The organism is Streptomyces sp. NPDC006743, assembly GCF_040703815.1.
Taxonomy (GTDB): domain Bacteria; phylum Actinomycetota; class Actinomycetes; order Streptomycetales; family Streptomycetaceae; genus Streptomyces.
On record NZ_JBEYJA010000055.1, the window covers coordinates 1 to 47467 of the forward strand.

At 71.1% G+C, this 47467-nt stretch carries 27 protein-coding genes and 1 pseudogene; 9 read left to right on the forward strand and 19 right to left on the reverse strand.

Annotated elements, in window-relative coordinates:
• Positions 1 to 117: 117 nt before the first annotated feature.
• The 3 genes from ABZ719_RS31415 (at position 118) to ABZ719_RS31425 (ending at position 5318) form a co-directional block, all read left to right on the forward strand.
• The gene (locus tag ABZ719_RS31415; protein WP_366728548.1) at positions 118 to 1413 is read left to right on the forward strand and encodes a ribonuclease D; all 1296 of its coding nucleotides are present in this window, start codon (positions 118 to 120) and stop codon (positions 1411 to 1413) included.
• A 558-nt stretch (positions 1414 to 1971) separates the two neighbouring features.
• Positions 1972 to 3192, forward strand: a complete 1221-nt coding sequence (locus ABZ719_RS31420) for an acetyl-CoA C-acyltransferase (RefSeq protein ID WP_366728549.1) — start codon at positions 1972 to 1974, stop codon at positions 3190 to 3192.
• Positions 3189 to 5318, forward strand: a complete 2130-nt coding sequence (locus tag ABZ719_RS31425) for a 3-hydroxyacyl-CoA dehydrogenase NAD-binding domain-containing protein (protein WP_366728550.1) — start codon at positions 3189 to 3191, stop codon at positions 5316 to 5318. The genes ABZ719_RS31420 and ABZ719_RS31425 overlap by 4 nt, the downstream gene beginning before the upstream one ends.
• 51 nt (positions 5319 to 5369) lie before the next feature.
• Here ABZ719_RS31425 and ABZ719_RS31430 read toward each other — a convergent pair whose 3' ends face one another.
• Genes ABZ719_RS31430 through ABZ719_RS31455 form a run of 6 tightly spaced genes read right to left on the reverse strand, consistent with a single transcriptional unit; the run spans position 5370 to position 14796 of the window.
• Complete coding sequence (locus tag ABZ719_RS31430; RefSeq protein WP_366728551.1) at positions 5370 to 6209, reverse strand: endonuclease/exonuclease/phosphatase family protein; 840 nt, start codon at positions 6207 to 6209, stop codon at positions 5370 to 5372.
• Between the two features lie 53 nt (positions 6210 to 6262).
• Entirely contained in the window at positions 6263 to 7657 is a 1395-nt protein-coding gene (locus tag ABZ719_RS31435; protein WP_366728552.1) for a GDSL-type esterase/lipase family protein, read from the reverse strand.
• A 13-nt stretch (positions 7658 to 7670) separates the two neighbouring features.
• Positions 7671 to 9767: a glycosyltransferase family 4 protein gene (locus ABZ719_RS31440; protein WP_366728553.1), complete on the reverse strand. Its 2097-nt coding sequence runs from the start codon at positions 9765 to 9767 to the stop codon at positions 7671 to 7673.
• On the reverse strand, positions 9764 to 11527 hold the full coding sequence (locus ABZ719_RS31445; RefSeq protein ID WP_366728554.1) for a stealth family protein: 1764 nt from the start codon (positions 11525 to 11527) through the stop codon (positions 9764 to 9766). Before ABZ719_RS31445 ends, ABZ719_RS31440 begins: the two co-directional genes overlap by 4 nt.
• Positions 11524 to 13152: a sugar phosphotransferase gene (locus ABZ719_RS31450; protein ID WP_366728555.1), complete on the reverse strand. Its 1629-nt coding sequence runs from the start codon at positions 13150 to 13152 to the stop codon at positions 11524 to 11526. Before ABZ719_RS31450 ends, ABZ719_RS31445 begins: the two co-directional genes overlap by 4 nt.
• A 15-nt stretch (positions 13153 to 13167) precedes the next feature.
• Positions 13168 to 14796: a stealth family protein gene (locus ABZ719_RS31455; protein ID WP_366728556.1), complete on the reverse strand. Its 1629-nt coding sequence runs from the start codon at positions 14794 to 14796 to the stop codon at positions 13168 to 13170.
• Between the two features lie 450 nt (positions 14797 to 15246).
• On the opposite strand from ABZ719_RS31455, the gene ABZ719_RS31460 reads away from it, so the two are divergent.
• A complete protein-coding gene (locus ABZ719_RS31460) occupies positions 15247 to 16350 on the forward strand; it encodes an LCP family protein (RefSeq protein ID WP_366728557.1) in 1104 nt (367 codons plus the stop codon).
• A 140-nt stretch (positions 16351 to 16490) separates the two neighbouring features.
• On the opposite strand, the gene ABZ719_RS31465 is transcribed toward ABZ719_RS31460, so the two are convergent.
• Complete coding sequence (locus tag ABZ719_RS31465; protein WP_366728558.1) at positions 16491 to 17612, reverse strand: hypothetical protein; 1122 nt, start codon at positions 17610 to 17612, stop codon at positions 16491 to 16493.
• Positions 17613 to 17897: 285 nt separating this feature from the next.
• Between ABZ719_RS31465 and ABZ719_RS31470 the strand changes: the two genes are divergently transcribed.
• Positions 17898 to 18305 carry an NTP pyrophosphohydrolase gene (locus ABZ719_RS31470; RefSeq protein ID WP_366728570.1) on the forward strand — a complete coding sequence of 136 codons (408 nt, stop codon included), beginning with the start codon at positions 17898 to 17900 and terminating at the stop codon, positions 18303 to 18305.
• Between the two features lie 203 nt (positions 18306 to 18508).
• Here the strand turns inward: ABZ719_RS31470 and ABZ719_RS31475 are convergent, their stop codons facing one another.
• The 9 genes from ABZ719_RS31475 to ngcE form a co-directional block, all read right to left on the reverse strand.
• A complete protein-coding gene (locus ABZ719_RS31475; protein ID WP_366728559.1) occupies positions 18509 to 20032 on the reverse strand; it encodes an amino acid permease in 1524 nt (507 codons plus the stop codon).
• A gap of 164 nt (positions 20033 to 20196) precedes the next feature.
• A complete protein-coding gene (gene dxs / locus ABZ719_RS31480) occupies positions 20197 to 22128 on the reverse strand; it encodes a 1-deoxy-D-xylulose-5-phosphate synthase (RefSeq protein ID WP_366728560.1) in 1932 nt (643 codons plus the stop codon).
• Positions 22129 to 22345: 217 nt separating this feature from the next.
• Positions 22346 to 23641 carry a sugar ABC transporter permease gene (locus tag ABZ719_RS31485; RefSeq protein WP_037856102.1) on the reverse strand — a complete coding sequence of 432 codons (1296 nt, stop codon included), beginning with the start codon at positions 23639 to 23641 and terminating at the stop codon, positions 22346 to 22348.
• Positions 23638 to 24429 carry an ATP-binding cassette domain-containing protein gene (locus ABZ719_RS31490; protein WP_366728561.1) on the reverse strand — a complete coding sequence of 264 codons (792 nt, stop codon included), beginning with the start codon at positions 24427 to 24429 and terminating at the stop codon, positions 23638 to 23640. The genes ABZ719_RS31485 and ABZ719_RS31490 overlap by 4 nt, the downstream gene beginning before the upstream one ends.
• Positions 24430 to 24683: 254 nt before the next feature.
• Complete coding sequence (locus ABZ719_RS31495) at positions 24684 to 25793, reverse strand: sugar ABC transporter substrate-binding protein (RefSeq protein WP_366728571.1); 1110 nt, start codon at positions 25791 to 25793, stop codon at positions 24684 to 24686.
• Positions 25794 to 25927: 134 nt separating this feature from the next.
• Positions 25928 to 27127 (reverse strand): ROK family transcriptional regulator, encoded by a 1200-nt coding sequence (locus ABZ719_RS31500; protein WP_366728562.1) that lies wholly within the window; start codon positions 27125 to 27127, stop codon positions 25928 to 25930.
• 256 nt (positions 27128 to 27383) lie between these two features.
• Positions 27384 to 28307, reverse strand: a complete 924-nt coding sequence (locus ABZ719_RS31505) for a carbohydrate ABC transporter permease (RefSeq protein ID WP_366728563.1) — start codon at positions 28305 to 28307, stop codon at positions 27384 to 27386.
• Between the two features lie 2 nt (positions 28308 to 28309).
• The gene (locus ABZ719_RS31510) at positions 28310 to 29236 is read right to left on the reverse strand and encodes a carbohydrate ABC transporter permease (RefSeq protein ID WP_037856088.1); all 927 of its coding nucleotides are present in this window, start codon (positions 29234 to 29236) and stop codon (positions 28310 to 28312) included.
• Positions 29237 to 29327: 91 nt separating this feature from the next.
• Positions 29328 to 30773, reverse strand: a complete 1446-nt coding sequence (gene ngcE / locus ABZ719_RS31515; protein ID WP_366728564.1) for an N-acetylglucosamine/diacetylchitobiose ABC transporter substrate-binding protein — start codon at positions 30771 to 30773, stop codon at positions 29328 to 29330.
• A 460-nt stretch (positions 30774 to 31233) separates the two neighbouring features.
• Here ngcE and ABZ719_RS31520 point away from each other — a divergent pair, with 460 nt between their 5' ends.
• Positions 31234 to 35037 carry a GH92 family glycosyl hydrolase gene (locus ABZ719_RS31520; RefSeq protein ID WP_366728565.1) on the forward strand — a complete coding sequence of 1268 codons (3804 nt, stop codon included), beginning with the start codon at positions 31234 to 31236 and terminating at the stop codon, positions 35035 to 35037.
• An 84-nt stretch (positions 35038 to 35121) separates the two neighbouring features.
• Here ABZ719_RS31520 and ABZ719_RS31525 read toward each other — a convergent pair whose 3' ends face one another.
• From ABZ719_RS31525 to ABZ719_RS31535, 3 genes are all read right to left on the reverse strand, one after another.
• Entirely contained in the window at positions 35122 to 38406 is a 3285-nt protein-coding gene (locus tag ABZ719_RS31525) for a GH92 family glycosyl hydrolase (protein WP_366728566.1), read from the reverse strand.
• Between the two features lie 438 nt (positions 38407 to 38844).
• Positions 38845 to 41562, reverse strand: a complete 2718-nt coding sequence (gene acnA / locus ABZ719_RS31530) for an aconitate hydratase AcnA (RefSeq protein ID WP_366728567.1) — start codon at positions 41560 to 41562, stop codon at positions 38845 to 38847.
• Between the two features lie 490 nt (positions 41563 to 42052).
• Positions 42053 to 44146 carry a PIG-L family deacetylase gene (locus tag ABZ719_RS31535; protein WP_366728568.1) on the reverse strand — a complete coding sequence of 698 codons (2094 nt, stop codon included), beginning with the start codon at positions 44144 to 44146 and terminating at the stop codon, positions 42053 to 42055.
• A 673-nt stretch (positions 44147 to 44819) separates the two neighbouring features.
• On the opposite strand from ABZ719_RS31535, the gene ABZ719_RS31540 reads away from it, so the two are divergent.
• The 3 genes and pseudogenes from ABZ719_RS31540 to ABZ719_RS31550 form a co-directional block, all read left to right on the forward strand.
• Positions 44820 to 46349 carry a UDP-N-acetylglucosamine 1-carboxyvinyltransferase gene (locus ABZ719_RS31540; protein WP_366728569.1) on the forward strand — a complete coding sequence of 510 codons (1530 nt, stop codon included), beginning with the start codon at positions 44820 to 44822 and terminating at the stop codon, positions 46347 to 46349.
• 340 nt (positions 46350 to 46689) lie between these two features.
• Entirely contained in the window at positions 46690 to 46905 is a 216-nt protein-coding gene (locus ABZ719_RS31545) for a hypothetical protein (protein ID WP_366728572.1), read from the forward strand.
• A pseudogene (locus ABZ719_RS31550) lies at positions 46890 to 47145 on the forward strand (hypothetical protein); the annotation flags it as partial. The gene ABZ719_RS31545 and the pseudogene ABZ719_RS31550, both read left to right, overlap by 16 nt.
• Between the last annotated feature and the right edge of the window lie 322 nt (positions 47146 to 47467).

Below are 47467 nucleotides of genomic sequence, written 5' to 3' on the forward strand. Positions count from 1 at the left end.
CCCCTGACGTCCTGCAGCAGCACCTGGACCCCCCCCTAGCCGTCTACCCCACCCCGCGCCCCGGCCACCTTATCGTGCGGGGGGCGGGCGCCGTCCATCCACCGATACCCTTGACAGGTGACCGACGCCCAAGAAACCGCAGCAGACAGCCCACTGCGCACCACCGGAGGCGCCCCTCCGGACGACGGCGGAACTTCTGACACGGGGGCGCCGATCCCGTTGCTCGAACCGCGCGAGGGCATTCCGCCCGTGATCGCCGATCCCGGGGCGCTGGCGGAGGTGGTCGCCGCCTTCGCCGCCGGCTCCGGTCCCGTCGCCGTCGACGCCGAGCGCGCCTCCGGCTACCGCTACGGGCAGCGCGCCTACCTGGTGCAGCTGCGCCGCCAGGGCGCGGGGACGGCGCTGATCGACCCCGTCGGCTGTCCCGACCTGTCCGGCCTCGGCGAGGCGCTGACCGGCGTGGAGTGGGTGCTGCACGCGGCGACGCAGGACCTGCCGTGCCTGCGCGAGATAGGCATGGTCCCGACCCGGCTGTTCGACACCGAGCTGGCCGGCCGCCTCGCCGGTTTCCCGCGCGTGGGCCTGGGCGCCATGGTCGAGAACGTGCTCGGTTTCGTCCTGGAGAAGGGCCACTCCGCCGTCGACTGGTCCACCCGGCCGCTGCCCGAACCCTGGCTGCGTTACGCCGCCCTCGACGTGGAACTCCTCGTCGACCTGCGCGACGCCCTGGAGAAGGAGCTGGACCGGCAGGGCAAGCTGGAGTGGGCCCTGCAGGAGTTCGACGCCATCGCCTCCGCGCCGCCGCCCGAGCCCCGCAAGGACCCCTGGCGGCGCACCTCCGGCATGCACAAGGTGCGGCGCAGGCGGCAGCTCGCCGTCGTACGGGAGCTGTGGCAGACCCGGGACCGGACAGCACAGCGCCGCGACGTGTCGCCGGGCAAGGTGCTCTCGGACGCCGCCATCGTCCAGGCCGCGCTCGCCGTGCCGGCCAACGTGCACGCCCTCGCCGCGCTGACCGGCTTCGGGCACCGGATGGGGCGGCGCCAGCTGGAGCAGTGGCAGGCCGCGGTGGACCGGGCCAGGGCGCTGCCCGAGTCGGCGCTGCCGCAGCAGGGTCAGACCGTGACCGGCCCCCCGCCGCCGCGGGCGTGGGCCGACAAGGACCCGGCGGCGGCCGCACGGCTCTCCGCGGCCCGCGCGGCGGTCTCCAAACTCGCCGAGCAGCTCGGTCTGCCCCAGGAGAACCTGGTGGCGCCGGACGCGGTGCGGCGGCTGTGCTGGGAGCCGCCGAAGCCGGCCGACGGCGAGGCCGTCGGCGCGGCCCTCGCGGGATACGGGGCGCGGCCGTGGCAGGTCGAGCTGGTGACGCCGGTCCTGGTCGCGGCGCTGGGAAGCGGCGGCGACGGAGCGTAGGTGCCTGCGGCGGCTGCGGGGTGGGGTGCGCGTGGCCCCGCCGGGCGGGCTCGTGGGGGCCTGGGCGCCGTGGGGGCCTGGTCGCCGTAGGGGCCGGGTCGCCGTAGGGGCTTGGTCGCCGTAGGGGCTTGGGCCGTGGGGCGGGTGCCGGTGCGTGGGGGTTGCTCGCGCAGTTCCCCGCGCCCCTGGCGGGGCGGCGTTCCCCGCGTCCCTTTCCGGGCGGCTGCGATGGCCGTCCAGGGCCCGTGGCTTCGCCCGGGAACACCGCCAGCGCCGTAGCGGCCCGGGCCGTGGGGCGCGTGGCGGTGCCTCGGGGTTGCTCGCGCAGTTCCCCGCGCCCCTTGCGGGGCGTTGTTCCCTGGGTCCCTTTCCCAGTTCCCCGCGCCCGCTCGGGGCGCCTCCGGTGTCGTTCGTCGGGCACCCCTTTCGGTGTGACGTTCGCCGCTTGGGGCGGGGGGACTGGGCAGTCACATTACCCGCGAGTAGCATGAGCGCTGAGCGCGCGCTCAGCGCTGCGCGTCGCAGCAGTGCCATCCCGCACCCTGGAGGAGAGCCATCGTGCCTCGTACCGTCAGGGACGTCGTCTTCGTCGACGGCGTCCGCACCCCGTTCGGCAAGGCGGGCCCGAAGGGCATCTACCACGAGACCCGCGCCGACGACCTCGTCGTGAAGGCGATCCGGGAGCTGCTGCGCCGCAATCCCGGCCTCGACCCGAAGAAGGTCGACGAGGTCGCCATCGCCGCGACCACGCAGATCGGCGACCAGGGCCTGACCATCGGCCGCACGGCCGGCATCCTCGCGGGTCTGCCCACCACGGTTCCCGGCTACTCGATCGACCGCATGTGCGCGGGCGCGCTGACCGCCGTGACCACGGTGGCCGGCTCCGTCGCCTTCGGCGCGTACGACGTCGCCATCGCGGGCGGTGTCGAGCACATGGGCCGCCACCCGATGGGCGAGGGCGTCGACCCCAACCCGCGCTTCGTCAGCGAGAAGCTGGTCGACGAGTCCGCCCTGTTCATGGGCATGACCGCGGAAAACCTGCACGACCGCTACCCGCAGATCACCAAGCTGCGCGCCGACGAGTACGCGGTGCGCTCCCAGGAGAAGGCCGCCAAGGCCTACGCGAACGGAAAGATCCAGGCCGACCTGGTCCCGATCTCCGTGCGCCGCACCACCCCCGAGGGCGGCGAGACGGGCTGGGGCCTGGTCACCGCGGACGAGCCGATGCGCCCGGGCACCACGCTGGAGAACCTGGCCGGCCTCAAGACGCCGTTCCGGGTGCACGGCCGGGTCACCGCGGGCAACGCGGCCGGTCTGAACGACGGCGCCACCGCCTCCGTCATCGCGAGCGAGGAGTTCGCCCGCGAGAACGGCCTGCCGGTCAAGATGCGCCTGGTCTCCTACGCCTTCGCGGGCGTGGAGCCCGAGGTCATGGGCTACGGCCCGATCCCGGCGACGGAGAAGGCGCTGGCCAAGGCCGGGCTGTCCATCTCCGACATCGGCCTGTTCGAGATCAACGAGGCCTTCGCCGTCCAGGTGCTGGCCTTCCTCGACCACTACGGCATCGCGGACGACGACGAGCGCGTCAACCAGTACGGCGGCGCCATCGCCTTCGGTCACCCGCTGGCCTCCTCCGGTGTCCGGCTGATGACGCAGCTGGCCCGCCAGTTCGAGGAGCAGCCGCACGTCCGCTACGGCCTGACCACCATGTGCGTCGGCTTCGGCATGGGCGCGACGGTCATCTGGGAGAACCCGCACTTCGACGGAGGCGACAAGTGAGCACCACCGCTGAACTCCTGAAGGGCGCGGCCGAGCTGTTCCCGGACGAGGTCGTCACGCAGGCGCACGTGCGCCACTTCGACCTGCCGCTGGGCGCCGGGCGCTTCGCGCTCATCACCCTGGACAACGGCCTGGACCACACCAAGCCGACCACCTTCGGACCGGCCTCGCTCGCGAACCTGAACACCGCGATCGACCAGGTCGAGAAGGAGGCCGCGGACGGCGGGATCGTCGGCGTCGGCATCACCGGCAAGCCGTTCATCTTCGCGGTCGGCGCCGACCTCAAGGGCGTGGAGCTGCTCAAGCAGCACGACCACGCGCTGGCCATCGGCAAGGGCGGCCACGAGGTCTTCAAGCGGCTCGCGAAGCTCGCCGTGCCCACCTTCGCGTACTACAACGGCGCGGCGATGGGCGGCGGCGTCGAGGTCGGCCTGCACTGCACCTACCGCACGGTGTCCGCGGCCCTCCCGGCGTTCTCGCTGCCCGAGGTCTTCCTCGGCCTCGTCCCCGGCTGGGGCGGCTGCACGCTGCTGCCGAACCTGATCGGCGCGGACAACGCCGTGACGGTCATCATCGAGAACTCGCTCAACCAGAACCGGCAGCTCAAGGGCAAGCAGGTCTACGAACTCGGCATCGCGGACGCGCTGTTCGAGGGCGCGGACTTCCTGGAGCAGTCGCTGATCTGGACGGCGTCCGTCCTCAAGGGCGAGATCGCCGTGGAGCGTCCGGCGGTCGACCGGGGCGAGGGCTGGGACCAGGCCGTCGCGCGCGGCCGGTTCATCGCCGACTCCAAGGTGCACGGCGCGGCTCCGGCCGCCTACCGCGCCCTGGACATCATCGCCGCCGCCAAGGACGGCGACCTCCAGGCGGGTTACGACGCCGAGGACCAGGCCCTGGCGGACCTGATCATGGGCGGCGAACTGCGCGCCGGGATCTACTCGTTCAACCTGGTGCAGAAGCGCGGCAAGCGTCCCGCGGGCGCCCCGGACAAGAACCTGGCCCGCCCGGTGACGAAGGTCGGCGTGGTCGGCGCGGGCCTGATGGCCTCCCAGCTCGCCCTGCTGTTCCTGCGCCGCCTCGAGGTGCCGGTCGTCCTCACGGACATCGACCAGGAGCGCATCGACAAGGGCGTGGGCTACGTCCACGCCGAGATCGAGAAGCTGCTGGGCAAGGGCCGGATCAACCAGGACAAGGCCAACCGTCTCAAGACGCTGGTCACCGGGGTCCTGGACAAGGCCGAGGGCTTCGCGGACGCGGACTTCGTCATCGAGGCCGTGTTCGAGGAGATGGGCGTCAAGCAGCAGGTGTTCGCGGAGGTCGAGGCGGTCGCCCCGGCGCACGCGATCCTCGCCACCAACACCTCCTCCCTGTCGGTGTCGGAGATGGCGTCGAAGCTGAAGCACCCGGAGCGGGTCGTCGGCTTCCACTTCTTCAACCCGGTCGCGGTCCTGCCGCTGCTGGAGATCGTCCGCGGCGAGAAGACCGACGACGCGTCGCTGGCGACCGCGTTCGCGGTGGCCAGGAAGCTGAAGAAGACCGCCGTGCTGGTCAAGGACGCCCCGGCGTTCGTCGTGAACCGCATCCTGACCCGCTTCATGGGCGAGATCCAGAACGTCATCGACGAGGGCACCCCCGTCGAGGTCGCCGAGAAGGCGGTCGAGCCGCTGGGTCTGCCGATGTCCCCGCTGGTCCTGCTGGAGCTGGTCGGCCCGGCGATCGGGCTGCACGTCTCTCAGACCCTCAACAGGGCGTTCCCGGACCGCTTCACGGTCTCCCCGAACCTCAAGGCGGTCGTCGAGGCCGGCAAGCGCGGCTTCTACGTCTACGACAGCGGCAAGCCGGAGCTGGACCCGGAGGTCGCCGCGCTGCTCAAGCAGGGCGACGTGGTCCTGACCGAGGAGCAGGTCCGGGAGCGGGTGCTCGACGCGGTCGCGCAGGAGATCGGGCTCATGCTGGCGGAGGGCGTCGTCGCCGAGGCCCAGGACGTCGACCTGTGCCTGATCACCGGCGCGGGCTGGCCCTTCCACCTGGGCGGCGTCACGCCGTACCTGGACCGTGAGGGTGTCAGCGAGCGCGTCAACGGCAAGCGGTTCCTGGCGCCGGGCGTGGCGTCGGTCCCGGCGTGACGCGCGAAGACGTGTGAGGAGGGCCCCCGCCGCGGCGGGGGCCCTCCGTCGTCAGGTACGGCCCCGGCGGGTGAACTCGCCCTCCAGCAGCGCGTGGTCGGACTCCGGACCGCCGCGCACCGCCCCGCCGGCGGCGGTGAAGTGGCGGCGGTCCGCGAAGACGTAGTCGATCTTCCGGCCGCCCGCCGTGGGCCGGTCCCCGCCGGCCTCGGCGAACCGGGCCCGCAGCAGGGACAGGACGGGTGCGCCAGGCGGCAGGTTGAGGTCCCCGGCGAACACCACGGGCAGGGTGGCGGGGAAGCCGGCCGTGCGGTCCCTGATCTCCCGGATCTGTTCGGGGGCCGCGCTGGAGGTGTGGGCGGTGCAGGCCACGAGCGGCTGCCCGCCGAGGCGGGTGTGCGCGCACAGCAGCCCCCGGCGCACGGGCACGGTGCGGCCGGCGTTGGTGTAGGTCTCGCCGCCGGTGTGCGTGAAGGGGTGGTAGTCGCGTCGGCCGTCGGGCACGTTCCCGCGGCTGAGCACGGCGGAGCCGAACCGGCCGGTGGGGCCGCAGGCCGGCACGTTGTCCTGGGAGGAGGCGTAGGTGCCGTCCATGCGCCGGCCCGAGCCGGCCAGCAGCCGCCTGAGCCGGGTGTACTGCGTCAGGCAGATCTCGTTGACGGTGACCAGGTCCGGGTTCCGCCGCACCACCTCGCGCACCAGCCGTGCCACGGACGTGCCGGGTCCGGACCCGCCCGCGTTCCAGCGGCATCCGGCGGCGGCTCCGCACAGGTTGTACTGCAGGACGCGGACCGTCTCCGGTCCCGGCGCCGGGTGCGCCGTGCGGCCGCAGCCCGCCAGGGGCAGCGCGAGCAGGACGGCTGCCGCCGCCGAGGCGGCCGTCCGCCGCACGCCCGGCAGCCTGCCGGCGACCCGGCCGCCGCGCTCGGGCCGAGCAGCCGCCCTCACCAGTCCCCGGCGAACGGCCGGTGTTCGCACACGGCGTCCGCGCAGGCGTGGCGGGAGGCGCCCAGTGCCCGCACGGGGCTGTCCTCGGGGATGCCGACGACCTTGAAGGTGCGCGGGGCGGGCACGGACTCGGCCGCGCCGAACAGCGCGATCGCCCGCACGGTGTGCGCGCCGGGGCGCCAGGAGTGGGCGTGGGTGAAGGACCACTCGCCGTTCTCGTTCACGCCGGTCGCGCCGATCAGCACGTCCCCCTCCATGAGGACGATCTTCGTCACGCCCGGCTGGACCGTCCCGGAGAAGCGGGGCCGCGGCCCCGCGAAGGCGCCCTCGGCCGGCGCGTTGAACAGAGGCGGCGGAACCTCGGTCAGCACGGTGAAGCGGCGTTCCAGCACCGGCGAGCAGCCGTCGGCCCGCAGGGCGACGCACTGCACGACATGGTCGCCCGCCGTCCAGTTCACCGAGCGGCGCCAGGTCCACTGCCCGGCGCCGCCGACACCGGTGCCGCCGAGGTACTGGCCCTGTTCGAAGAAGAGCAGGTAGTGGGTGCCGGGCGGGGCCGCGCCGGTCAGCTTGACCATGGGTCCCGCCAGGGCGCCCGGAGCCGGCTTGGTGATCGTGGGGGCCTCGCCCACGGGCTGGGCGTACAGGGCCGCATCGGGCGCCTGGACGGTGAACTCGCCCGACACCGGGGGCATCACCGGCGGTTCCATGAGCCGGTCGACGTTCACGTCGGCCTTGTCGAGCACCCCGAGGTTGCACAGCCCGGCCACCACGATGCGGGCCACCTCGAAGGCGCCCGCGTGGTTCAGGTGGGTCGAGTCGATGGAGCCGTCGGGGTGCAATGGGTGTTCCCCGGCGTCCACCCAGCTGAAGTAGCGGCGCAGGCGCATCGGGCCGATCTCGGCCCACAGCTGCGTCGTGCGCGCGTTGAGGTCGAGCAGCGGCGCGCCGAGCCGTTCGGCGGTCTCCCGCATGGCGCGGGGGTGGTCGCCGACGGTGTTGAGCACCTCGCCGGTGGCGGAGAACGCGTACCGGGCCATCGGGGTGACCAGGACCGGGACGCCGCCCTCCTGGTGGACGTACGTCACGAACAGCCGCAGCAGTTCCTGGTACTCGGGGACGGGCACGTAACGGGTGCCGTTGTGGATCATGTGGTCGACGCAGCCGAAGCCGATCAGCACGATGTCACCGCGCCTCATGCGGTTGAGCATCGCCGGGAAGCGTTCGGTGAAGTACTTGCGCGTCGTCATGGCGCTGCGCGCGTAGTTGGCGACCTCGACGGGGCCGGTGAGGAGCTCCTCGATCTTCTGGCCCCAGCCCGCCATGGGGGCCTCGTCCTCCGTGCGGGGAGCGGGGACGGAGTCCCCCAGCACGAATATCGTTCGGTTCACGTCTCATCCATCCCTATCGGTCGACCACGTTCATGGCCATGGCCCCGGAGGCCGAGCAGTAGGGCCGCACCCACACGGGGCGGGCCGGGTGGACCACGGCGTAGTCGGAGGGTTCGTCGCCGACCAGCGGCAGGGACGGGTAGGCGTAGGCGCCCTTCACGTCGGGGAAGTCCTCCAGCAGGTGGCACACGCGCACCTTGCGGCGGTCGGCGGGATCCGGCTGGAGCCACCAGTCCCAGTCCTCCCAGCGCGCCAGCCGGCGGTCGACCACCGTGCGCACCGGCACCCGGGCGCGGAACGCATGGCGGCCCAGTGTCTCCACGGGCACGGTGACGTTCTGGCCGTGCGGGCCGCGCCGGCTGACGACGAACAGGGCGCCGGGTTCGATCCGGGCTCCCCCGCACAGCACGCCCCGCACGGTGATGCCCGAGTCACCGACCTCGACGGCGGTGCACTCGGCGTGCTGCTCGCGCAGCACGGTGCGCAGCATCAGCCGTCCGTTGGGCTGGGCGTAGGGGAGGTTCCAGACGACGCGGGCGGCGGGCGGGCGGGTGACCAGCCGGGCGCGGGCGTCGATGAGGGCGCGGGTGTCGCGCAGCCCGGCCTTCATGTGCACGGCCTGCGACTTGGCGCTGCGCATGGTCACCTGCCAGCGTCCGTCGCCGAGTTCGTCCAGGGCGGCCGGGGTGATGACGGCGCTGTAGCGGGTGCCGCCGTTGTCGAGGGCGGTGCGGGAGGTGCGCAGCGGCATCTCGGGGCGCGCCTGGCCGTCGGAGGGCTTGTGGCGCAGCACGAACTGCCAGCGTCTGCGGCCCTCCCCGGGGCCTTCGGCGGAGAGCCGGAGCCAGCCGGCGTCGTCGGCGGTGACGTCGACGGTGGCGGAGCCGAGGGTGGCCGGCGGCACGGTGAGCCGGTCGGCGCCGCCCTTGCGGGGTCCTGCCGGGGGCCGGTAGCCGCGTTCGGCGGCGGCGCGGCGGCGGGCGGCGTCCGCGAACAGCTCCAGGTAGCGGTCGGCGACGGCCGCCGGGTCGTAGCGGGCCGCGTTGCGCAGCGCGGCGGCGCCCATGGTGCGGCGCAGGGACTCGTCGGCCATCAGGCGGCGCAGGCCCCAGGCGATGCCGTCCACCTCGCCGGTGGGGACGAGGAAGCCGTCCTCGCCGTCCCGCAGGATCTCGCGGGGGCCGACGGGGCAGTCGGTGGAGACCACGGGCAGTCCGCAGCGCATGGCCTCCACGAGGGTCATGCCGAAGGACTCGGCGCTGGAGGTGACGGCGGCGACGGAGCCCTTGGCCCACTCGGACTCGATGGGTGAGAAGCCGCCCATGAGCAGGGCGCGGCCGTTGAGGCCGAGTTCGGTGACCAGGGCGCGCAGTTTCGCTGCCTCGCCGCCGTCGCCGTAGATGCGCAGCTGCCAGTCGGGGAAGTCCTCGGCGAGGGCGGCGAAGGCGCGGATCAGCAGGTCGTAGCGCTTGATGTGGTGCATGCGGCCGGCGCTGACGACGATCTTCCGGGTGCCGTCGGAGGGGGTGACGGCGGGCTCGGGGACGCTGTTGGGGATGCCGGTCACCGGGATGCCGGGGATCGGGGTGTGCTCCTGGAAGGAGCGGGCGTCGGCCTCGGTGACGGTGGTGATGGCGTCCAGGCGCGGGTAGACGCGGGCCATCTCGGCGCGCACCGCCGGGGGGATGGCGAGGTGCGTCATGTGCTCCTGGGCGACGCGCAGCGCTCCGTCGCGGGTGTGGGCGGCGACGAAGAGGTTGAGGCTCGGGCGGGTGCCGACGACGACGTCCGCGGAGGTCTTCTCCAGTTCGCGGATGATCCGTGCGTCGGTGAACTTGCTGTACTGGGCGTAGAACTCCTCCTGGCGCGGCACCACCTCGCTGGGCTGGTCGCTGCCCGCCGCGCCGCGGTCGGCGCCGCCGGGTCTGAGGTCCACCAGGGCGCGGACGGTGATGCGCGGGGAGATCTCGAACTTGGTGGCGGTGGTGCGCCGGAAGACGGAGACGATCTCGACGTCGTGGTGGACGGAGAGCGCCTCGGCGAGGTTGATGACGGTGCGGTTGGTGCCGCCGATGCCGTAGATGTTGTTGATCAGGAAGGAGATCTTCACCGGACCTCGCGCTCCTTGCGCTCGAAGGGACTCGGCACGGGGTAGTAGGCCCGCAGGAACGCGCTGAGCATGGTGGTCTGGCGGGCGGTGTCGTGCCCGTCGGAGAGGGTGTCGTTGATGCAGAACGCCTGCCGGTCGCGGCGGGCCAGCAGGATGCCGAGCCTGCGCTGGATCTCGGGCCGGGCGAGGTCGAGGTAGGCGAAGGCGATCTGGGAGGGCACGGCCCGTCCGGTCAGGTACGCGTAGTAGTGGTACAGCGAGGACGGGATGGAGATGTCGGTGGCGCTGCGGAACCGGCTGTAGGTGGTGCGCAGGTGCTCGTCGGCGTACTCCTGCTCGATCTCCTGGAGCACGCTGCGGCGCAGGGCGTAGGGGGCGTGGCGCAGTTTCTGCACCAGGGCGGTGCCGAAGCGCTCCATCAGCAGCCGCCGGTTGTTCTTGCCGGCCGCGTCGACGGGGCGGTCGCCGGGGGTGAGGTCCCAGCGGGGCACCTGGGAGGGCGAGAAGAAGGTGCGGGTCATGCCGTTGGAGAGGAAGAAGTCCTGCGGGGTGACGGGCCGCCCGAGGAACATGTCGTCGTTGAAGTACAGGAAGTGCTCGGCCAGGCCGTCGATGTGGTGCAGGCGGCTCTCGATGGCGTGCGAGTTGAAGGTGGGCAGCGCGGCCGGGTCGTCGAAGATCTCGCTGTGGTCGACGACGGTGAGCCGCGGGTGGCTGTCGGTGAGCCAGGCCGGGCGCTGGCGGTCGGTGACGAGGTAGACGTGGCGGACCCAGGGGGCGTTCTGTTCCAGGGCGCGCAGGGAGTAGCGCAGTTCGTCGCGGCTGATGTAGCGGGCCGCGTTGGCGGACTCGGTGTGGTAGCCGCCGGGGCCGAACGCGGCGCGCCGCTGCTGCCAGGCGGGGTCGTTGCCGTCGACCCAGGTGTAGACGACGTCGACGGGGAAGCGGACGTCCTCGGGCAGCGGTTCGGCGCAGGGCCGGATGCTGCGCACCTGGCGGGTGCGGCGGGTGTGCAGGGCGGCGAACCCGGTCAGTGCGCTGACCGGGAGGGTGACGCGGGGCTCGTCGAGGGCGACGTCCTCGGTGACCCGGTTGGGGCGGGGCGCGACGAGGCGTCCGTCGCGCGGCTGCCAGAACTCCAGGTCGCAGCCGTACTCCAGGCCCAGGACCAGGGAGCCGGCCGGGTCGCTCCAGATCATGCCGATGCGCAGGACGTCCGCCTCCCGGGCCAGGCGGCGGGCGGCCCGGGTCCCGCACAGCACGGCCCGGCCCTGGGCGGCTTCGCCGCGGCAGGCGCGCAGGTAGACGGGGCTCTGCCCGGCCAGGCGGGCGAGGACGTCGGTGACCCGTTCGCGGTCGCCGGCGGCGACGGCGAGGCAGGAGCGGTAGTCACTGGCGCCGCGGATCGCGAAGTGGTCGACGCCCGCTTCCTCCAGGGCGGTGGCGACGAGTTCGAGGTTGGCCTCGCGCAGGCCGAGCGGCGAGACGGTGGGGCGCACCAGGGCGATGCGGGCGCCGGCTCCGGCGAGGGCGGCGAGCCGTTCGCCGTCGGCGAACAGGTGGGGCCAGCGGCGGCGGGCCCGCACCGCGCGCAGCAGCCGGGCGCCCGCGCCGAAGGCGTGCAGGCGGCGCAGCACGTGCTTCAGCAGGGTGCGCAGCCGCGCGGGGACGCGGCGCGCGATCCGGCCTCTGAGGCCTGCCGGGATCAGGGCCCGGTACGCCCCGACCGCGGCGGATGCCTCGGGGTTGCCCACGCTCACGGCCGGCCGACCGCCTCGCCGGCCGCGGGGGTCTGGGCACCGTCCTGCTCGAAGACGCTGGGCACGGGGAAGTAGCGGTGCAGGAAGCGGACGGCCGCCTCGGTGCCGCCGCGGGCCCGGGCCTCGTCGGTGCCGAGGCCGAAGAGGTGGATCTGCTGGGTGTCGCGGCGTACGAGGAGCCGTTCGAGGCGGCTGCCGATGCCGGGCAGGGCGGCGTGCAGGGCCACGGACGCCTCCCCGGAGGGGTCGGCGAGGGCGCCGACGTGGGCGACGTGGTGGGCGAGGCCGTCCAGCGGGTGGGTGCCGGGCACGGTGGGCGCGTACTGGGTGTCGGGCAGGTCGAGGGGGGTGTGCGTCCCCTCGGCCAGCCGGGCGAACGTCTCGACGCGGTGCGGCTGGGGGCCGTGCGCGTAGCCGTGGGCGGTGATCCGGCCGGTGGCCGAGTAGGCGGTCCGCGACCAGGGCGCGAAGGACTCCTGGGCGTTCCAGGGGCCGCGCCGGGGCCGGGTCTGGCCGCTGGGGGTGAAGTGGTCGAAGGGCCGCACCGGGCGGCCGAGGAGGGCGCCGGGGCGCAGCAGCAGGAAGTGCTCGGCGAGGTCGGGCAGTTGGTGGAGCTGCCACTCGGAGCCGGGGCGGGCGCGCAGCACGGTGAGGCGTTCGCCGGCCCGCAGCCAGGCCGGGGGTTCGGCTTCGGCGACCACGTGGACGACGTCCACCCAGGGGGCGTACTGGTGCACGGAGCGCAGCGCGGCGCGCAGCAGTTCCTCGCCCCAGGGGGTGGGGTGCTGCCACAGCAGGACGGCGTCGACGGGGAAGCCGATCTCCTCCAGCCGGACGACGTCGAACGTCTCCAGGGTGACGGTGGGTTCGAGGTCGCCGTCGATGTCGCAGTAGCCGGAGAGCCGGTCGAGTCCGATCTCGACGCCGGGGGTGTCGCTGGGCACGGCGCGCTGGACCCGGTTGGGGCGCGGGCCGATGAGGCGTTCCGTGGGCAGGCTGGTGTTGACGGTCCAGAACTCGATCTCGATGCCCTGCTCCTCGCCGACCCAGAGGTTCTCGGTGGGGTCGGTGCGCAGCCAGGTCAGGCGGATCACCCGGGCCTTGGCGTAGTGCTTCCAGGCCTTCACATGGCTGCCGGGGACGTCCTGGGTGTCGCTCTTGGCGGGTGAGACGGAGACGACGTACCCGGTGTGCTCCTCCAGCAGGGCGCGCAGGACGCGGCGCACGGCGCCCTTGTCGCGCTGGTCGACGGCGAGGCAGATCCGGCGGTCGTCGAGCGCGGGCACCGCGAACCAGGGGATCTCGGCGACGTCCAGGGCCTGGGTGACCAGGTCGTGGTCGAAGCGGCGGGCGAGGTCGGCGGTGAGGCCGGTGTGCACATGGCCGATCCGCCCGTCGGGGGCGGTGGCCCGGCGTTCGGATCCGCCGAGCCGGGCCCGGCGGACCTGGCGCAGGGCCCGGCGGTGCAGCCGGGCCTCGCGGCGGCGCAGGGTGCGGGCGAGCTGCCCCTTGACCTTACGGCGCACGCCGGCCGGGACGGTGGTCGCGGCGGCCGAGCGCACCGGCTGGGGAACGAGCCGCTTGTAGACGTGAACCGCTGAGTTCATCGACGTCGGGTCGGGCACGTCAAGAACTCCGCTTCATCGCTCGTAGGGGCTGGGGGTGGGGAAGTAGGCGTTGAGGAATCCGTCCAGCAGTTCCTGCTGCGCCTCGATGTCCTCGGGTGTCGAGAACGCGTCGTTGAGGCAGAAGGTGTCCTGGTCGCGTCCGTCCAGCAGGCGTTGCAGCCGGTCGGCGAGGTCGGGGACGGCGAGCTGGAGGTAGGTGAAGGGCATGGAGCCCGGCTGGGCGCGGCCGGTGAGCGCCGCGTAGTACAGCACGAAGGACGAGGTCGGCGACAGGTCGGTCATGGCCCGGAACCTGCTCGCCGAAGTGCGCGCCCAGGCCTCGGGGAAGTCGCGCTCGGCCTCCTCCATCGCCGAGCGGCGCAGGGCGTAGGGGATGTGCTCCATGGGCTGCGTGATCACTTTGCCGAAACGTTCCTTGAGGAGCGCCCGGTTGTTCTTGCAGGCCGCGTCGACGGGGCTGTCGGTGGGCACCACGGGGCCCTGCGGGATGCGGTTGCGCGAGGGGAAGTAGCGCGCGGTGCCGGTGGGCGTGAAGAAGGCGTGCGGCGCCACCGGGCGGCCCATGAACATGTCGTCGTTGAAGTACAGGAAGTGCTCGGCCAGGCCCTCGATGCGGTGCAGCTGGCTCTCGATGGCGTGCGAGTTGAACACCGGCAGGTCCGCCGGGTTGCGGAAGATCTCGCGGTGCGTGGCGATGCGCAGGCCGGGCAGGTCCTCGCGCAGCCAGTCGGGCACCTGGTCGTCGGTGACGACGTAGACGTTGCGGATCCAGGGCGCGAACAGGTGCAGCGAGCGGATCGAGTAGCGCAGTTCGTCCCGGCTGATGAAGCGGGCGTCGCTCGCCGACTCGGCGTGGTAGACCTCGCCCTTGGCCTGCGCCTTGCGCTGCTGCCAGGCGGGGTCGTTGCCGTCGACCCAGGTGTAGACGGCGTCGACGGGGAAGCTGATGTCGTCGGCGCAGTCGACCAGGAACTCCGGGCGGGTGACCAGCGGCGGAGCCAGCCGGTCCGGGGTCCAGTCGGAGACGAAGCGGCTGAACAGCCGGGCCGCGCCGAGCACGTCGGCGCCGTCGGCGGCGACCGCCCAGGTGGCGCGGTTGGCCCGCGGGGCGACCAGGTAGCCGCCCTGGCGCTGCCAGAACTCGACGGCGCAGCCGTACTCGTGTCCGAGCAGCAGGTGCCGGCCGGGGTCGGTGCGGTACCAGCTGATCTGCAGCACGCGCGCGCCGGGCACCTCGCGCCAGGCCCTCGGGTCGCGCGAGGAGACGGGCTTGGCCGGGCGGGGCGCGTCCGGGTCCACCACGCTCAGGTGGCCCGGGAACTGCCCCAGTCCGCGGAACAGCACGGACAGCACCCGCTCGCGGTCCTCCTCGGCGACGGCGAGCACCGTGCCGTGGTCGGCGGTGCCGCGGACGGCGAAGTGCGCGACGCCGGCGGCGGCGAGCAGTGCGGACAGTGCGGAGCGGTTGGCCTCGCGGGCCGCCAGCGGGGTCAGGCCGGGCTCGACGTAGACGTCACCGTGTTCCGCGGTGAGCGTCGTCGCGGCGGCGACCGCGGTGTCGCGCTGCGCGGGGAGTCCCTGGGGAACGCTCCGGACCGGACCGGTGAGGCGGCCTGCGACGTGATCAGATACGGCCGTCACGCCGCCGCCCCTCGCGGGCAGACACACGCAGCATCACAGCCATCCTCCCTCGTCCCCCACCGGCCCGGGCCGGTGGTACTCGCGGTCGCCCGCCCTCGTGCCCCCCCGGGCTCGAACCGCGACCGCACACACCCCGTGGCCTGAATACAACAGCCACGCTATTCACACAAAAATTTAACCTTCACAGGTGAACCACATCATCACTAGCTGTCGTTGTTCTGTCAACTTCGTACGCGAATGACAGAAACCGCACGTAGGCCTGACGGTGAGTGGAACATCCGGCGACCGTGAGGCGGGTAAGAGCGATCCGCGTACGGCCCGGCATTCGGTCTATAGTTCGGGCACACCACGGCGCCCCGACGCCGCGCGGGCCCGGTCCCTCCCCCCACTCGTGCCCTGCCCCACACAACGGACCAAGGCATCGAGCCACCTGAGCGAGAGGACTGAGGCATGACGCAGGCGCCCACGGAGACGGGCCCCAGCAGATCGAGGCGCGCACCGTCGCGCCGCCGTGCCGCCGCGCCGCCGCGCCGCCGGCGGCGTGTGTGGCGCTGGATCGCACTGGGCCTCGTGGTGCTGGTGCTGGCCGCCGGCGGCACCGGCTACTGGCTCTACAGCGACCTGAACTCCAACATCAAGGGTGTCGACATCGACCGGGCGCTCGGCGACGACCGCCCCGAGAAGCTGCCCACCTCCGGACAGAACGTCCTGGTGCTCGGCTCCGACTCACGGGCCGGCGCCAACGCCTCCCTCGACACGGGCAAGGTGGCCGGGGCGCGTTCCGACACCGCGCTGGTCATCCACGTACCGGAGGGCCGCAGCAAGGCCGTCGCCGTCAGCATCCCGCGCGACACCCTGGTGACCCGCCCGGAGTGCGCCAAGGCGGACGGGACCACGCTCCCCTCGGCGAAGCGCGTGATGTTCAACTCCGTGTACTCGCTGGCCGGTCCGGCCTGTGTGGTCAAGACGGTAGAGAAGATGTCCGGGGTGCGGATGGACCACTTCCTGGAGATCGACTTCGCGGGCTTCAAGAGCCTGGTCGACGCGATAGGCGGGGTCACGGTCACCGTCGACCAGGACATCCACGACAAGTCCAGCGGCCTGGACCTGAGCGCGGGCTCCCACCGGCTGGACGGCACGCAGTCCCTCCAGTTCGTCCGCACCCGGCACGGCATCGGCGACGGCAGCGACCTCGGCCGCATCGGCCTGCAGCAGAAGTTCATGATCGCGCTGCTGTCGGAGATCAAGAAGCAGGACCTGCTGGGCAGCCCCACGAAGGCGTACAAGGTGGCCGACGGGCTCACCCAGTCGCTGACGACCGACTCCGGCCTCTCCTCGCTCACCAAACTCGCCGAGTTCAGCCGCAGCATGAAGGGCGTGGACCCCGCGACGATGGAGACGATCATGCTCCCGGTGCAGTACGACACCCAGGACCCCAACCGCGTCGTGGCGGCCGAACCGCAGTCCACGCAGCTGTGGAAGGCCCTGCGCACGGACGAGACCATCCCGGAGTCGGCCAAGGACTCGCCCGCCAAGGGCGGCAGGACGCCCTGACGGACGACGGCCGGGCGGCGGCGGGGGGCACGGCACGTGCGATGCCCCCGCCGCCGCCCGGGTGCGCGGCCGTTTCCCGGGCGCCGTCGAGACCCGGCCGGACGCCGCAGCGGTGTCCGGCCGCGGCCGTGCCCGTGGGGTCAGACGCGGACCCACGCCCCCAGCGACAGCCCCGGCGCATCGGCCTGGCGGGCCACCCTGAGCCTGCCGTCCGGGTCGATCACCGCGACCACCACGCGCCCGTGCCCGTCCAGTGCCAGCCCCGGTGCGCCCAGCGCGCGTTCACCGGTCGGTGTCCACCACACGCCGGCCTGCTCGTTCTCCGTGCCGCACACGGCGAAGGAGACCTGCCAGTCGAGGTCCCGGTGGGCCAGCACCGTGCAGTCGTAGCCGTCCAGTTCCGCGCGCAGCGCGCTCACCGGCTCGCCGTCCGGGGCGCCGCCGATCGGGATCACCCACTGCCCGGGCCGGTGCGCGACCAGACCGCCCTGGTCGGGGTCGGCCCAGTAGTACGTGACGCGTTCCGGCCCGGTCGGCAGCACCGCCACCGTGCCGGGCGCCACCCGCAGCGGGACGTTCGGCTCGCGCCGGAAGTCCCCGTCGGGGGTCTCCTGCTGCCAGCGCATCGCGATGCCCTCGCCGGCCGCGAAGAGTTCGATCCGGCCGGAGTCGTGGACGACCGCGGCCATCCCGTCCCGCACCTGACTGCCCTTGAGGTCCTGCCAGGCCTCCCACTTCCCGGTGGGAGCCTCGCGGCGCAGCATGACGCCGCCGCCGGCGTTGCGCGCGAAGACGTACACCCGGCCCGAACCGCTGACCGCGCCCGCGGGCGCGCCGAACCGGGCGCCCTTCTCCCGGTCCTGGTGAGCGTTGCCCAGCGACCGCCACTCGGTGACCGGACGGCCGGTCTGGTACTGGATCGCGTGGACGATGTCGACGGCCGGCGGCCCGTCCGCGCGGCGCACCTCGCGCCGCCCCAGGAAGTGCACGTAGCTGTCGGCCCCCTGGACGACCGTCAGATCGCTGAGGTCCGCCACCGGGAAGAACTCCGGGCCCGTCCACTGCGGTCCGCCCGGCCGCAGCTCGGTCCAGCGCAGAAGCCCGTCGTCCGTGCGGGCGTACGCCGTGAGCCTGCCGTCCTTGCCCAGCACGAGCCGGCGTCCGCCGACGGTGTGCCGGGCGGTGTGCCGCTCGCCGCTCGCGCGCCCCGCAGCCGTGTCGGCTCCGCCGCGGGCGGCGTCGCGCCCGGATCTGGTCCGCATGAGGTGACCTGGCCCCTTCCCTGACGTGACCTCGGCGCGGCTGATCCGCCTGTCCCGAACCTGTGTACGGGCGGCCGAGCTGGCCCATCATAGGCGAGCGCGCGGTGAACGTCGTATGGCGGCCGGATGGACGCGGGCGCCCCGCTGGGGTCTTGGGCGGCCCCGGGGGAAAGCGGCCGGGGTGTGCGGTGTCGGCCTCTGGCGCGCCGGGCGCGGTCGGGGCCGCACGTGCGGCCGCCGGGACCGTGGCAGGCTGGGGCCGTGGAGCCGTACGGGAGCGAGGACATGCAGGACGACGAGGAGAGGGCGCGCGGCGGGAGCGGCGCGCCGGCGCTGCTGGTCGTGGACGGCGCCAACGTCGTCGGGTCGGTGCCCGACGGCTGGTGGCGCGACCGGCGCGGGGCCGCCGAACGGCTGCGGGACCGCCTGGTGGCGTACGCGGAGCAGGGGCTCGCCGGGTGGCCGGGACCGGTGGAGATCGTCCTGGTCGTCGAGGGCGCCGCACGGGGCGTCACGTCCGTTCCCGGGGTACGGGTCGAGGCGGCGTCCGGCAGCGGCGACGACCGGGTCGTCGAACTGGTCGAGTCGGCCGGAGACCGGCCCGTACTGGTGGTGACGGCGGACCGGGAGCTGCGCCGCCGGGTCGAGGAGCGGGGCGCCGGGGTCACCGGGCCGCGGGCGGTGCGCGACTGATCCGAAAGGGTGCCCCGGTCTTGAACGGGAGACCCGTGGACCTGTCCGGCGGAGCATGCCCCGGCTCGCGACGCCCGGCACGCACGCACGCTCGCGGCGTTGCCGGAAGGCCCTGACAGCTCCGCCACAAGGACCTTCCGGCGCCTTGCGCTCGCACGCACCGGACGCCGCGAGCTGCTCGCGCTCCCCTCTTGTCCGCGGCTCTAAGCCCGTCCCCCCTCGCCCGTGCCCGAGGGCTGGTCCGCCGCCGCGCGGGTCCGCGCGGCGAGGCGGCTGTGGGAGCGGCCGTAGAGGAAGTAGACGACGAAGCCGATCGCCATCCAGATGGCGAACCGCACCCAGGTCTCGGCGGGCAGGTTGAGCATCAGCCACAGGGAGGCGCACACCGAGACGACGGGGACGACCGGCACCCAGGGGGTGCGGAAGGACCGGGGCAGGTCGGGGCGGGTGTTGCGCAGGATGATCACGCTGATCGCGACGACGACGAAGGCGAAGAGCGTGCCGATGTTCACCAGCTCGGCCAGGACGCTCAGGCTCGTGAAGCCCGCCACGACGGCGATGACGACGCCGAGCAGGATCGTCGGACGGTAGGGGGTGCGGAAGCGCGGGTGGGTGTGCGAGAAGAAGCGGGGCAGCAGGCCGTCGCGGCTCATCGCGAAGAACACCCGGGCCTGGCCCAGGAGCAGGATCATGCACACCGTGGTCAGGCCGACCGCGGCGCCGAAGCTGATCAGCCCGGCGAACCAGGGGTGCCCGGTGGACTTGAACGCGTCGGCGAGCGGCGCGTCCACCGACAGCAGGCTGTACTTCTGCATGCCGGTCACCACGATGGACACGCCGACGTACAGCGCGGTGCAGATGATCAGGGATCCCAGGATGCCGCGCGGCACGTCGCGCTGCGGGTTGCGGGTCTCCTCGGCGGCGGTGGCGACCACGTCGAAGCCGATGAAGGCGAAGAAGACGACGGAGGCGGCGGTGAAGATGCCCATGACGCCGAAGTTCGAGGGCGCCCAGCCGATCATCAGCTGGATGAGCGGGGCCTTGAGGCTGCTGCCGGCGGGCACCGGCTGCGGCGCGGGGACGAACGGGTGGTAGTTGGCGCCCTTGATGAAGAACGCGCCCGCGATGATCACCACGAGCACCACGGCCACCTTGACGGCGACGACCACCGTGGTGACCCGGGCGGAGAGCTTCATGCCGACGACGAGGATGGCGGTGAGGACCAGGACCAGCGCGGCGGCCAGGATGTCGAAACCGAACCCGGAGGCACCGTCCCGGCCGCCGAGGTAGGCGGGCAGGTGCCAGCCGGCGTTGTCGAGCAGCGAGTGGATGTAGCCGGACCAGCCGACGGACACCACAGCCGTGCCGAGCGCGAGTTCCAGGACCAGGTCCCAGCCGATGATCCAGGCGGGGAACTCGCCGAGCGAGGCGTAGGAGAAGGTGTACGCCGATCCGGCGACCGGTACCGCGGAGGCGAACTCGGCGTAGCAGAGCGCGGCGAGCGCGCAGACCGCTCCGGCGACGACGAAGGAGAGCGCCACGGCGGGCCCCGCGGTGTTCCTTGCGGCCGTGCCGGTGAGGACGAAGATGCCGGTACCGATGATGACACCGACCCCGAAGACGGTCAGGTCGAGGGCGGACAGGGACTTCCGCAGCGCGTGCTCGGGTTCCTCGGTGTCCTGGATCGACTGCTCGACGTTCTTCGTCCTGAACAGCGAACTGGTCACGGGCCTACCTCCCACGCTTGTCGCCTCGACCTGGCTCGACATGATCGAGAGGGCTGGGGATGCGTATGCCCCGGCACTGGCAGGTTCACGCAGAAGGACCGGTTCCGCCACCCGTGGAAAGGGGCGGAACCGGTCCTTCTGCGGCGTGCGGGGACGCTGCGGACTCAGTCGCGGGCGGGCTGCACCGCCGAGTCCACCTCGGTGGCCGTACGCGAGAAGCGGCCGTCCAGCTCGGAGACGAGGCCGGTGACCTGACGGGCGATGTCGGGCGCGGTCAGGCCGATCTCCGCCATGACCTCGGCGCGTGAGGCGTGGTCGAGGAAGCGCGGCGGGATGCCGAAGTCGCGCAGCGGCACGTCGACGCCGGCGTCGCGCAGGGCCTGGGCGACGGCGGAGCCGACACCGCCGACGCGGGAGTTGTCCTCGACGGTGACGACCACGCGGTGGCGTTCGGCCAGCGGGGCCATGGCCTCGTCGACGGGCTTGACCCAGCGCGGGTCGACGACGGTGGTGGAGATGCCCTGCCGGTCCAGGAGGGCCGCGATCTCCAGGCACATCGGGGCGAGCGCGCCGACGGAGACGAGGAGCACGTCCGGGGTGTCGGTGCCGGGCTCGCGCAGCACGTCCATGCCGCCGACGCGGCCGACCGCGGGCACGGCGGGGCCCACGGCGCCCTTGGAGAAACGGACCACGGTGGGCGCGTCGTCGACCTCGACGGCCTCGCGCAGCTGGGCGCGGACCTGGTCGGCGTCGCGCGGGGCGGCCAGCCGCAGGCCGGGGACGACCTGGAGGATGGACATGTCCCACATGCCGTTGTGGGAGGCGCCGTCGGTGCCGGTGACCCCGGCCCGGTCCAGGACGAAGGTGACGCCGCACTTGTGCAGCGCCACGTCCATCAGCACTTGGTCGAAGGCACGGTTGAGGAAGGTGGCGTACACCGCGAAGACCGGGTGGACGCCCGCGTGGGCGAGGCCGGCCGCGGAGACGGCGCCGTGCTGCTCGGCGATGCCGACGTCGTAGACGCGGTCGGGGAAGGCCTTGGCGAACTTGTCCAGGCCGACCGGCTGGAGCATGGCCGCGGTGATGGCGACGATGTCCTCGCGCTCCTTGCCGAGCCTGACCATCTCCTCGCCGAAGACGGAGGTCCAGTCGGCGCCGGAGGCGGAGATCGGCAGCCCGGTGTCCGGGTGGATCTTGCCGACGGCGTGGAAGCGGTCGGCCTCGTCCTGGAGGGCGGGCTGGTAGCCGCGGCCCTTCTCGGTGAGGCAGTGCACGATGACCGGGCCGCCGAAGCGCTTGGCGCGGGTGAGCGCGGACTCCAGGGCCTCGATGTCGTGGCCGTCGATCGGGCCGACGTACTTCAGGCCCAGGTCCTCGAACATGCCCTGCGGGGCGATGAAGTCCTTCAGGCCCTTCTTCGCGCCGTGCAGCGTCTCGTACAGCGGCCTGCCGACGACCGGGGTGCGCTCCAGGACCTCGCGGGTGCGGGCGAGGAAGCGCTCGTAGCCGTCGGTGGTGCGCAGGGTGGCGAGGTGGTTGGCGAGACCGCCGATGGTGGGCGCGTAGGAGCGCTCGTTGTCGTTGACGACGATGACGAGCGGGCGGTCCTTGGCGGCGGCGATGTTGTTGAGCGCCTCCCAGGCCATGCCGCCGGTCAGCGCGCCGTCGCCGATGACGGCGGCGACGTGGGCGTCGCGCCCCAGGATCTGGTTGCCCTTGGCGATGCCGTCGGCCCAGCCGAGGACGGTGGAGGCGTGGCTGTTCTCGATGACGTCGTGCTCGGACTCGGCCTGCGAGGGGTAGCCGGACAGGCCGCCCTTCATCTTCAGCTTCGAGAAGTCCTGGCGGCCGGTGAGCAGCTTGTGCACGTAGGACTGGTGGCCGGTGTCCCACAGCACCTTGTCCTTGGGCGAGTGGAAGACCCGGTGCAGGGCGATGGTCAGCTCCACCACACCGAGGTTGGGGCCGAGGTGCCCGCCGGTCTTGGACACGGCGTCGACCAGGAAGGTCCGGATCTCCTGCGCCAGCTGGTCCAGCTCCTCCATGCTGAGCCGGTCCAGATCGCGCGGTCCCCTGATGCGGGTCAGCAGCGGCACCCGTGCCTCCTTGCAGTAGAGCTGATCGAGCTGTTGCCGGGCTTGTCGAGTCTAATGTTCCGCCCGGGCGCCCCGTGGCCGGGCGGTGGGTCGTAGGTCACGCGAACGGCTGTACCCCGGCGGGGGCCCTTCCATGGCCCGGCCGGGTGAGGCTTCCCCGCACGGCTGTGCCCGGCACCGCTTCGGCGCCGGGCACAGGTGTTCGGGTCGGGCGCGGTCAGGCGCGTCCGGCCGTCTTCTGGGTCTTGCGGGTGACCGAGTCGATGACGACCGTGGCCAGCAGGACCGCCGCGGTGATCATGTACTTGACCGGCTCGGCGATGGACTCCAGCTGGAGGCCGTACTGGATCGAGACGATGACCAGCACACCGAGCAGCGCGTTCCAGGTGCGGCCGCGGCCGCCGAAGAGGGACGTGCCGCCGATGACGGCCGCCGCGATGGCGTTCATCAGCAGGTCACCGGTGCCGGCGCTCTGGTTGGCCGAGGCGATCTTGGAGGCCAGGAACAGGCCGCCGACCGCCGCGAAACCGCCGGAGATCGCGAAGACCGAGATCCGGATCGCGGTGACGTTGATGCCCGCGCGGCGGGACGCCTCCACGCTGCCGCCGAGCGCGAAGACCTTGCGGCCGTAGGCGGTGCGGCGCAGCAGGAAGTCGGTGCCGATGAGGAACACCAGGAAGATCACCGTGGCCAGCGGCAGGCCCTTGTACTGGTTGTACATGAAGGCCGCGGCGAAGGAGATCACGGCGAGCAGCACGGTGCGCAGCACGGTGTCGCTCATCGGCCGGGACGGGATGCCCGCGGCCTCGCGGCGCCGGTTGCCCAGGAAGGAGGTGACGAAGAACACCACGACCACGATGAGCGCGAGCCCGTAGGCGGCGGCCACGTCCGAGAAGAAGTACGTGGTCAGCTTGCCGATCAGGCCGTCGCTGTCGAGGTTGATGGTGCCGTTCTCGCCCAGGATCTTGAGCATGAAGCCGAGCCAGAACAGCAGGCCGGCCAGGGTCACGGCGAACGCGGGCGCGCCGAGCACCGCGAAGAAGAAGCCGTGCAGGGCGCCGATGGCCGCGCCGGCGGCGACGGCGATGAGCACCGCGGCCCACTCGGGCCAGCCCTGGTTGACGGCGAGGACGGCGGCCAGGGCGCTCCCGGCGCCGCTGACGGAGCCGACGGACAGGTCGATCTCGCCGAGCAGCAGCACGAAGACGATGCCCACGGAGATCATGCCCGTGCCGACCATGGTGACGGTGATGTCGCTCAGGTTCTGCGCGGACAGGAACTGCGAGTTGAGGCTCTGGAAGACGACGCAGATGATGATCAGGCCGAGGATGACCGGGAGCGAGCCCAGTTCACCGGCCTTCATCTTCCGCTTGAACTCGCCGAGGTAGCCCGCCAGGCCCTGCTCGCGCACCAGCAGGCGCGGGTCGACCGCGGTCACCGCGGCGGCCGCGGCCTCGGGGTTCTCGACGGCCTGCTCGTCCTGCGCGGTGGCGGAGGTCTTGTCGATGCTCACTTGGATACCTCCCCGTTCGCGCGCGCCGCACGGCGGGTCACGGCGTTGTCGGTGGCGCCGGTGATGGCGGAGATGATCTCCTCCTGCGAGGTCGTCTTGACCTCGAAGACGCCGTTGTTGCGGCCCAGGCGCAGGACGGCGACCTTGTCCGCCACGGCCTTCACGTCGGCCATGTTGTGGCTGATGAGGATGACGGCGTGGCCGCGCTCGCGCAGCCGCTCGACGAGGTCGAGCACCTGGGCGGTCTGCTCGACGCCGAGGGCGGCGGTGGGCTCGTCCAGGATGACCAGCTTGGGCTCGCCGAGCATGGAGCGGGCGATGGCCACGACCTGGCGCTGGCCGCCGGAGAGCGAGGCGATCGGGATGCGCACGCTCGGGATGCGGATCGACAGGGTGCGCAGCAGCTCCTGGGAGCGGCGCTCCATCTCGACCTCGTCGAGCACGCCGAACCGCTTGAGTTCGCGGCCCAGGTAGAGGTTGCCGACGACGTCGATGTTGTCGCACAGCGCGAGGTCCTGGTAGACGGTCGCGATGCCGAGGCTCTGGGCGTCGTGCGGCTTGCTGATCTGGACGCGCTTGCCGTCCCACTCGATGGCGCCCTCATCGATGGGGTGCACGCCGGCGATCGTCTTGACCAGCGTGGATTTTCCGGCGCCGTTGTCGCCCACCAGGGCGACCACCTCACCGGCGTGGACCTCAAGCTCTACGTCGGTGAGCGCCTGAACGGCACCGAACCGCTTGGAGACCCCGCGCAACGCCAGCACGGGCGTAGCGGACACGTGAACCATCTCCTTCGCCGCCTGACCCGGCGGGAGGTTGTGCAGGAATGCTGGGTGGGTGGGTCGGGAGCGACCCGGGGATGTTCCGTCCGGCGCCCCGCGCCGAGCTTGCGGGGCTGAATGGTGCGCGGGGCGCCGGCGGAGCCGTGGGGCGGCCGGGGTCCGTACGGGCGGCCTCGTGGCGAGGTGCCGTACGCGGACCGGGGCGGGCCGCTCGTGCGCGGGCGGGGCCGGGCCGCTGTGCGCGGGGCCGGCCGGACCGCTTACTTGACGCCGTACTTGTCGCAGAAGGTCTTGTACTTGCCGGTGCAGATCTGGGCGGCGGTGTAGAAGCCCTCCTTGATGACCGTCTCGTTGACGTTGTCCTTGGTCAGCGAGATGACCGGGACCAGCAGCGCCGGGACGCCCTTGGTGCTGTCGCTGTCCACCTTGGTCTTGGCGATCGAGTCCAGGCCGGTGCCCTTGGCGAGGGCGACCGCCATCTCGGCGGCGACGTTCGCCTCCGTCGGGTAGGACTTGAAGATGCTCATGTACTGGTCGCCCGCGAGGATGCGCTGCACACCGGCGAGTTCGGCGTCCTGGCCGGTGACCGGGACGTTGACGCCCGCGGCCTTGAGGGCGGTGATGGCACCGCCGGCCATGCCGTCGTTGGCGGAGTAGACGCCCGCGATGTTCTTGGCGCCGACCGCGGAGATCGCCGCCTCCATCTCGGAGTTGGCGTTGTCCGGCGACCACTCCTTGGTGTCGTACTCCTTGGCGATGGTCACCTTGCCGTCGAGGGCGGCGTGGGCGCCCTTCTTGAACTGGGCGGCGTTCGGGTCGGTCACCGAGCCGTTGATCATGACGATCTTGCTCGACTTGGTGGCCTTGCTGCCCAGGGCCTTCAGCAGCGCCTCGCCCTGCGCCTTGCCGACCTCTTCGTTGTCGAAGGTGGTGAAGGCGTCGATCGGGCCCTCGGCCAGGCGGTCGTAGGCGACGACCTTGATGCCCTGGTCCTTGGCCTTCTGGATGGAGTTCTTGATGGCCTTGGCGTCCACCGCGTCCACGATGAGCACGTCCACCTTGTTGGTGATCATCGTGTCGACCTGCTGGCTCTGCAGGTTCGCGTTCTGCTGGGCGTTGTTGTAGAAGACCTTGCCCTTGTTGTTCGTCAGCTCCTTGATCTTCTTCTCGATCAAGGGCTTGTCGAACTGCTCGTAGCGAGCGGTCTTGTTCTCCGGCAGCAGCAGACCGACCTTGATGTCGTCGCCCTTCTTGGCGGCCGGGGCGGACGAGTTGGAGGAGTCGCTGTCCTTGGACTCCTTGGCACTGCCACAGGCGGCGAGCGAGACGGCCATGGCACCAGCGGCAACGGCGAAGGCCGCACGACGCATACGCGTGTTCACTTCCTCAAACCTCCCTGACGAGGCCGCGTCGTTGCGGCCGAGGTGGCTGGAAGTCAACTCGGCCACGCGTGCGACGTCAAGAAGTAAATCCTTAACGAGATGGCAACGGTGCCATACGTTCTCTAAGTGAAGGCAGGGGTCGCCGCCGCCAGGGTTCCGTCCAAAAGGGTGGAATCCCCCATCTCGCTGAGCGCCAGGGCGAGCGCCCCGAGCACCTCTGCCCGGCCGCCAAGTGCCCCCGGCAGTACGGACAGTTGGCGCGCGGCGCTGGGGATGGCATAGCGGCCCACGGACTCCCGGATGGGCCCGAGGACCAGCTCGCCCGCCTCGGCGAGATCACCGCCGAGGACCACCCGGCTCGGGTTGAGCAGGTTGCAGAGATTGGCGACCCCACTGCCGATGTGCCGGCCCACGTCGGCGATCACCCGGCGGCATCCCGGGTCCCCCTCGCGTGCCAGCCGGACGACGCCCTCCATGGTCAGCTCGGAGCCGTGGCTGGGCTGGAGCAGGGGCAGGACGTAGCGCGCGGAGGCGAAGGTCTCCAGGCAGCCGCGGTTGCCGCAGCGGCAGACCGGGCCGGACTCGTCGAGCGTGATGTGCCCGATCTCGCCGGCCGTGCCGCCGGGACCGCGGTAGATCTTCCCGTCGATCACGAGACCGGCGCCCACACCGCTGGCGATCTTGATGTACGCGAGGTCGCGGACCCCGCGCCCGCTCCCCCAGACCAGCTCGCCCAGGGCGCCGAGGTTGGCGTCGTTGTCCACGTGCACCGGCACGCCGAGGCGCCCCCGCAGCTCCTCGGCGGGCTTGATGCCGCCCCAGCCCGGCAGGATCGCCGTGGAGCCGAGCGTGCCGGATTCCACGTCGATCGGTCCGGGCACGCCGAGGCCCACCCCGGCGATCTTCGCCCGGTCCACCCCCGTGGCCGTGATCAGCCGGTTGACCAGCTCCTCCGCCCGGTCGAAGCCCTCGCCGGCGGAGGCGTCCACGTCCAGCGGCTCGGACTCCTCCGCGAGCACCTGGTGGGCGAGGTTCCCGATCGCGACCCGCAAATGGGTGTGCCCGAAGTCGACGCCGATCACGATCCCGGCGTCCCCGCTCAGGGAGACGCTGCGCGCCCGGCGGCCGCCCGCGGACGTGGGCGTGACCTGGACCGTTCCGCCGTCCTTCAGCTCCCGCACGATGTTGGAGACCGTCGCCGCGGACAGACCCGTGGTCCGTGCGATCTCCGCCTGGGTGAGGGATCCGGCAAGACGCACGGCACGTACGACCCGCTCCAGGTTGGCTCGGTGCAGCGACGACTGCGACCCTGGAGTCTCCACGACGACCTCCTGCGCGCGGGGCCGCTCCGGCGAGGCCCCGTCCATGTCCAACAAGTGAACTCTAAGATGAGCCGTTCGGGTTGCCTCCCGTCAAGAGGTTGAACCGTTTCCGGGGACAGGAACCACCGCGCGGAGCCGTGGTGACATGCGCGGGAGAGGGCCCGAAGGCGCGTCCGGGCACGCCGGAGCCGCCCCCGGCGGGCCGGGGGCGGCTCGGTAGGCGGCGCGGGCGGAGGGGGCCGGGAGCCCCGTCGGGCTATTTCAGGGCGCCTGCCGTCAGGCCCTGCACCACCTGGCGCTGGAAGATGATGTACGCCGCCAGGACCGGCAGCATCGCCATCACCAGACCGGCGAAGAGCCCGGACCAGTCACCCTTGTAGCCCTGGCTGACGGCCAGCTGGACCAGGCCCTGGGTGAGCACGCGCTTGTCCGGATCGGTGTTCAGCACGGTAGGCAGGATGTACTGGTTCCACTGCCCCAGGAAATTGAAGATCCCGACGCTGATCAGACCGGGCTTGGCCATCGGCAGCATGATCTGGAAGAAGGTCCGGGTGTGCGAGGCGCCGTCCACGAATGCGGCTTCCGCCACCGAACTCGGCAGCGACCGGAAGAACGCCGTCAGGAAGAACACCGTGAAAGGCAGCGAGTAGGCGATGTAGACCAGGATCAGCCCGTGGATGGTGTTCAGCAGCCCCATGTTGTTCACGACATAGAACAACGGCACCAGCGCGAGAATGACCGGAAAACTCATTCCGGCGATGAACAGGTAGTAGATGAACCGGTTGCCCGGGAACTCGAAGCGGGCCAGTACATAGGCCGCCATCGAGCCGAGGACCAGGGTGCCGACGAGCGAGCCCCCGACCACCAGGACCGTGTTCAGGAAGTAGTCGCTCATGTGCGCGTCGTTCCACGCCCGCGACCAGTTGCCGAAGTGCAGGGTGTCGGGCAGCGCCCAGGGCGAGCTGAAGATGGCGCCGTCGGACTTGAAGGACGTCATCACCGCCCACACCAGCGGCAGGACGACCATGATCGCCCAGATGATCAGGACCCCGTGCGAGAAGACGTTGAGGACACCGCCCTCCCTCTTCTTGCGGGGCGTCTTCTCCTGCGGGGAGCCGGTCTTGCCGACCGCGACGCCGGGCTCGGCCGGTACGGGGGCGGGGGTCTCGGTGGTTTCCATGATCAGAACTCCAGCCGCTCGCGCCGGCCCAGCTTCATCACGACGGCCGAGAAGAGCAGTGTGACGACCAGCAGGGCGACGCCGATCGTGGTGGCGTAGGCGGCCTGACCGTCACGGAACGCCTTCTGGTACACGTACAGGACCATGACGGTGGTCGAGTAGTCGGGGCCGCCGGGGCCGGTCGTCATGATCTGTACGACCGCGAACGACTCGGCGCCGAGCGCGAGGATGCCCATGTAGACCCAGCCGGACTGCACGGTGTCCCACAGCAGCGGCAGGGTGATGCGGAAGAAGGTGGTGAAGCGGCTCGCGCCGTCGAGCAGCGCCGCCTCGTACAGGTCCGCCGGGATGGAGGCCATGGCCGCCGAGAAGAGGACCACGAAGAAGCCGGTGGTCGACCAGACGAGCACGGCCATCACGCACCACAGGGCGAGGTCCGGGTCGCCCAGCCACAGCGGCTGGAGACTGCCGAGCCCGATCCCGCGCAGCAGCGAGTTGATCGCTCCGCTGTCCGGGTTGTACGCGAAGGCGAACAGCAGGGCGACGATGGCGATCGACAGCACCTGCGGGAAGAAGTAGACGATCTTGTAGAAGGAGGAGCCGCGGACCCCGCTGATGGCCGGGCCGCCCTTCCTGCGCCGTCCGCCGACATTGATCATGAAGGAGAAGAACAGCGCGAGCCCGATCGTCACCACCGGCAGCACCAGGGCGAACAGCAGGCTGTGCTGCAACGACTTCCAGAAGATCTCGTCGTCGAACATCCTCTTGTAGTTGTCGACGCCGACCATCTTGAAGTCGGGGCTCAGGCCGGTCCAGTCCGTGAACGAGTAGTAGATGGACTGGATGAACGGCCAGATGACGAAGAGCGCGTACAGCCCCAGGGGTACCACCAGGAACCCCACGATGAACCGGTACTTGCCGTGCTGCATTGCTAGCGACCCCGATCTGAAGGGCGGACGGTGCCGCCAGGGCCCGTCCGGCGGTCTGACCGACCGCCGGGCGGGCCCTGGTGACGGACCCTCACTGGTGCTTGTAGTGCTTGATCGACGTGTCCTTGGCGGCCTCGTCGGCGAAGCCCTGGATCTTCTTGATGGTCTCCGCCGGGGTGGCGCGGCCGGCCATCATCTCGCCCAGACCGGCCACACCGATCTTCTCCTTCTGCAGCTGCACGTACCAGTCCTGCAGGCGCGGGTTCAGCACGTTGGAGCCGGCCTTCTCCAGCGCGGCCACGCCCGACTTCAGACCCGGGGTCAGGTCGATGCCGGTGGTGCCGCCGTTGTACGCGGTCAGCGACTTCACCTTGGCGGTGAAGTTCTTCGAGGAGGCCTCGCTGAGCATGATGCGCAGCTGCTCCATGCCGCCCTCGGTGTTCGCGGCTTTGGCCGGGACGATGAAGGGCTCACCGCCGGAGGCCCAGATCGTGCCGAAGGGCATCTTGTCGGAGCCGTCGAGGCCGGTGGGCGCGGAGACGGCGAGGCTGAAGTCCGAGGGGATGACGTTCGCGGACTCGTTCTCCACCCAGGAGCCGTTCGGGATGAACAGCGCCTTGCCCTTGGCCCACGCGGTCTGCGACTGGATGTGGTCCAGACCGGGGGTGCCCTTGAGGATGAAGCCCCGCTTGTACAGCTCGTAGTACGCCTCGAAGCAGGCCTTGACGGCCGGGTGCTTCCAGGCGTTGGGCTCCAGGTTGTCGATGGCGTCCAGGACCTCGCGGCCGCCGACCTTGCCGATCATCGGGTAGAGCGAGAACGGGAGGTAGTACGGGTACTTGCCCGCGTAGGTCCAGCCCGCCATGCCCTTCTTCTGGGCCTTCTGGCAGACCTTGATCATCTCGTCCCAGGTCTCGGGGTACTTCTCGTCCAGCGAGTCCAGGGCCTTCTGCGAGTACCAGACGCCGTAGACCGTGTAGGCGTAGTAGAGGATCCAGACCGGCTTGCCGTCGAACTGGCCCATCTCCACGATGCCCGGCCGCAGCGTGTCGCGGACCTTCTTCGCCGGGTCGTCGTAGGAGGGCGCGTCCAGCAGCGGGGTGAGGTCGGCGAGCTGGTTCTTGCCGACGAGCACGCCCATGTCCATCTGCTCGGCGCCGGAGTTGTCGATGAGGTCCGGCGGGTTGCCCTGGTTGAAGCGGGGCTGGAGCGTGGACTGGATCTTCTGGGTGGTGGTGAACTTGACCTTCGCCTTCGGGAAGTTCTTCTGGTAGATCTGCGTGGCGTCCTTGGCGTACTCGGAGCCGAAGCCGCCGTCGAACAGGACGAATTCCATCTGCGCGCTGTCGTTGACGCCGAGCGGGTTCTTGGCCGTCTTCTTGCCCGCCTTGGCCTTGTCCTGGCCGTCGCCGCCGCCGCTGGCGCACGCGGACAGGAAGCTCATCGCGGGTACGGAGACCAGGCCGAGGGCCGCGGACCTCTTGATCAGGGAACGGCGGCCGACGCCCCCGTGGTTCTCGGCGGAAGTGGATCCCATGCGCAAGTCCTCGCCTTCTCCAGGACTCAGGCGGTGAACCGGATCCTCCCCGGCACCGCGGTAGGCCAAGCTCGTGCAATAAGTACTTCGTGCGTCATCCACCGGGATCGCTGGGAAAACAAGGAGGCCGACGCGTTTCGCACGTCGAACCACCTTTCCGGCTCCCCCCGGGTCCGCCGCCGACCGGTCGAACGGCTTCACGGACGCCGACAGGTATAGTCCACTTCAGGCGGACGGAGCAAGATCGAACGCAAGGTTCACTGTCGGTCTTTTCCGAGTTGAGACCTCGCGGAAATATGAACCCCCTGTGGGGTCCCTTGACGGAAATATCCGGGACTTCACGCCCGAATGCCGCACCCAACACCCTTGACATCTCTGGCCACTTGACTCCCTACTGGAGCTTGCGCCGAATTTGACAACGTTGTCCGGCGCTTTGGAGAACCAGGGAGGGTGCCCTCGTATGCAGCGCAGAGTACGGCACAGATGGGGTCCGGCGGTCGTCGTCACGGCCGCCTTCGTCCTGGCCGCCGGGTCCCAGGGGGCGGCGGTCGCACTTCCCGGCAAGGCCCCGGTGGCCGACCGGGAGTTCGCGTCCTCGTTCGAGTCCGGCGATCCGGCACCGGACTGGCTCAGCACGGTCGACACCGCCCCGGACGGCGGCAAGCGCGCCTCGGGCGTGGACGGCGGCTACAGCACCGGCATCCCGGGCAACGTCGACGACCACGTCACCGACCTCCGGGCCAGCTCGGAGAACAGCGGGTCGGGCGAGGTCAAGGAGAACCTCGTCGACGGCGAGCCGGGCACCAAGTGGCTCACCTTCGAGTCCACCGGCTGGGTGGAGTTCGATTTCGACAAACCCGTGAAGATCACCCGTTACGCCCTCACCTCCGCCAACGACTACGGCGAGCGTGACCCGAAGGACTGGACGCTCAAGGCCTCCGCCGACGGCAAGGACTGGAAGAGCGTCGACAGCCGCTCCGGCGAGTCCTTCGCCCAGCGTTTCCAGACGAAGACGTACGATCTGGCCGCGCCCGCGGAGTACCAGCACTTCCGGCTGGAGATCACGAAGAACAACGGCGCCTCGAACATACTCCAGCTCGCCGATGTCCAGTTCTCCACCGGCGACGACGGCGGCACGGTCCCCCAGGACATGCTCTCCCTCGTCGACCGCGGCCCCAGCGGCTCCCCGACCGCGAAGGCCGGCGCGGGCTACACGGGCAAGCGGGCGCTGCGCTACGCCGGCCGGCACACCGCCAAGGGCCGCGCCTACTCGTACAACAAGATCTTCGACGTGAACCTCAAGGTGACCCGGGACACCCAGCTGTCCTACCGCCTCTTCCCGTCGATGGCCGACGGCGACCGCGACTACGACGCCACGAACGTCTCCGTCGACCTCGCCTTCACCGACGGCACCTACCTGAGCCGGCTGGGCGCCACCGACCAGCACGGCTTCGGACTGAGCCCGCAGGCGCAGGGCGCGGCCAAGACGCTGTACGTCAACCAGTGGAACAACGTGGTGTCGCGGATCGGGTCGGTCGCGGCCGGCAAGACCGTCGACCGCGTGCTGCTCGCCTACGACTCCCCGAGCGGTCCGGCGAAGTTCCGCGGCTGGCTGGACGACGTGTCGATCAAGCGGGTCGCGCCCGAGCGGCCCAAGGCGCACCTGGCCGACTACGCGCTGACCACCCGCGGCACCAACTCCAGCGGCAGCTTCTCGCGCGGCAACAACTTCCCCGCGACCGCGATGCCGCACGGCTTCAACTTCTGGACCCCGGTCACCAACGCGGGCTCGCAGAGCTGGCTGTACGAATACGCACGTGCGAACAACAGCGACAACCTGCCCACCGTCCAGGCGTTCGCCGCGAGCCACGAGCCGAGCCCCTGGATGGGTGACCGGCAGACGTTCCAGGTGATGCCGTCGGCGGCGTCCGGCACCCCGGACACCGGCCGCACCGCCCGCGCGCTGCCCTTCCGGCACGAGAACGAGACCGCGCACCCCTACTACTACGGCGTGCGGTTCGAGAACGGTCTGAAGGCCGAGATGGCCCCGACCGACCACGCGGCGGCGCTGCGCTTCACCTACCCGGGTGACGACGCGAGCGTCCTGTTCGACAACGTCACCGACCAGGGCGGCCTGACGCTGGACAAGGAGCACGGTGTCGTCACCGGCTTCTCGGACGTGAAGTCCGGGCTGTCCACCGGCGCCACCCGGCTCTTCGTCTACGGCGTCTTCGACAAGCCCGTCCAGGACGGCTCCTCCAGCGGGGTCAAGGGCTACCTGCGCTTCGACACCGGCAAGGACCACGCCGTCACCCTGCGCCTGGCCACCTCGCTCATCAGCGTGGACCAGGCGAAGGACAACCTGCGCCAGGAGATCCCGGACGGCACCACCTTCGACACCGTCAGGGCACGCGCCCAGCGCACCTGGGACCGGCTGCTCGGCAAGGTCGAGGTCCAGGGCGCCACACCGGACCAGCTGACCACGCTGTACTCCAGCATGTACCGGCTCTACCTGTACCCGAACTCGGGCTTCGAGAAGGTCGGCGGCAAGGACCGGTACGCCTCCCCGTTCTCGGCGATGACCGGCGAGGACACGCCGACGCACACCGGCGCGAAGATCGTCGACGGCAAGGTGTACGTCAACAACGGCTTCTGGGACACCTACCGCACCACGTGGCCCGCGTACTCGCTGCTGACGCCCTCGCAGGCCGGTGAGATGGTCGACGGGTTCGTGCAGGGGTACAAGGACGGCGGCTGGACCTCGCGCTGGTCCTCCCCCGGCTACGCCGACCTGATGACCGGCACCTCCTCGGACGTGGCCTTCGCCGACGCGTACGTCAAGGGTGTCCCGATGGACGCCCGGGCGGCGTACGAGGCGGCCCTCAAGAACGCCACCGTCGTGCCCCCGACCTCCGGTGTGGGCCGCAAGGGCATGAGCACCTCGCCCTTCCTCGGCTACACCAGCACGGCCACCGGCGAGGGCCTGTCGTGGGCCATGGAGGGCTACGTCAACGACTATGGCATCGCGAAGATGGGCGAGGCCCTCTACCGGAAGACGGGCCAGAAGCACTACAAGGACGAGGCGCAGTACTTCCTCAACCGCGCCCAGGACTACGTGAAGCTGTTCGACTCGAAGGCGGGCTTCTTCCAGGGCAAGGACGCCAAGGGCAACTGGCGCGTCGACTCCGCGAAGTACGACCCGCGCGTGTGGGGCTACGACTACACGGAGACCGACGGCTGGGGCTACGCCTTCACCGCCCCGCAGGACAGCCGGGGCCTGGCCAACCTGTACGGCGGCCGCAAGGGCCTGGCGGACAAGCTCGACACGTACTTCGCCACCCCGGAGACGGCGACCTCCGAGTTCGCCGGCTCCTACGGCGGGATCATCCACGAGATGACCGAGGCGCGGGACGTGCGCATGGGCCAGTACGGCCACTCCAACCAGGTCGCCCACCACGTCACGTACATGTACGACGCGGCCGGGCAGCCGTGGAAGGCGCAGGAGAAGATCCGCGAGGTGCTCTCCCGGCTCTACGTCGGCAGCGAGATCGGCCAGGGCTACCACGGTGACGAGGACAACGGCGAGCAGTCGGCCTGGTACCTCTTCTCCTCGCTCGGCTTCTACCCGCTGGTCATGGGCAGCGGCGACTACGCCATAGGCTCCCCGCTGTTCACCAAGGCGACCGTGCACCTGGAGAACGGCCACGACCTGGTCGTGAAGGCGCCGCGGAACAGCGCGAAGAACATCTACGTGCAGGGTGTCCGGTTCAACGGCAAGAAGTGGAACTCCACCGACCTGCCGCACTCCCTGCTCTCCAAGGGCGGTGTGCTGGAGTTCGACATGGGCCCGCGGCCCTCGAAGTGGGGCACGGCCGAGAACGCCGCGCCCGTGTCGATCACCACCGGCGACAAGGCACCGGCGCCGCGCGCGGACGTGCTCAAGGGCGACGGCGCGCTGTTCGACGACACCTCGTCGACGGACGCCACGGTGACCCAGGTGGACCTGCCGGTCACCGGCTCCGTCAAGGCCCTCCAGTACACGCTGACCTCGTCGGGCGACCGCGGCAGGGCCCCGGCGGGCTGGACGCTCCAGGCGTCGTCGGACGGCACGCACTGGAAGACGGTGGACCGCCGCTCGGGCGAGTCCTTCGCCTGGGACAGGCAGACCCGGCCGTTCACGATCGCCTCGCCGGGCACCTACCAGAAGTACCGGCTGGTGCTCGACGGTGCCTCGACGCTGGCGGAGGTGGAGCTGCTGGCCTGACGCACACCCGGTGTGCGGCACAGCACAAGGGGCGGGTCCTGGCGGGCCCGCCCCTTTCGTGCTGCCGGTGTTCGGCTCAGCCGGTCACTTCACCGCGAGGGCGAAGACGTGCAGGTCGGTGTCGGACGGCAGCTTCACCGACCGGATCCGCAGGCCCGCCGGGGCCTCGAAGGGCCGGGTGGCGAACACGTAGGTGGCCACCGGGTCCTTGTCGGCTCCCGCGACGTTGCGGTACGCCGTCCTGGCGACGACCGTGTTGCCGTACTGGACGGTGCCGCCGCCCCCGCCGACGGTCCAGTCGGTGAAGGAGAGGTCGGTGGTGGCCGTGGTGCCGTCGGTGTAGGTGACGGTGGCCTTGGTCTGCTGGTTTCCGTTGACCGCGCTGCCGACGAAGGACAGCGCGGACGCGGGGGCGGACAGGGTGATCGTCTGGCCGGCCGCGGACACGTTGTCCGGGCGGCCGCCGGGCGAGTCGGGCCAGGTGAACGCCAGGCCGTCCACGGTGCCCTGCCCGCCCGGGGTGAGACCGGCCGCGGCGAGGGCCTGGCGGGAGTAGCTCCAGCCGCCGCCGTCGAAGTCGGCCTCGTCGTGGTCGCCCGCGTCGTCGGAGACGCCGGTGTTGTTCCGGGCGGCGAGCAGGGTGCCGGGTGCCGCGAGGGTCAGGGCCACGGGCTGCTCGTAGGACTGCCCGCCCGAGGTGACCGTGACCTTCACGTCGTAGAAGCCCTGCGCGGTGTCCTTCCCGGCGGTGAGGGTGATCTCCTGGGAGCCGCCCGTCACGGTGCCCTCGGCGGGGCTCGCGGTGACACCGGCCGGTGCCTCGGCCCGGAAGCGCACGTCGGGGCCCTGCCCGCCGTTCAGCGACAGGGCGCGGAGGGAGACCTTGGTGCTCTCGCCGGGGGCGAGCGTCGCCGTGGTGGGGCCGACGCCGATCTGGTACGGCTGCTCGCCCTGCCGGAAGGACGGCGGCGCCGCGGCCGGGTCGCTGCCCCAGGCGCGGTTCGGGGTGGAGGAGAGGGTGTAGTCCAGGCGTCCGCCGTCACGGACGAAGGAGGCGGGCAGCCACGGCCGCTCGCTGGTGCGGCCGTTCACCTTCAGCGACTGCACGTACGGCGATCCGGCGGCCGCTCCCCGGGCGCGGACCGAGATGTCGCCGCCGTGCGGGCGGTGGATCTCGGCGCGCTCGAACAGCGGTGAGGCGAGGACGAGTTCGGAGCGGGAGGGGACCTGCGGGTACATGCCGAGGGCGGAGAAGACGTACCACGACGACATGGCGCCGAGGTCGTCGTTGCCGGGGATGCCGCCGGGCTCGGTCGTCCACAGCTGCCGCATGGCGGCGCGGACGGTCTCCTGCGCCTTGTAGGGCGCGCCCGCGTAGTCGTACAGGTAGGGGACGTTGATCGACGGCTCGTTGTCCATGGCCGCCTTGGCGCCACCGCCTCCGGTGAACGCCCAGCCGCCGTCCGCGGTGTGGAAGAAGGCGTCGAGCCGGGCGAGGGCCTTGTCCCGGCCGCCCATGGCCGCGAACAGCCCGGCCGGGTTGTGCTGGACCATCCAGGTGTACTGGGCCGCCGTGCCCTCGACGAAGCCGTTGCCGGTGTCCGGGGTGAAGCCGGTGACCCAGCTCCCGTCGGCCTTGCGGTTGGCGATGTAGCCGCCGGAGTCGGTGGCGGCGATGTTGAAGTTGTTCTGCCACCACTGGGCGCGGCCGGCGAAGGTGTCCGCCGTCTTCTTCTGGCCGGCCGCGGCGGCGAGCTGGGACAGGGAGAAGTCGGCGGTGGACATCTCCAGGGTCTCCGCGGCGCCGCCCCAGGCGTTGGAGACGGACGGCATGTAGTGCAGCTTCAGGTACTTGTCGAGCGAGGGGCGCTGACCGGCGGAGAGCACCGGCTTGCCCGCCGCCGACAGGTCCTGCTCCGTCGGGACGGTGGCCGCCTTCACCAGGGACGCGAGCGCGCCCTTCAGGTCGAAGTCGGTGCCGCCGAAGGCGCGGATGCCGGCCAGCGCGGTGGGCGAGGGGTCGCCGTTCATGACGTGGGTGCCGCTCGCGCCGTGCAGCCAGCGGTCCCACGTGCCGCCGTTCTGCCCGGCCAGCTCGTACAGGGACTGGGCGATGTCCGAGCCGGTGCGCGGGCTGAGCAGCGTCAGCAGCTGCACCTGGTCGCGGTAGACGTCCCAGCCGGAGAAGGTGCCGTACTGCGCCTGGTGGCCGCGGCCGACGGTGTGCACCTTGCCGTCGGCGCCCCGGTAGCGGCGGTCGGCGTCGCTGATGACGTTCGGGTGCAGCAGGGCATGGTAGAGCGCGGTGTAGAAGGTGGTGCGCTCGTCGGCGGTGCCGCCGCCGACCTGGATCGCGCCCAGCCGCTCGCGCCATGCGCGGCGGGCCGCCTCCCGCACGGAGTCGAAGGAGCGCCGGGGCGGGTTCTCGGCGGCGAGGTTGGCGGCGGCGCCGGCCTGGCTGACGTAGGAGATGCCGACCTTGACGCCGACCGGGCCGGTGCCGGGGGCGAACTCGACGTAGCCGCCTGCGCCCTTGCCGGCCACCGGCCGCCCGCCGTGCGAGAAGCCGCCGGTGCCGCCGGTGGCCGAGGTCGCGCCGGGGCTCACCTTGTCGTCCTGCCAGGTGCCGGTCGCCTTGAACGGCCGGTCGAAGCGGGCGGTGAAGTACAGGGTGTAGTAGGCGCGTTGCCCCTCGGGGTCGAGGTAGCCGCAGAAGTTCCCGGAGGTCACCGAGCCGGATACGGTCCGGGTGGCCGGGTCGATGGTGACCGAGGAGTCGGTCGAGCCGACCTCGGAGTTGGCGGTGCGGATCAGCAGCGAGGCGGGCTTGTCCGCGGGGTAGGTGAAGCGCGCCGAGCCGGTGCGGGCCGTGGCGGTGAGGTCGGCGGTGACGCCGGAGGCCAGGCCCACCTTGTAGTGGCCGGGCTCGGCCGTCTCGTCGGTGTGCTGGAAACCGGAGGCGTAGACGGCGTCCTTGGTGTCGCTCGCCGGTGAGGTGGTGACCTGTCCGGCGTAGGGGAAGAACGGGATGTCACCGCTGCCGCCCGCGCAGCCGGTGCCGGACATGTGGGTGAGGCTGAAGCCGCGGACGCGGGTGGCGTCGTAGTGGTAGCCGCCGGGGGCGGTCGTGCGGGTGGCGTCGCCGCGGGTGGTCTCCGGGCTGAAGGAGAGCATGCCGAAGGGGGTGACGGCGCCCGGGAAGGTGTCGCCGCCGTTCTTCGTGCCGATCAGCGGATCGACGTACGGCGTGGGGTCCTCGGCCAGGGCGGGGCTGGATCTGCCGGGTGTGGTGGCCGCCGCGAGGGCGGGGGTGGCTCCGCCGGCCGCGAGTGCGGCGGCCAGCAGCAGGGACAGGGAACGGAAGCGCATGACGCGGCCCCTCCTCCTCCGGACGGGTCGCGCACCACGGGTCACACAAGCCGCAGGGACAGTAGCGCGCGCCGGTGGTACAGCGGAAGACCCCGTGCTCCCCCTGACGCGCGCCGCCACTCACACGGGTGGCCCGGCGCCAAGTTGCTTGACATCGTTGTCGGTTGGGGCGGTAAAGTCATGTACAGACCACACAGACAACGTTGTCGCACCACGGTTCCCACTCAAGCCAGCATCATCCGGGCAGCCGCCTTCCCCCCTTCGCCTGCCCGGCTCGCGGGCTCGGTGTCCTCGGCGCACGAGGCACCGGGTCCGCCCGAGCGTGTCCGCGCGCGACCCCGCCGGCGTACCGGCGGACGCGCTGTCCCGCGCCGTGTGCGCGCGAGGGCCGCACCCCCGTCGCCAGGGGTGCGGCCCTCTTCTGCCGTGCCGGACCGCTTACTTGCGGATCAGGCTGCGCAGCACGTACTGCATGATGCCGCCGTTGCGGTAGTAGTCCGCCTCACCGGGGGTGTCGATGCGCACGACCGCGTCGAACTCGACGCCGGTGTCGGTGGTGACCTTCACCGTGCGCGGGGTGGTGCCCTCGTTCAGCTCGGTCACGCCGGTGATGGAGAAGGTCTCCTCACCGGTCAGGCCGAGGGAGGCCGCGGTGTGGCCCTCGGGGAACTGCAGCGGCAGGACGCCCATGCCGATCAGGTTCGAGCGGTGGATGCGCTCGTAGGACTCGGCGATGACGGCCTTGACGCCGAGCAGCGCGGTGCCCTTCGCGGCCCAGTCGCGCGAGGAGCCCGAGCCGTACTCCTTGCCCGCGAGGACGACGAGCGGGATGTCCTGCTCGATGTAGTTGCGCGAGGCGTCGTAGATGAAGGCGACCGGGCCGCCGTCCTGGGTGAAGTCGCGGGTGTAGCCGCCCTCGGTGCCCGGCGCGATCTGGTTGCGCAGGCGGATGTTGGCGAACGTGCCGCGGATCATCACCTCGTGGTTGCCGCGGCGCGAGCCGTAGGAGTTGAAGTCGCGGCGCTGCACGCCGTGCTCCGTGAGGTACTGGCCCGCCGGGGTGTCGGCCTTGATCGCGCCGGCCGGGGAGATGTGGTCGGTGGTGACCGAGTCGCCCAGCTTGGCGAGGACGCGGGCTCCGGTGATGTCCTCGACCGGCTCCGGCTCCTGGCCCATGCCCTCGAAGTACGGGGGCTTGCGGACGTAGGTGGACTCGGCGTCCCACTCGAAGGTGTTGCCGGTCGGGATCGGCAGCGACTGCCACTGGGCGTCGCCGGCGAACACGTCGGAGTAGGACTTGGAGAACATGTCCTCGCCGATGGCGTTGGCGACGACGTCGTTGACCTCGGACTCGCTCGGCCAGATGTCCTTCAGGTGGACCGGGTTGCCGTCCTGGTCGACGCCGAGGGCGTCCTCGGTGATGTTCACCTTCATGGAACCGGCGATGGCGTAGGCGACCACCAGCGGCGGGGACGCCAGGTAGTTCATCTTGACGTCGGGGTTGATCCGGCCCTCGAAGTTGCGGTTGCCGGACAGGACCGAGGTGACGGCCAGGTCGTGGTCGTTGACCGCCTTGGAGACCTCCTCCGGCAGCGGGCCGGAGTTGCCGATGCAGGTGGTGCAGCCGTAGCCGACGAGGTTGAAGCCCAGCTTGTCCAGGTACGGGGTCAGGCCGGCCTTGTCGTAGTAGTCCATGACCACCTTGGAGCCCGGCGCCAGCGTGGTCTTCACCCACGGCTTGCGGGTCAGGCCCTTCTCCACCGCCTTCTTGGCCACCAGCGCGGCGGCGACCATGACGTACGGGTTGGAGGTGTTGGTGCAGGAGGTGATGGCCGCGACGGTGACCGCACCGTGGTCCAGCTCGTAGGTCGTGCCGTCGGGGGCGGTGACCGGAACCGGGTTGGACGGGGCGCCGTTCGGGTGGACGGCCGGGGCGTCGGAGGCCGGGAAGGACTCCACGCCCGCCTCGTCGACGCTGTCGACGTAGTTGCGCACGTCCTGCTTGAACTGCTCGGCGGCGTTCGCCAGGACGATGCGGTCCTGCGGGCGCTTGGGGCCGGCGATGGAGGGCACGACGGTGGACAGGTCCAGCTCGAGCTTCTCGGAGTAGTCCGGCTCGGCGTTCGGGTCCAGCCACAGGCCCTGCTGCTTGGCGTACGCCTCGACGAGCGCGAGCTGCTGCTCGGGGCGGCCGGTCAGACGCATGTAGTTGATGGTCTCGGCGTCGATCGGGAAGATCGCGGCGGTGGAGCCGAACTCCGGCGACATGTTGCCGATGGTGGCGCGGTTGGCGAGCGAGGTGGCGGCCACGCCCTCGCCGTAGAACTCGACGAACTTGCCGACCACACCGTGCTTGCGCAGCATCTCGGTGATGGTGAGCACCAGGTCGGTGGCGGTGGTGCCGGCGGGCAGCTCGCCGGTCAGCTTGAAGCCGACGACGCGCGGGATCAGCATGGAGACCGGCTGGCCGAGCATGGCGGCCTCGGCCTCGATGCCGCCGACGCCCCAGCCGAGGACGCCGAGGCCGTTGACCATGGTGGTGTGCGAGTCGGTGCCGACCAGGGTGTCGGGGTAGGCCTTCCCGTCGCGGACCATGACGACGCGGGCCAGGTGCTCGATGTTGACCTGGTGCACGATGCCGGTGCCGGGCGGGACGACCTTGAACTCGTCGAAGGCGGTCTGGCCCCAGCGCAGGAACTGGTAGCGCTCCTTGTTGCGGCCGTACTCCAGCTCGACGTTCTGCTGGAAGGCGTCGTTGGTGCCGAACTTGTCGGCGATGACGGAGTGGTCGATGACCAGCTCGGCCGGGGCCAGCGGGTTGATCTTCGCCGGGTCGCCGCCCAGCTCCTTGACGGCCTCACGCATGGTCGCGAGGTCCACGACACAGGGGACGCCCGTGAAGTCCTGCATGATCACGCGGGCCGGCGTGAACTGGATCTCCTGCGACGGCTGGGCCTGCGAGTCCCAGCCGCCGAGGGCGCGGATGTGGTCGGCGGTGATGTTCGCGCCGTCCTCCGTGCGGAGCAGGTTCTCCAGCAGGACCTTCAGGCTGTAAGGCAGTCGGGCCGAGCCCTCGACCTTGTCAAGCCGGAAGATCTCGTACGACTCGTCGCCCACCTGCAGCGTGCTGCGGGCGTCGAAGCTGTTCGCCGACACGACAGTCTCCTTCATTGATGTGCGCGTACCACCACGATCCTGCCGCCACGCCATCCCGGCCAGTCCGCTAAGGTAGACCTAAGTTAGGTGACCCTTACTTGGGTGGCGGCGGTGGTGCTCCTCGGCAGATATCTCGATGTCGAGATAACTCTAGTACATGGGGGCCGGAAGGTCATGCGCGGCCGGTGACCGATCTCTCGCAGCCGCCGCGGTCGACACCACGTAGGCCGCCACGGCCGGCGGGGCTCCCAGCGCCTCCGCCACGCCGACGGCGAGAGCCGGACCAGCCGGACTCGCCACGCCGAGGTCACGGCCGGCGCGTTCGCCCGGGACCGGCGGTCGCCCGGCGAATGCTGCCGGCATCAGTGCCCGCTCCAGCTCCTCCGCGCCCCCGTCCCCCACGGCATCCGGCCCGTCCACGGTCGATCCAAGGCGACATGCCTCGCTTCCGCCATGCGTTCCCGTGACCGCACGTCCCGCCGTGGGGCTTCTACAGCGTGACCGGTGCCGCACCCGCGCCGAGCGCGACCAGCACCGAGCCGGTCACATCGCCCGCGCCATGAGGGCGCACGGGCACCAACGCGGGACGGCCGACGCAGAAGGCGGTCGTCGAGGCGCCCACCGGTACGGTGCCGGGCCCGGGCCCGGCGAGCAGAGCCCCGCCTGTGTCGGTCCGTACCGCCAGGACCGGCCCGGCGCCGCGGCCCGCGCCGGGCAGCAGCGCCAGCGGCCCGAAGCCCGTCTGCCGTACGGCCGACAGGGGCTGCCAGGTCCGGCCGCTCCCGGTCAGCCGCTCGACGACGATCTGCGCGCTCTCGGGTACCCGGTAGGCGAGCACCAGCGAGCCGTCCGCCGCGCTCGCGGCCGACGGCGCCTCGGCGGGTGGCGCGCTCAGCCGCAGCGGACCGCGGTAGCGCACCTCGGCTCCGGGTGCGGACTGGGCCCACCCGTGGACGGCGCCGCGCCCGGCGGCGAAGACATGGATGCGACCGGTGCCGTCGACGGCGGCGGTGAGCCCCTCCTGCACCTGGCCGCCGGCCAGGTTCCGCCACGGCGACCAGTGCCCCGCCGTGTCCCGCACCCGCGTACTGAGGCCCTTGGAGGCGTTCCGCACGAAGACGTGGACGCGGCCGTCGCGGCCCAGGACCGCCGTCGGCGGCCCGACCCGGCGGCCGCGGACCGGGCTGCGCTCGGGATTGCCGAGACTGCTCCACGTCTCGGGGAACGGCCCCCCGGCGGAGTGCTGCTCGAGGAAGACGACTTCCCGCGTGTTGCCGGCCGACGCGGCGCCCAGCCCGGAGAAGCGAAGCCCGAACAACAGGTCCCGCCTGCCGGAGAGTGTGACGACGCTCAGCGCCGGGGCCAGCGGGCCGCCCCCGAGGTCTTCCGGGGGGCTCCATGCCGCCTTGCCCGCCACGGTCTCGCCCGCCGTGCCGCGCGTCCAGCGGGCGGCCCGCATGCCGAGCACGCCGTACACGGTCAGCTCGCCTCCCGGTCCGGCGACGCCCTGCGGTCCGGAGGTGGGATACCTGTAGTGGGTGCTGCGCACCCAGTCGCGTTTGTCGCGCAGCGAGGCGCCCGATCCGACGCTGTAGTCGCCGCAACCGCTGGGATTGCCGCAGTTCCAGTCGGGACCGCCGCCGTAGTCGTCGAGATAGCGGGCCTTTTGCCGGACGATGGTGCCGGGCAGGTTGATCGGCCACCGCTGGTTGTAGTAACCGCGGTACACCTCGGTCAGGAAGACCGGGGCCTTGCCCCCGGAGGATGTGCGGCGTCCCACCCACTGGGTCATGGCGGCCCAGGTGAACAGGGCGACCGCGGTGTGGTCCGGGTGGTCCGAGTAACCTCGCTGATCGCTGCCCCGGGGGTTGTGCGCGTTGTGCACCTGCACGTCGGGGTCCGGGTCCAGCGTGCGTATGACCGTGGGCCGGAACCGGTCGAAGAGATGGGCGAGGGTGCCGATCAACTGGTCCCGGCTGTAGTGGCGCAGTCGGGTGACCGGAGAACCCGGGACGACCACGGTGGCGACCTGGGCGCCGGAGTCCGCCCACAGTTGCGTCATACCGACCTGGGTGTGGGGTCCGGCCCGGGTGTGCATGTCGATGCTGAGGAACACGAGATCGACACGCCTGCCCCGGTGGGTGAGGCTCTGCACCTCGACCTCACCGCCGTCCGGCACGGTCAGGGTGGACCGGGTCCAGGGCGCGAAGAGGCCGAGCCCGAGCATCGCCGCGTACGCCTGGCGCAGACCCTGCTGGCGGGCCGAGACGTAGGCGGGGACATCGGGCAGGGGCTTGGGGTGGCCGGGAACGGCGTTGACGCCGTACGAACCGCCGCCCGTCACGTACACCGACACCAGGGGGACGCTCCGGTCCAGTCCGCCGAGCGTGTCCGGGTTCATGAAGTGCAGGTCGTCGTCCGGGTGGGCGACCACCTGCATCACCACCGGGCGGCCGGCCGCACCGAACCCGGCCCGGGTGGCGACGGGCGGCGTCAGCGACTCGGTGCTGTCCGGAGCCGGCTTCGGCTTCCCCCTCCTCGCACCGGAACAGCCGACCAGCGCGGCCGCCATGGCTCCTGCCATGGAGCCCACGACCGTACGTCGCCCGGGCAACGGCCTCACATCCTGCGGACGACTCACTCGTTCGGACTCCGTTCACGCGCGGGACAGCCGTCCCCACCACCCCGTTCGCGGAAGAAGAGCGGCGGGAAGAATGCCGGGTTTCACGGCGCACGGTGATCCGCAACACATGCGCCACGTCGCGAGGTGTGCACCGTCGGCCGACGGTGAGAGGCGTCCGCATGGCGTGCGGACGCCGGGCGTACGCGCCGCGGTGCGCTGACCGGCGAACGGCCAGGAAGAAGCCCGGGACCGCCCGGCCGACGGCGAACTCCCCTCGCCCGGCCGTCAGTAGGCCAAGTCGGGGTGTCCGGACAGAACGTGGCAGTGAACGTGCGACGCCCCAGGGCATGGCGGCCAGGAAGGAGGCACCGCATGCCGCTGACATCGGCAAGGGTTGTTCGAGTTCTTCCCAGCGTGCGGCTCGGCCTCGACATGCGCTCCTGATCCGTCGACGTCGGCGGGGAGAACGGACCGCGACACACCGACAGCAGCACCGGACGTCATATGATATCGGTCGATTTGCCTGACCCGTTCGGGTGAACCCGCACCCTTGTGAGCAGGCACGGCTGACGGCACCTCACTCGAACGAACCCCCGGGGATGTGCCATCTCATATCTGAGATAGCCTCAACCCCATGGCAGACGACTACCTCGTACGCATCGGCAAGCTCATCCGTGACGCCCGGCAGCACCGCGGCTGGACGCAGGCGCAGCTCGCCGAGGCGCTCGGCACCAGTCAGAGCGCCGTCAACCGCATCGAGCGCGGCAACCAGAACATCAGCCTTGAGATGATCGCCCGGATCGGTGAAGCGCTCGACAGCGAGATCGTCTCTCTGGGCTACGCGGGCCCGATGCACCTGCGCGTGGTCGGCGGCCGCCGGCTGTCCGGCGCCATCGACGTGAAGACCAGCAAGAACGCGTGTGTCGCCTTGCTGTGCGCCTCGCTGCTCAACAAGGGGCGCACGGTGCTGCGCCGGGTCGCGCGGATCGAGGAGGTGTACCGCCTCCTGGAGGTGCTGGGCTCCATCGGGGTGCGCACCCGCTGGATCAACGATGGCACCGACCTGGAGATCGTGCCGCCGGCCGACCTCGACCTGGACGCCATCGACGCCGAGGCCGCCGTCCGCACCCGCTCCATCATCATGTTCCTCGGCCCGCTGCTGCACCGCCTGGACCGCTTCAAGCTGCCCTACGCCGGCGGCTGCGACCTGGGGACGCGCACCATCGAGCCGCACATGATCGCGCTGCGCCGGTTCGGTCTCGACGTGGCCGCCACGGAGGGGCAGTACCACGCGACGGTGGACCGCGGTGTCCGCCCGGACCGCCCGATCGTGCTGACCGAGCGCGGGGACACCGTGACGGAGAACGCGCTGCTGGCGGCGGCCCGCCACGACGGGGTGACCGTCATCCGCAACGCCTCTTCCAACTACATGGTGCAGGACCTGTGCTTCTTCCTGGAGGCGCTGGGCGTACGCGTCGAGGGCATCGGGACGACCACGCTCACCGTCCACGGTGTGCCGGTCATCGACGTCGACGTGGACTACTCCCCCTCCGAGGACCCGGTGGAGGCGATGAGCCTGCTGGCCGCCGCCGTGGTCACCGAGTCGGAGCTGACGGTCCGCCGCGTCCCCATCGAGTTCCTGGAGATCGAGCTGGCGGTCCTGGAGGAGATGGGCCTCGACCACGACCGCAGCCCCGAGTACGTCGCCGACAACGGGCGCACCCGCCTGGTCGACCTGACGGTCCGCCCCTCCAAGCTGGAGGCGCCGATCGACAAGATCCACCCGATGCCGTTCCCCGGCCTGAACATCGACAACGTCCCCTTCTTCGCGGCCATCGCGGCCACCGCGCAGGGCAAGACCCTCATCCACGACTGGGTCTACGACAACCGCGCCATCTACCTGACGGACCTCAACCGCCTCGGCGGCCGCCTCCAGCTCCTCGACCCGCACCGGGTCCTGGTCGAGGGCCCGACCCGCTGGCGCGCCGCCGAGATGATGTGCCCGCCCGCCCTGCGCCCCGCCGTCGTCGTCCTCCTGGCCATGATGGCGGCCGAGGGCACGTCGGTCCTGCGCAACGTGTACGTCATCAACCGCGGTTACGAGGACCTGGCGGAGCGGCTGAACTCGGTGGGGGCACAGATCGAGACCTTCCGGGACATCTGAAGGTCTTCAGGAACAACGCCGCTAAGCCCCTCCTGACCTGCGTGTACGTGAGCCAGGAGGGGTTCGGCTTCGTCCGTGGGACTTCTCAGGGACTTTTGGACCGAGGCCGAGAGACTGTCGCCCTCCGCGGCTGAGAGACGGATTTGCCCGGCACTCCACATGATGCGTCACCGGAAGGACGTCGGCCTGAGCGAGTCATAGAAAAGCACAGTTCAGGGCGGGTGTCGGCTCACTGCCCCGCTGTCACGCCCAGACACCCTGCACGAGCCCGTCCCGCTCGCTGCGGACGCAAGCTTGCACATCATGTCCCTCACCGCTCCCCCGCCCTCATAATGGATGCATGTCCTCCAACCCACAGCACCCCGCACCCGCTCCGAGCGGCCTTTCGGGTGCGGTCGCCGAGGATCTCGCGTTGTACCGGGAGAAGTTCCGGCGGCGTCTGCCGGAGGCGCTGGACCAGTTGCACGGCCCAACCCAAGGGGTCGTGCAACTGCCGCTGCACATGGCCTGGTCGGGGATGACCTCGTACGACATGAGCAAGCGCCCCGCGACCTGATCGACGTGTACGCAGCCTCCCGCCGCTGGACCAATGCCCAGCTCGAGGAGTTCGCCCGCGGCCGCTTCGAGCGCGAGGATCTGCAATCTCACGGGCGCCGAATGGACCGACGACGAAGCCTTCGCCGCCTATGGGCTCGATGACGCCACCATCACCGCTCTCCACCCTTGGGCCGTGGAGTGGACCGTCGACCTGGCGGCCCGCCTCCTCGAAGAGGCCGATGATCCGGACATCGACTGATCACATCCGGACGAGGTCGGATGTGCAAGCGATCAGAACAAGAGCCGAGCAGTGAGTAGGTGGGACATCGGCGTGCGACGGCCAGGGTCGCGTCACGCTGGAGTACTACTTCCTGTGCCGCACGCGAGTCGCCGAAGGCCCAGGACTCGATGGGACCCTCGATTCCTGGTCTCTGGTTCCGCGTCGGCGGACGGACTTCCCCACGCGGGTGACCTCGAAGCGCCCGTTACTGATTTCGGCTCGTCGGGGTGAACCTTCATGAAGTCTGTGAGGGACCCGGAGTGATGCCTGTATCCCATGGTGTGTGAGATATGCGGATGGG

Bases quoted from the DNA above. Each gene is read 5' to 3' on its own strand.
- ABZ719_RS31490 (WP_366728561.1), bottom strand. From the start codon at position 24,429: ATGGTTCACGTGTCCGCTACGCCCGTGCTGGCGTTGCGCGGGGTCTCC.
- ABZ719_RS31520 (WP_366728565.1), top strand. From the start codon at position 31,234: ATGCAGCGCAGAGTACGGCACAGATGGGGTCCGGCGGTCGTCGTCACG.
- ABZ719_RS31460 (WP_366728557.1), top strand. From the start codon at position 15,247: ATGACGCAGGCGCCCACGGAGACGGGCCCCAGCAGATCGAGGCGCGCA.
- ABZ719_RS31470 (WP_366728570.1), top strand. From the start codon at position 17,898: ATGCAGGACGACGAGGAGAGGGCGCGCGGCGGGAGCGGCGCGCCGGCG.
- ngcE (WP_366728564.1), bottom strand. From the start codon at position 30,773: ATGGGATCCACTTCCGCCGAGAACCACGGGGGCGTCGGCCGCCGTTCC.
- ABZ719_RS31505 (WP_366728563.1), bottom strand. From the start codon at position 28,307: ATGGAAACCACCGAGACCCCCGCCCCCGTACCGGCCGAGCCCGGCGTC.
- ABZ719_RS31495 (WP_366728571.1), bottom strand. From the start codon at position 25,793: ATGCGTCGTGCGGCCTTCGCCGTTGCCGCTGGTGCCATGGCCGTCTCG.
- ABZ719_RS31535 (WP_366728568.1), bottom strand. From the start codon at position 44,146: ATGGCAGGAGCCATGGCGGCCGCGCTGGTCGGCTGTTCCGGTGCGAGG.
- ABZ719_RS31545 (WP_366728572.1), top strand. From the start codon at position 46,690: ATGTCCTCCAACCCACAGCACCCCGCACCCGCTCCGAGCGGCCTTTCG.
- ABZ719_RS31510 (WP_037856088.1), bottom strand. From the start codon at position 29,236: ATGCAGCACGGCAAGTACCGGTTCATCGTGGGGTTCCTGGTGGTACCC.
- ABZ719_RS31540 (WP_366728569.1), top strand. From the start codon at position 44,820: ATGGCAGACGACTACCTCGTACGCATCGGCAAGCTCATCCGTGACGCC.
- ABZ719_RS31525 (WP_366728566.1), bottom strand. From the start codon at position 38,406: ATGCGCTTCCGTTCCCTGTCCCTGCTGCTGGCCGCCGCACTCGCGGCC.
- ABZ719_RS31465 (WP_366728558.1), bottom strand. From the start codon at position 17,612: ATGCGGACCAGATCCGGGCGCGACGCCGCCCGCGGCGGAGCCGACACG.